We start from the raw sequence: 56,479 nt of genomic DNA on the forward strand, positions 1-56,479 counted from the left end.
TCCGGCGAGCTGCTGCCAGACCCGCTCCCGCAGCGGGACCTCGGCGAGTTTGCCCTGCTCACGCAGCCACGCCTCCACCTCGGCCAGCGCGAAGGCCGGGCTGGTCTCGGTGCCGCCGACCGGCTTGGGGAAGTCGGCGTGCCGGCGGCGCCAGTTGCTGACGGCGGCGCGGCCGACCCCGGCGAGCCGCGCGATCCCGGCGGCGGTCACCTCTGTCGCGTTGTCCTGCACCGGCGGCTCCCCTCGTCGCCCTCCACCGTGTGTGAGGTGAGCATACCGACGTACGCAAGATCTACGGGTTCACGACCGTGTACATTCCCGAATCCGTGAATCGTGTTGACTCGGTTCACACGCTCTGCTGTTATTGACCCAGCGAACGAGCGGACGCCGAAGGGCGGCGGCCGCTGTCCGAGGGGGGACACAGCCATGGGCATGAAGGGCAAGATCGCGCTGGGCGCCGTCGTGGGGGTCGTGATCATCGGTGTCGCGTCGGCCAACGGCGGCGGGAACGGCGACGGCGGCTCCGGCAAGGACTCCTCGGCGTCCGCCCGGCACAGCACGGGTTCCGGCTCCGGCACGGGTTCCGGCAAGAAGGCGGCCGCCGCGAAGAAGGCCGCTTTCGCCGGCGACGGCGACTTCCGGGTGGGCACGGACGTCAAGCCCGGCACCTACCGCACCACCGGCAACAGCGACGGCATGTGCTACTGGGAGCGGGCCAAGGACGCCAAGGGCGAGATGGACTCGATCCTGGCCAACGACAATGTCAGCGGCACCAGTTACGTCACCGTGAAGGCCACCGACAAGCTCTTCAAGTCCACCGGCTGCAAGGACTGGGAGGCCGTCGGCCTCACGGCCAAGGCCAAGGGCACGCCCGCGGCCCGGATGGCCGGCGACGGCGGGATGTTCAGAGTCGGCTCGGACGTCGCGCCCGGCACCTACCGGTCGACCGGCAACGCGGACGGCTCCTGCTACTGGGAGCGGACCAAGGACGCCGGGCACTCGCTCGGTTCGATCATCGCGAACAACAACGTGACCGGTACGGCCGTCGTCACGATCAGCTCCTCGGACGCCTACTTCAAGACGACCGGCTGCCACGACTGGCAGAAGACCGGCTGACCTCCCACCTCACCTCACTTCGATCTCCACCAAGGAATTGCCATGCGTCGCACCGCACTTGCCGCCGTCTGCCTCGCCGCCGCGGCCACCACAGCTCTCGTCGGCTGCCAGTCCGGCCAGGACAAGGCCGACGGCAAGGCGTCCGCCACGGCCGCGTCGAGCAAGCCGAAGGAGCCGTTCGCCGGTCTGAGCGCCGACGAGATCGGCGACCGGGCCATGAAGGCCACCACCGGCGCCTCCTCGCTCCGGATGAAGGGCACCATCCAGGACGACGAGAGCGACGGCACCATCCGGATCGACATGGCCCTGAACAAGAAGAACGAGTGCGCCGGCACGCTCGGCATGGGCGCTCAGGGCAAGACCGACCTGATCAAGACCGGCGACACCGTCTACATGAAGTACGACGAGGCGTTCCTGCGCGAGCAGAGCAAGGGCGAGTCCAAGGCGGACGTCGACGCGGCCGTCTCCCTGCTCGCCGGGAAGTGGACCAAGATGTCCGCCAAGGGCTCCGACGCCAAGGACATCGCGAGCTTCTGCGACCTGAACACGGTGCTCGGCGGCGCCGAGGACGTCGGTTCGGACGGCTCCTCCGGCGGCACGGCCGACCCCACCGCGACCCGGGCCGGCACGGCGCAGGTCGACGGCGCGACCGCGGCCGTACTGAAGGTGAAGGACGGCAAGGACCGCTACACGATGTACGTCGCCACCGAGGGCAGGCCGTACCTGCTGCGCCTGGACAGCACCGCGAAGGACCCGGGCTCCATCACCTTCGGCGACTTCGAGAAGCCGGTTCCGGCGCAGAAGCCCGCCGGGAAGATCCTGGACCTGGACGCGCTGGGCGGCTGAACCGCCCACGCCCTCAAAGGGCGTGCCGCATCCACACATTGGGCTCGACGTACACGGCATAACCCCGCTCCGGCTCGCAGCGCACCGGCACCAGCGCACCGGGCACCTCGACGTCCCCCCGGACGTCGAAGGGCAGCCCGGTCCAGCCGCGCCACTCGGCCAGGGAGCCGGAGACGGTCATCGAGGCGGGGGCCACGCACTCGATGCGGGCTCCCGCGCGGGCGTGCACGCGCAGCCAGGGGTCGTGCGGCAGCCCGTCCGCCCGCACCCGGTGCGCGTACTCCTCGATCAGGGTGTGCGGTTCGAGGTGCTTGGCGCTCGGGCGCACCGGGGCGACGACCTCGCCGAAACCGAGGCTGCGGGCGTTGTCGCGCAGCGCGGAGAGCATCCGCGCGGACAGGCCACGCCCCTGGACGTGCGGAGCGACGACGATCGCGATGGCGCTGACGGTGTCGGGGCGGGCCGAGCCGCGCAGGTCCTCGAAGGCCCACCCGAGCACCTGGTCCCAGCCACGGGCCGGCAGGGCGCCGCGGCCCTCGGCGGCGAGGACGAAGGGCACGCTGTAGGCGTGGGCGAGGACCTGGTCCCGCTCGTCCACGGCGAACAGGACGTACTCCGGCAGTTCGGCGGCGATCCGTCCGTAGTGGGCGTCGCCGACGGGGTCGTGCTTCACGAACTCGGGCCAGCTGTTGTCCATCCGCACGACCGGCCCGAACATCTCGGGACGTTCGGCGAGGCTCGACACCTTCAGCTCCATGCGGTCACCGTAGGCGGGCACGGCACGACGGGACACCGCGTTTTCGCGCCGCGCCGCCCCGCGACGATGCGCCGCGGCCGGCTCCGGTTCGCGTCAGTTCGCGCGGAAGCGGCTCGGCGCCTTCGTCGGATTGCCGCCGGAGGGCAGCTTCTGCCCCGGGCACGTCCTGAGGACCTTCTCCATCGCGGCCTTCTCCGCGCCGGTCACCCACAGCCCGTACTTCTTCTTCACGGCGACCTGAGCCGCGACGTACGTGCACCGGAAGGACTTGTTGGGCGGCACCCAGGTCGCGGTGTCGCCGTCGCCCTTGGAGCGGTTGGTGCTGGCGTCGACGGCGAGGAGGTTCAGCGGGTCGTTGGCCAGGGCTATGCGCTTGCTGGCGTCCCAGTACTTCGCGCCCTTCTGCCAGGCGTCGGAGAGGGCGACCATGTGGTCGATGTCGACCTGGCTGCGGCCGCGCTTGTAGGTGACGTGCTTGCCCGAGTACGGGTCCGACGCCAGGACGCCGTAGGACACCTTGCAGCCGCCGCCGGTGAACCTCACGTCCTCCAGGTCGCGCTTGAGGATGTCGTCCCGGGTGTCGCAGCTGTTGGAGTCGGTGTCCGCCCAGGCGGTGCCGAACCTCTCGCGGCTGTAGCCCGTCTTCGGCGCCCGGCCCTTCACGGTCAGCGACTCCGCGGCCGTCAGGGCGGCGCCGCCGCCCCCGGTCTGCTCCGGCCCGCCGGAACCCGTCTTCGTCTCCGCCTTGCAACCGGCCACGGCGAACACCAGCACGACTGCTGCCGCGGTCCCGCCCCTCAGACGCCTCACGGTGCGCCCCTCCCCTTGCCACCCAAGTCCCCCCTGCAGGGGGCGTCTTCCCGTCCACGGCTTCGCGCACACCGTAGCGGCAGGGCGCACGGAGTCGTTCACGAGGTCCAGACCAATTCGGACTCAAGTGGTCGATCCACGCAATACGGACGTAATGTCGAGAGTGAGTAACTCCGGAAGGAGCTCTGGATGGGCATCTTCGACAGGTTCAAGAGCAACCGCCAGATGCAGGACAAGGCCAAGCAAGGCTCCGACATGGCGGAGAAGAAGGTCAACGAGAGGACCGGCAACAAGTACGAGAGCCAGGTCGACGACGCGCAGCAGAAGATCGAGGGCCAGATGGGCATGGACCGGGACAGGCCGGAGCAGCCGTAGTGCCCGGGGGCTCGGAAGCTCTCCCCCGAACCTGAGAACGGAAGCCGTCCGCGGAGCCCTGGCTCACGCGGACGGCCTCTCGGGGTCCGGCCGCCGCCCCGGGGTCTACGACCCCAGGATCGACGTCAGGAACTCGCCGACCCAGCCCAGCAGTTCGCGTCCGACCAGGGGCTTGCCGCCTACCTTCGCGGTCTTCGGGCGCGGCACGAGCACCTGGTGGACCGCCGGCTTGACGACGACGCCCGGGTAGAGCCGCTTGACGCGCAGTTCCTGGGACTCCCTCAACTCCACCGGTGCGAAGCGGATGTTGTTGCCCTGCAGGACGACCTCGCCGACCCCGCAGGCGCGGGCGAGCATGCGCAGCCCGGCGACCAGCAGCAGGTTCTCCACCGGCTCGGGCAACTTGCCGTAGCGGTCGACGAGTTCCTCGCGCACCGACTTGATGTCCTCCTCCGTGTTGGCGGAGGCGATGGCGCGGTAGGCCTGCAGGCGCAGGCGCTCGCCGGGGGCGTAGTCGTGCGGGACGTGCGCGTCGACGGGGAGCTCGATCTTGACCTCGAGCGGCGGCTCCTCCTCGACGCCGCCCTCCAGCGCGGCCCGGTAGTCGGCCACGGCCTCGCCGACCATCCGCACGTACAGGTCGAAGCCGACGCCCGCGATGTGCCCGGACTGCTCGCCGCCCAGTAGGTTGCCGGCGCCGCGGATCTCCAGGTCCTTCATCGCCACGTACATGCCCGCGCCCATCTCGGTGTGCTGGGCGATGGTGGCCAGGCGCTCGTGGGCCGTCTCCGTCAGCGGCTTCTCCGGCGGGTAGAGGAAGTAGGCGTAGCCGCGCTCGCGGCCACGGCCGACGCGGCCGCGCAGCTGGTGCAGCTGGGAGAGGCCGAAGTTGTCGCCGCGCTCCACGATCAGGGTGTTGGCGTTGGAGATGTCGATGCCGGACTCGACGATCGTGGTCGACACGAGGACGTCGTACTTCTTCTCCCAGAAGTCGACGACGACCTGCTCCAGCGTCGACTCCGACATCTGGCCGTGCGCGGTCGCGATGCGGGCCTCGGGGACGATCTCGCGCAGCCGGGAGGCCGCGCGGTCGATGGACTCGACCCGGTTGTGGATGTAGAAGACCTGGCCCTCGCGCAGGAGTTCACGGCGGATGGCCGCGCCGATCTGCCGCTCCTCGTAGGGGCCGACGAAGGTGAGGACCGGGTGGCGCTCCTCCGGCGGGGTGGTGATGGTCGACATCTCGCGGATGCCGGTGACCGCCATCTCCAGGGTGCGCGGGATCGGGGTCGCGGACATCGTCAGCACGTCGACGTTGGCGCGCAGCTTCTTCAGCTGCTCCTTGTGCTCGACGCCGAAGCGCTGCTCCTCGTCGACGATGACCAGGCCCAGGTCCTTGAACTTGGTCTCCGAGGAGAACAGGCGGTGGGTGCCGATGACGACGTCCACCGAGCCGTCGCGCAGCCCCTCCAGGACGGCCTTCGCCTCGGTGTCGGTCTGGAAGCGGCTCAACGCCCGTACGTTCACCGGGAACTGGGAGTAGCGCTCGCTGAACGTGCCGAAGTGCTGCTGCACCAGCAGGGTCGTCGGCACGAGGACCGCGACCTGCTTGCCGTCCTGGACGGCCTTGAAGGCGGCGCGGACCGCGATCTCCGTCTTGCCGTAGCCGACGTCGCCGCAGATCAGGCGGTCCATCGGGACCGTCTTCTCCATGTCGTCCTTGACCTCGGCGATGGTGGTGAGCTGGTCGGGCGTCTCCGCGTACGGGAAGGCGTCCTCCAGCTCGCGCTGCCACGGGGTGTCCGTGCCGAACGCGTGTCCGGGGGCCGCCATGCGCGCGCTGTAGAGCTTGATCAGGTCGGCCGCGATCTCCTTGACGGCCTTCTTGGCGCGCGCCTTGGTCTTGGTCCAGTCGGCGCCGCCCAGGCGGTGCAGGGTCGGTGCCTCCCCGCCGACGTACTTGGTGATCTGCTCCAGCTGGTCGGTGGGGATGTAGAGGCGGTCGCCGGGCTGGCCGCGCTTGGCGGGGGCGTACTCGACGACCAGGTACTCGCGGGTGGCGCCCTGGACCGTGCGCTGCACCATCTCGATGTAGCGGCCCACGCCGTGCTGCTCGTGGACGATGTAGTCGCCCGCCTCCAGGGTGAGCGGGTCGATGGTCTTGCGGCGGCGGGCCGGCATCCGGGCGCCGTCCTTGCCGGCCGCCTTCTGGCCGGACAGGTCGGTCTCGGTCAGCACCGCCAGCTTCAGGGCCGGGTCCACGAAGCCGTAGTCGATCGAGCCGCACGCCACGTGCACGACGGACGGGGAGATCTCTCCGAGCTCGGCGTCCAGGCGGGCCGCGATGCCCTCGCCGCCCAGCACCTCGACGGTGCGGGAGGCGGGGCCGTGGCCCTCGGTGACGAAGACCGTGCGCCAGCCGTCGGCGAGCCAGCCCTTGGTGTCGGCGAGCGCCTTGGCGGTGTCGCCGCGGTAGGTCTCGGGGGCGTGCATGCCGAGCTTGAGCGTGTCCGCGTCCAGCTCCTCGTCCGCCGCGAACGGCGACACCGACCACCACATCATGTCCAGCTCGCGCGCCCGGTCCCGGACGTCCGCGATGGACCACAGGGAGGCCGCGCCCACGTCGATGGGCGCCTCGCCGCCGCCCGCGGTGGCGGCCCAGGACGCCTGCAGGAACTCCTGGCTGGTGGCCACGAGGTCGGCGGCGCGCGTGCGGACCCGCTCCGGGTCGCAGACGAAGGTCATGGCGCCCTCGGGCAGCACGTCGAGCAGCAGCTCCATGTCGTCCACCAGGACGGGCGCCAGCGACTCCATGCCGTCCACCGCGATGCCCTCGGCGATCCTGCCCAGCAGCTCGCCCAGCTCCGGGTGCTGCTCCGCGAGGACACGCGCGCGCTCGCGCACGTCGTCCGTCAGCAGCAGCTCGCGGCAGGGCGGCGCCCACAGGCCGTGCGCTGCGACCTCGAGGGAGCGCTGGTCGGCGACCTTGAAGTAGCGGATCTCCTCGACGTCGTCACCCCAGAACTCCACCCGCAGGGGGTGCTCCTCGGTGGGCGGGAAGACGTCGAGGATGCCGCCGCGCACGGCGAACTCGCCGCGCTTCTCGACGAGCTCAACGCGTGCGTACGCGGCGGCGGCGAGGGCTTCCACCACCTCGTTCAGGTCGGCGGTGCTGCCCGTCCTCAGGGCGACGGGCTCCAGGTCGCCGAGGCCCTTGACCTGCGGCTGGAGCACGGAGCGCACGGGCGCGACGACGACGGAGACCGGGCCGGTCTCGGGGTCGTCGGGCCTCGGGTGGGCGAGGCGGCGCAGCACGGCGAGCCGGCGGCCCACGGTGTCGCTGCGCGGGCTCAGGCGCTCGTGCGGGAGCGTCTCCCAGGAGGGGTACTCCACGACGCCGTCGGACGGCAGCAGGGACCTGAGGGCGGCGGCCAGGTCCTCGGCCTCGCGGCCGGTCGCCGTCACCGCCAGCACGGTGCGGCCGGTCTCGCGGGCCAGCGCGGCCACCGCGAAGGGGCGGGCCGCCGGCGGGCCGACCAGGTCGACGTGCATACGGCCCGCGCCCGCTGCGGCCTTGACGGCTTCCGCGAGGGCGGTGTCCTTGACGACGGCGTCGAGCAGACCGTGCAGGCTCATTCGGGGCGGCTTTCGTCCGGGGGTGGGCAACGCGAATCGCCCGACGCGCGCTGCGGGCCGGGGGTCTCTCCAGCGTACGTCGCGCTTCGCGAGGGTGCGGCCGCCCTGTGGACAACGGCGATCACCGGTGCCCGGGGCTGCCGCGCCCCCCGGCACCGCACACAGCAGAACCCGGCGCCGAGGAGTCCCCCAAGACTCCTCGGCGCCGGGCGCTCCCCCGCAACCCCCGTATGCGGTGGCCGTACCCCCCTGCCCTTCTCCCCTATTCGGTGGCGATGGCGTTCAGGACGTTCATCCGGCCCGCGCGGAACGCCGGGATCAGGGCCGCGATCAGGCCCACGAGGGCCGAGCCGAGGAAGACGGCGATCAGGGTCGGCCAGGGGATCTCCAGAACCTTCAGGCCCTCCAGGGCGAGCAACTTCTGGGCCGTGGCTCCCCAGCCCATGCCCAGGCCGAGGCCGAGCAGGGCGCCGAAGAGGGCGATGACCACTGACTCCATGCGGATCATGCGGCGCAGCTGGCGGCGGGAGAGGCCGATCGCACGCATCAGACCGATCTCACGGGTCCGCTCGACCACCGAGAGGGCCAGGGTGTTCACGACACCCAGGATCGCGACGATGATCGCCAGGGCCAGCAGACCGTAGATCATGTTCAGCAGCTGCCCGATCTGGTCCTTCAGCGCCTGCTTGTAGTCGGTCTGGTCGCGCACCTTGTACTGCGGGTAGTCGTGCAGCGCGGACTTCAGCGACTTGTACGCGGCGGCCTGCTGCCCGTCCTTGGCGGTGGCGAAGACCAGCTGGTCCAGCGGCATCTTGTCGGCCGGCACGTACTTGGCCAGCGTGGCGATGGACGTGTACTTCGAGCCCGCGTCGATCAGGCCGTCGCTGCTGGTGATGGCCCGGACGGTCAGCTCGGCCGTCCGCCCGTCCTTGAAGGCGATCCTGATCTTCGAGCCGAGGTGGACGTCGTGCGCCTTGGCGAACTTCTCGTGGACCGACATCGAGTCCGGCAGGTAGGCGTCCTTGAGGTTGCCCGCGACCGTCTTGGTGCGCAGGTCCGTCGCGTACGTCGGGTCCGCCGCCGTGATGTCGGTGTTCTTGAGCGTCTTGCCGTCGGGGGTGGTGTAGTCGGCCTCGGTCATGCGGTACTCGGTGACCCGCTGCATGCCAGGCGTCGACTTCACGGCCCTGACCGCCTGCGGCGTGATCAGCTGCCCGCTGTCGGACTGGACGATGAAGTCCGTGCCGACGGTCTTGTCGAGCTGGTCGGTGGCGGAGGCGACCATGGAGGAGCCGACCACCGAGAGGCAGGCGACCAGCGCGAGCCCGATCATCAGGGCGGCGCCCGTGGCACCGGTGCGGCGCGGGTTGCGCAGCGCGTTGCGCTCGGCCATGCGGCCGACCGGGCCGAAGATCCGCAGGATCACGGCGCCCAGGACGCGCACCACGCCGCCCGCGAGCAGCGGGCCGATGACGACGAACCCGATCAGCGTCAGGACCACGCCGAGGCCGAGCCACAGCGAGCCGTCCTTCGCCTTGTCCACGCCCGCGGCCAGGTAGAGGCTGTAGCCGCCGGCGCCGGTGAGGACCAGGCCCACCAGGGCGCGGATCCGCCCGGACCGCGCGTCGGCGGGGGCTCCCGCGTCGCGCAGCGCGGCCATCGGGGAGACCTTGCCGGCCCGGCGGGCGGGCAGGTAGGCGGCGAGGACGGTGACGACGACGCCGAGCAGCAGGCCCACCACCGGGGTGGTCCACACGACCGTCAGGTCGCTGGTCGACAGATGCATGCCCATCTTGCCCATGAGCTTCATCAGGCCGACGGCGAGGCCGACACCCGCGCCGACCCCCAGCACCGAGCCGAAGAAGCCGAGCAGCAGCGCCTCGACCAGCACGGAGCGGTTGACCTGCTTGCGGGAGGAACCGATGGCCCGCATCAGACCGATCTCGCGGGTGCGCTGGGCGACCAGCATCGAGAAGGTGTTGATGATCAGGAAGATGCCGACGAGGAAGGCGATCCCGGCGAAGCCGAGCATCGCGTACTTCATGACGTTCATGAAGCCCTCGACGTCCTTCTGGTTGGCGTCGGCGGTCTCCTTGGCGGTCTGCACCTTGTAGCCGGTGCCGAGCGCCGCGCGCACGTTGTTCTTCAGCTGCGGGTCGCTGACGCCGGAGGCGGCCGTGACGTTGACGTTGGTGTAGACACCGGTCCTGCCGACCAGCGTCTGCTGGGCGGTCCTGGTGTCCAGGTAGAAGATCGCGGCACCGGGGTTGGTGACCTGGAAGTCGGCGATGCCGGAGATCCGCGCGTGGTGCGTGCCGACCGCGCTGATCACACCGAGCTCGTCACCGAGCCGCAGGTGGTGCTTGTCGGCGGTGTCGGCGTCGACCATCACCTGGTCCGGGCCCTTGGGCGCCGTACCGGAGGAGATCTTCATGGTGCGGGCGTCGTTGCCGTTCCAGCTGCCGACGATGGTCGGGGCGCCGCTGGAGGGCGACAGGTTGTCCTTCTTGCCGTCGACGACCGTGACGGAGGTCGAGAAGACGGTCCCCTCCGCCGACTTCACGCCCTGCGCCGAGCGCACCTTGCCGAGCACGGAGGCCGGCATGACCGGCGGCCGGCCGTTGTTGGAGGTCGTCTCGCCGCTGTCGGAGGCGCCCTTGGCGCTCACCGTCACGTCGGAGGAGGTCGCCTGGAACAGCTTGTCGAAGGTGGTGTTCATGGTGTCGGTGAACACCAGCGTCCCGCAGACGAAGGCCACCGACAGCAGCACGGCGATCGCCGAGAGGGCCATGCGTCCCTTGTGCGCGAAGAAGTTGCGCATGGATGTCTTCAGGACGGTCATGACGTACGCCCCCGGGCGTCGAAGTCCTTCATACGGTCGAGGACGGCGTCCGCGGTCGGCCTCAGCATCTCGTCGACGATGCGGCCGTCGGCGAGGTACAGCACCCGGTCCGCGTACGAGGCGGCGACGGGGTCGTGCGTGACCATCACGATGGTCTGCCCGAGCTCGTCGACGGAGCGGCGCAGGAAGCCCAGCACCTCGGCGCCCGCACGGGAGTCCAGGTTTCCGGTGGGCTCGTCGCCGAAGATGATCTCGGGCCGGGCGGCCAGCGCCCTTGCCACGGCGACGCGCTGCTGCTGGCCGCCGGAGAGCTGGGTGGGCCGGTGCCGCAGCCGGTCGGAGAGCCCGACCGTGTCGACGACGCGCGTGAGCCACTCCTTGTCGGGCTTGCGCCCGGCGATGTCCATCGGCAGCGTGATGTTCTCGATCGCGTTGAGCGTCGGCAGCAGGTTGAACGCCTGGAAGATGAACCCGATCCGGTCCCGGCGCAGCTTGGTGAGCTTCTTGTCCTTGAGCCCGGTGATCTCGGTCTCGTCCAGGTAGATCTGACCGGAGGTCACGGTGTCGAGGCCGGCGAGGCAGTGCATCAGCGTGGACTTGCCGGAGCCCGAGGGGCCCATGATCGCGGTGAACTGGCCGCGGGCGATGTCCACGTCGACATGGTCGAGGGCGACGACGCGGGTCTCCCCGGACCCGTACGCCTTGACGACCTGCCGCGCCCGCGCGGCAACGGCCGTACGCCCTCCAGTACCCCCGTGCCTGGGAATGGTTACGGCCGAAGTCATGGTAAGTCTCCTATGTCGGGCGGCAGATGGGCCTGCCGGCCTGCGGATGAGCTGTGCGGATGAACGGTGAGGCGCTACGTCGATGAGTCTGTCGCCGAAGAGGGGTGCCGCGCGCTGGTGCCCAGCACCCTCTTCTACGGGGGAAAACCCCACCCCCGCCGGTTCGGTCAACCGCCCCCCAGCGGCATAAAGCCAGGTTAAGGACGCCCTGTGGCCGTCTCGTCCTCCGGCGGGACGAACCCTCCCCGAGCCGTAGTACGGAGGAACCCCTAAGGGAGCTCCACCGACGGGTGGAGCCGCTCTAGGGGTTCGGTCCACCCACCGGCCCACTCACCTTCCACCCTGCCGCGACGTGAGGGTCAAGTGGCAGAGTGGTCGCGGCAGATAGATGCAAGGGGAAGGAATCCCGTGGACCAGGGGGACACAGAGATACGGGCCGCCAGGACGGACGAGCCCACGAAGGACACGCACCGGCGCGGAGCGGTGGTCGCCGCTCTGATGCTGGCGATGGCGCTCGCCGCCCTGGACGCCACCATCGTCTCCACGGCCGTCCCCCAGATCGTCGGCGACCTCGGCGGTTTCTCCGTCTTCTCCTGGCTCTTCTCCGGCTATCTGCTCGCCGTGACGGTGACCCTGCCCGTCTACGGCAAGCTCTCCGACACCTTCGGCCGCAAGCCGGTCCTGGTCGCGGGCGCCGCCGTCTTCCTGCTCGGCTCGCTGCTGTGCGCCGCGGCCTGGAACATGGGGGCGCTGATCGCCTTCCGCATCGTGCAGGGCCTGGGCGGCGGGGCGCTGCAGGGCACGGTGCAGACCCTGGCCGCCGACCTGTACCCGCTGAAGGAACGGCCCCGGATCCAGTCCAAGCTCTCCACGGTCTGGGCGGTGTCGGCGGTGGCCGGCCCCGGAATCGGCGGCATCCTGGCGGCGTACGCCGACTGGCGCTGGATCTTCCTGGTCAACCTCCCCATCGGCGCGGTGGCGCTGTGGCTGGTGGTCCGCCATCTCCACGAACCCCGGCGGCAGCGGACCGGGCGGCCGCGCATCGACTGGGCGGGCGCGCTGGCGGTGTTCGCGTGCGGGGGCGTGCTGCTGACGGCGCTGGTGCAGGGCGGGGTGGCCTGGCCCTGGCTGTCGGCTCCGTCGATCGCCTTCTTCGGTACGGGACTCGCCCTCGTCGCGCTCGTGGTGGTGGTCGAGCGGCGGGCGGCCGAGCCGATCATCCCCGGCTGGGTGTGGCGCCGCCGCACGATCGCCGCGGTGAACCTGGCGCTGGGCGCGCTCGGCTTCCTCATGGTGGCCCCCAGCGTGTTCCTGCCGACGTACGCGCAGTCGGTGCTGGGGCTGGCGCCGGTGGCGGCCGGATTCGTGCTGTCCGTATGGACGCTGAGCTGGCCGGTGTCGGCCGCGCTGAGCCAGCACGTGTACCGCAGGATCGGCTTTCGCAACACGGCGATGCTCGGCATCGGGACGGCGGCGCTGATCCTCTTCGCGTTCCCGTTCCTGCCCTACCCGGGCTCGGCCTGGCAGCCCACGCTGCTGATGCTCCTGCTCGGCGCCGCCCTCGGCCTGTTCCAGCTGCCGCTGATCGTGGGCGTGCAGTCGACGGTGGGCTGGGCGGAGCGCGGCACCACGACGGCGTCCGTCCTCTTCTGCCGCCAGACCGGGCAGACGATCGGCGCCTCGGTCTTCGGCGCGGTCGCCAACGGCGTGCTCGCCGCCCGCCTCGGCGGCGTGGGCGACCTGGACGTGGTGACGCGTGGCCTGGACTCGGGAGCGGTCGCGGAGGCGACCCGGCGGGCGATCGCGGACGCGGTGCACGCGGTGTACATCGGGGCGGGATGTGCGGCCGCCGCGGCCTTCCTGGTGCTGCTGTTCCTGGCACCGCGGCGCTTCCCGGTGCTCGACGACTGACGTCCGAGGCGTACACGCAGGCCGGTTCTGTAGCGGGTTCGGCCCGCCAAAGATCTGAGTTAATCGCGGTAACACCCGAGGTCAGCGATGTAAGCGCGTACCGACCAATCAGTTTGGTGAAAACTCCCCACAGGCTTGAACCGGCCGGTAACGTGCGGGGACCACACGCCCCCCACCTCCCTGCGGTCCTCCGCCAAGGACCCGAGCCACGCAAGGAGCACCGGGATGTCCTACGAACCGTCCCCGCGCTATCCGCACCGTCCGCCGCACGACCCCTCCCCGGGGTACGACACCACCTATCCCTGGCAGCCACCCGTCAGAGCGCCCGAGCCACCACCGCGGCACCGCACGCCCGAGCCCGCCCTCGGGCACCACAGCGATCTGCGGATCCTGCGCGGCGCCTACCGCTGGCAGCGCCGCACCGCCACCCTCACCGCCCTCGGCTACTTCACGCTGTTCCTGATCCTGTCGGCGTTCGCGCCGTCGTTCATGACGAGCGAGATCGCCGACGGCCTGCCGACCGGGCTGGTCCTCGCACTGGCCCAGATCCCGGTCACCTGGCTGGCGATCGGGCTCTACGAGCACACCGCCCGCCGCCACGTCGACCCGATCGCGGCCCGTATCCGCAAGCAGTCCGAGGTGGACGCCAAGCGGGAGGCGGCACGGTGACCGGATTCAGCGGCAACGCCCAGGCCATGTCCCTGGTCGCCTTCTCCGCGATCGCCACGATCACGCTGCTGCTGTGCGTGATGACCGGCCCGGACGGTGACGACCTCGACGAGTTCTACACCGGCTACGGCTCCCTCTCCCCCATGCGCAACGGGCTCGCCATCGCCGGCGACTACATCTCCGCGGCGAGCGTGCTGGGCACCGGCGGCGTCATCGCCCTGTGCGGCTACGACGGCATCGCACTGGCTCTGAGCACCGCCCTGTCGCTGATGCTGCTGATGTTCCTGCTGGCCGAACCCCTGCGCAACGCGGGCCGGTTCACCATGGGCGACGCACTGGCGCGGCGCATGCCGGGCCGCGCCGTGCGCATCACCGCGTGCCTGGTCACCATCGCCGCACTGCTGCCGCTGATGCTGGTCCAGCTGGCGGGCACCGGGCAGCTGCTGGCCTTCATCCTGGGCTTCTCCGGCGACTCGCTGAAGACCGGCTGCATCATCGGCCTGGGCGCCCTGATGATCAGCTACGCGGCGATCGGCGGCATGAAGGGCACCGCCCTCATCCAGATCCTGAAGATCGTGATGCTCCTCGGCTCGGGCGCCGTCGTCGCGGTCCTGATGCTGAAGCGGTTCGACTGGGACCCGGGCGCCCTGTTCAGCACGGCCGCCGCGCAGAGCGGGGTCGGTTCCCGCTTCCTGCACTCCGGCGTGGAGTTCGCGGGCAGCTCCTCCCCCCGCCTGGACATGATCGTCTCGCAGCTCACGGTGGTCATCGGCGGCGCCTGCCTGCCGCACGTCACCATGCGCATGTACACCGCGCGCAGCGCCCGCCAGGTGCGCCGCTCGATGTCCTGGGCGGTGTCGTCGGTGGTGCTGTTCGTCCTGATCATGACCGTGGTCGGCTTCGGCGCGACCGCGCTGATCGGGCGGGCGGTGATCGCGCAGGCGGACCCGCAGGGCAACACGGCCTATCTGCTGGGCTCCCGCGCGGCCTTCGGTGCGCAGGTCTCCACCGCGGAGACGTTCCTGTTCACGACGGTGACGACGGCGATCTTCCTGACGCTGCTCGCCTCCGTCGCCGGCATGATCCTCGCCTGCGCCAACTCCCTCGCCCACGACGTCTTCGCCGGGCGCGTGGAGGAGATGTCGGAGCGCCGGGAGATGACGCTGGCCCGGGTCTCGGCCCTCGCCGTGGGCGTTCCCGCGATCCTGCTCGCCACGCTGGTCCAGCACCACAGCCTGCAGCCCCTGGTGACGCTCTCCTTCTGCCTCGGCGCCTCCGCCATCGCCCCGGCCCTGGTCTACAGCCTCTTCTGGCGCCGCTACACCCGTACGGGCCTGCTGTGGACGCTGATCGGCGGATCGATCGCGGTCCTGCTCGTGATGCCGGGCACCAACCTGGTCTCGGGCTCCCCCACCGCGGCCTTCCCGCACGCCGACTTCAACTGGTTCCCCTTCACCACGACCGGCCTGCTGACGATCCCGCTGGGCTTCGCCTTCGGCTGGCTCGGCACGGTGGTCTCCGGCCGCCGGGCGTCGGAGGAGCAGCGCCGGCAGTACGAGGCGGTCGAGGGGTGGATCCTGGCGGGCGCGGTGCGCCGGACCGGCTGAGCGCCGGGAAGCCGCGGCCGGGGTCCGCTCGCCCCGGCCGCGGCTCCCCGCGCCGCGTCACTCCCCCGGCGCCGAACCCGTCAGCGCCGTGAGACTGTTGCGTACGACGTCCATCTCCGTCTGCACGTCCCCGGACCGCTCCTGGTGCTCGTGCAGCACCTGCTCCGTCTCCCGGGCGATCTGCTCCTCGCGCAGCCGCGCCCCGGCGAGAATCTCGGCGGCACGCTCGCGCGCCTCGTCCTGGCAGCGGCGGTCGTTCTCCTGCGCCTCGGCGAACAGCCGCTCCGCCTCGGCCAGTTCCGCCTCCGCGCGGGCCGTGCGCTCGGCGCCGCGGGCGTCGCGCCCGGCCATCCGGTCGGACTCCAGCTGCTCCACCTCGGCCCACCGATCGGCGCACTCCTTGGCCTGCTCGGTGAGCATGGCGGCGGTGCGCCGGCGCACCTCCCGCAGCGCGGACAGCGCCTCGCCGCGGCCCTCCTTCACCGCGCGCCGGGCGCCGACGCGGATCTCGTCGGCCTCGGCCTGCGCGGCGAGCAGCCGGTGGCGGGCCCGGTCCTCGGCGTCGGCGCGCACGGCGTCGGCGTGCGCCTGCGCGGCGTCCCGCACGCCGTTCGCGTGCTCCTCGGCCGCCTCCCGGTACCGCCGGGCCTCCTGCCGCGCCCGCTCCCGGACGGCCTCCGCCTCCTCCAGCACGTACTGGAACAGGCGCCGCGCGCCCTCCCCGAGCGTCTCGTAGGACTGCGGGGCCAGGTGCGCCACCGACTCCTGCAGCAGCTCGGCCTCCACCTCCATGTCCCGGGCGAGCACGGTGAGCCGGGCCGCCCGCTCCCAGGCGGCGTCCCGGTCCCGGGAGAGCGCGTCGGCGAAGGCCTCGACCTGTTCGGGACAGTAACCACGCCCTCGTACGACTCCGAAGCCATGGGGCGAGACCCGTGTGCCGCTCATCCTGGAACCCCTCTCCGCCGAACTGTCCGCCGAACGGGCGCGAAATGATGATTTCGCGCACATCTTGATATATCGGACGGAAGTGTTCATAACGCGACACTCCGAGCGCCACTCGCGGTCGCACGCGGTCGCACGCGGTCGCACGCGAAAGGGCCGGGCCGGTCGGAAGACCGGCCCGGCCCCTCGGGGTCGGATCAGACGCAGTCAGCGCGGGCGGATCACAGCAGCCCGTCCCACATCTGCTCCAGCAGCACGGACCACCAGCTCTCCGGCGAGCCGAGCGCCGCCGGATCGAGGGAGGCCAGCTGGGCCTGGAAGTCGACGGTCCAGCGGCCCGCCTGCTCCGGGTTCAGCCCGAACCGCAGCCGCCACATCCGGCCCAGCAGCGCCAGGCACCGCTGGAACTCGGGCAGCCCCGTGTTCACGAACTGCGGCGGCACGGGCGCCCCGCCGGGCCCCGCCTCCACCGGCACGGCCACGATGTTCGCGGTGCCGTACTGCACACAGATCGCCCGGCCGAAGTCACTGCCCATGACGAGGTACGAGCCCGCGTCCGCGGACGGCTGCACCCCGCGCTCCTGCGCCAGTTCGGCGAGCGTCGGCACCGGCCGGCCAGGCTGGGCCTGCGCCCAGAAGAACGGGCTCATGTCCGCCGGCAGACCGGCCACCACCAGCGAGTGCGCCACCACCGGCGGCACGCCCTGCCGGGAGACGGCCGCCTGCTCGAACCGGAAGATCCCCGGCCCGAACGCGCCCGCCAGCTCCTGGGCGATGCCCTCCGGCGGCAACGGCGGCGCCGCCTGCACCGGCGGCAGCGGCGCACGCACCGGCGCCGGGCGCGCGGGACCGTCCGCCACCTGGTGCAACTCGCCCTGGTGCGCGATCAGTTGCTGCATGCCCTGCTGCCGGCTCGCGTGGTCCGTGCCGTACGGCGCGATGGACGCGAGCCGCGCCTGCGGCCACTGCTCACGGATCATCCGCGCGCAGTAGGCGCCCGGCAGCTCGCACGACTCCAGCTCCGTGTGCAGCTCCAGCACCTGGTCCGGCGGCACGTTCATGCCGCGCAGCTCGTGGAAGATCTGCCACTCCGGATGCGGCGTGCCCGGCGCCGAACGCCGGATCAGCTGCTGCTCGGAACCGTCCTGCGCGCGGTAGCGGAGCACGGCCTGGTAGCCGGGCCCGACCGTCGGCTGCCCCTGCGGCGGCGGATAGCCGTACGAGGGCTGCTGTCCGGGGGGTGCCATCGCGCCGGGCGGCATCGGCGGCTGGGCTCCGGGCGGCATGCCGGGGGCACCGGGCACCCCGGGGGCCTGCGGCGGCGGAGGCGTGCCGGGAGGACCCACCGGAGGAGCACCGGGCCCGCCGACGGGCGGCGCGGCCAGCACGGTCTCCGCATGGTGGACGGTCCCACCGCGCCCGCCCGCCGACGCACCCTGCGCACCGGGCGCGGGGGGCATCCCGGGGGCACCGGGGGGCTGGGGAGCGCCGGGAGCGCCAGGCGCTCCGGGGGCGTGCGGGGCACCCGGAGGCTGCGGCGGGCCGCCGGCCGGACCACGGCCCGGGTCGGCGAGCATCGTCGCGGCGTGGTGGACACCGCCGGGGGGCGGCGTACCGCCAGGCGGGTTCGGGGCGCCGGGCGGAGCCTGCGGGGCTCCCGGGCCGGACGCGCCCTCCGGCCCGTCCGGACCGAGCGACGACACCATCTGCGTCGGCACGTACGCGCCGCCCGCACCGGGTGCCGGCGGAGGCGGAGGCGTGCTCGCCGGCCGCGCGCCCGGAGCGCCGGGGGCGCTCGGCGGAGGCGGCGTGGTCGAGGCGCGGCGCGGCGGAGGCGCGGCCTTGCTCGTCGCGGCGTCGGCGATGTCCCCGGCGTTCGGCGGCATCGGACGGCCCGGAGCGGCCGGCGGCTGCGGCGCACCCGGCGCCCCTCCGGGCCCCTGCGGATAGCCGTACGTCGACGGCGGAGGAGGCGGCGGCGGGGTGGCACCCGGCGCGGGCGCACCCGGCGGATATCCGTACGTCGAGGGCGGCGGGGGTGGCGTGGCACCGGGCACGGGAGCACCCGGCGGCGGCGTACCCGGAGCGGGCGCACCCGGCCGAACCGGCGCCGCGGGGCCGTCCAGCGACGGCGACACCGTCGTCCGCGGCAGCTGGCTGCCGCCCGACATCAGCGCCGTCTTGGCGTCCGGCGGCGTGTCCGGCTCTTCGTCGCCCTCCCGCAGCTGCGGCGCGAACACGGTCGCGGGCAGCGGTACGGAACCCTCCTCGCCGGAGTCCGCGTTGGTGTCGGTCCCGGCCCAGGGAGTCCCCCCGGCGGGCCCGGCACCGCCCGCTCCCGCCTCCGGCCAGCCGGCGCCACCGCTCTGCGCCGCGGGCGCCGCCGGCCGGGCGGGCGGCCCGGCCTGCGTCTGCGCCAGCTCTCCGTCACCGGAGGAGGCCGCGGACGGTGCGGAAGCTGCCGAGGGTGCTGAAGCCGCAGAGGGGGCGGAAACCGCAGAAGGTGCGGCGGCGGGCGACGCCGCGGCCGCGCCCTGGTCACCACGCCGGTCCGGGATGCCCAGCTTGTCCGCCGCCTCCTGCAGCCACTCCGGCGGACTCAGCAGGAAGGACGTCTGGTTGAGATCCACCCGCGCCGAGGCGGCCGGCGCCGGCTCCGGGTCCTCGTCCGGGCGGCCGTACTCCTCCTCGTAGCGGCGCACGACCTCGCCCACCGGCAGCGCGGGCCACAAGGTCGCCTCGCCGCTGTCCCGGGCGATCACCAGCCGCTGGCCGCCGCCGTCCGAACGCGGCCCGTCGGCCCGGTCCTCGGCCCAGACCACGAACCCGAGCTCGAACTCCCGCACCCGCACCTCGCGGTGCTGGTACGACGGCAGGTCACCGTTGATCCACTCCTCGGCGCGCTCCTGCGCCTGCGCGAAGGTCACCATCGGTCGCTCACTCCCCCACCGAAGAGTCGGAAGACACCGCAACAGCACGCGCGAACCCGCCGTCGACCATCAGGTTCGCCACCGTCTCCAGCTCCGGCGGATTGCCCGCGAGCCGCGACAGGAACCGGTCGAAGTCCTCACCGCACGGCAGCAGCAGCCGCTCCACGCGGTCCGCCGGCACCCACGAGGGATCGGCGTCGCGGGCGTCGTCGTAGGCGCAGAACCACACCGAGCCGACCCGCTCGCCCTTCACCTTCACGGCGAGCAGACCGCCCTGGACGAAACCCACGCCCAGATAGTCCTTGGTCAGATGGTCGCGCAGGCACTTGTTGACGTAGACGAGGTCGTTGACGGCCGCCTCGTCCCGCACCGTGAAGAACGGCTGGTCGATCAGGAGCCCCAGCTCCGCGTCGAGCGCCGCGCCCACCGGGGCGCAGCCGCCCGCCGCCTTCAGGAACGAGCGGTAGGCACCGGGCAACCGGTAGCCGAGGTCCTCCTCGACCTGCTGCACCTGGGCCTCGGTCACCGCCACCCCGGACTTCGGCAGACCGAAGTGCGCCGGCCGCGTCTCCTGCAACGGCCGCGTGCCCCGCTTGTTCTGGTCCACGTGCGAGGTCGCTATCCCACCGTGGTGGCGCAGCAGCGCCTTCACCTCGACCGGCACCAGCTCGAGCCGGCGCGAACCCGCCACGTGATGCCACGTCCAGCCGTGCGGCGTCGCCACCGCGGGCACCGTGTCCCACAACTCGTGCCCGGTCGCCGCCAGCGCCGCGTTCGCCGACACGTAGTCCGTCAGCCGCAGTTCGTCGACCCCGAACCCCTCCGGCGGTTCCGCGATCTCCGCAGCCGCACGCGCGTAGGCCGAGAAGGAGGGATAGCCGCGCTCGTCGACGCGTACCCCTCTCGGGTGACGTGCGGCCCGTACCGGATCCGGGAAATGCACGACCTGCCCGGCATAGGCCGCGTTCGGCGGCGCGGCCTCCTGCCCGAGCCGACCTGTCGTCATGGCGGTTGCCCCCTGCGGCACTCTGGTACGGCGCCCAGCGGCCGGCTCCACGCCGTCCACCGCGCCCGTATCGACTGTCTCGTCCGTCTCGACTTGGCGTCTCGACCGTCACCGCGCCTGTCACCACGCGCCACCGCGTGGATCACCACGCACCGACCGCATGGACCGCGGTGCCGACAGCCTATGCGGTACGACCGCACCGGTCACCGGGCACCGGTCAGCCGCCTTCCGCTTCCGTGACCTGCCGTCACCCCACCGTGACAGCCTGCCCAAACCCTGGCGTGTCGCGCCGCCCCAGCTTCCGCACCAGCCACGGGATTTGGCACTCTGTGACGTCCGGGGGAAGCTCGGGAGGGGATGACGATCATGAACGTGACGCAGACGGGACCGGACACCGCACCGCACACCGGTACCTCCGGCGACCCCCGCGGTACCTCCGGCGACCCCCGCATCGGCTGGAGCGCCACCGAGACCCCGCACGCCCCGGCCCTGCGCCACAGACGCGACGGCATACTCCCCACCGTCGCCGCCGCCCTCTCCGTGCGCGGCGCCACCCTCACCGGCACCGCCGCCCGCGGCGACCAGCCACCGCCCCTGCACCCCCTCGTCCAGGACTTCCTGGACACCCTCACCAGCGCCCAGCGCGACCGCTTCACCGGCCGCTGCGCCGAGACGATCCTCATCTCCCGCCACATAGCCTCCGCCGACGCCGCCCGCAGCAAGCGCGCCGCCCGCAAGCCCATGACCAACGGCGAGGCCCGCAAGGCGCTCAAGCAGGCCAAACTCACCACCCGCCGGATCCGCGAGGACGGCGACCCCCTGCACGGCGGCTTCGCCGCCCCCTGCCGCGCCTGCACCGCGCTCAGCGCCCACTTCGGCGTCCGCGTCGTCGATCCGACGGCGCCGGAGGACTGATCCCCCCTGACACGAGCCATCAGGACGGCCCCCGGGCCGGGCACGACCTCAGCACCTCGACGATCGAAGGGCAGATGCACCCCGACCGCACCTCCACCACGCGCTTTCCCGTACCCGTCGACGCCGCCCTGCGCGCCGCCGGCTGGCAGCCCGGGCGCTGGGACATAAAGCAGGCCGAGATCTGGGCGGACACCCTGCGCGAGCACGCCTCACCCGGGGGCCACCGGCACGCCGTCTTCCCCGCCGCCGTCGAGGCCTGGGCCGAGTTCGGCGGCCTGCACATCGCACCCACCGGGCCCGGCCGCCAGGTCGCCCCCACCGCCCTGCACGTCGACCCCCTGCACGGGCTCCACATGGCCCGCACCCTCGCCGACCTCGGCCGCGCCCTCGACACCGAGGTCAGCCCCCTCGGCACCGAGACCGACCACCAGTCCCTCGTCGCCGTCGACGCCGAAGGCCGCGTCTACGCCCTCGATCACACGGGCGACTGGTACCTGGGCCCCGACATCGACCAGGCCCTCGCGGCCCTCGTCTCCGGCGTAGAACCGGTCCGCCTCACCGCAGGCTGAACCACCGACGCCCCAAAGGGGCGCAAGGAACTGCGCGACAAGCCACGACGCAGCAGCACCCGACGAACAAGCCGCCAACACAGCGCACGGCACCCCGCTGAACCGGCGGAGCCTCACGCCGTGGCGGGAATCACCGCCGACACCCGAAAACCCCCCGCGTCCGTCGGCCCCGACACGAACACCCCGCCCAGCGCGGTGACCCGCTCCCTCATCCCCACCAGGCCGTTGCCCCCCGACGGCAGCCGCGCCGAGGACGCCGACGACACCTCGGGCGGCGGCTCGTTCTCCACCTGCATCGCGATCTCCGACACCCGGTGCGCCAGCCGCACGTACGTCTTCGCCCCCGCCGCATGCTTGTGGACGTTGGTCAGCGCCTCCTGCACCACCCGGTACGCCGTCTGCTCGATCTCCGCCGCATACAGCCGGGTGTCTCCCTCGACCGACAGGTCCACGACCATCCCCGCGGCCGCCGACTGCCCGATCAGCTCCTCCAGTTCGGACAGGCACGGCCCGTCCCCCTCGTCGGCGGCCCGCTCCGCCGCCACCGCCGCCGCGACCCCCACCGCCACCAGCGGCACCGCCTGCTCGGCCCGGCGCGCCTGGTCACCGCTGCGCAGCACCCCCAGCATCTCCCGCAGCTCGGTCAGCGCCTGCCGCCCCATGTCCCCGACCAGAGCGGCGTTCTTCACGGCCTTCTCCGGATCCTTGCGGGCGACGGCCTGCAGCGCGGCCGCGTGCACCACCATCAGACTCACCCGGTGCGCCACCACGTCGTGCATCTCGCGCGCGATCCGTGTCCGCTCCTCGCCCCGCGCCCACTCGGCCCGCTCCTCCGCGCGCTCGGCCAGCAGCTGCAACTCCCGCTCCAGGCTGTCCGCCCGCTCCCGCAGGCTCTCCATCAGCCGGCGCCGCGCACCCACGTACAGGCCGAGCAGCAGGGGCGGCGCGGTCATGCCGATGGCGGTGGTGATGGCCGCGAACGGCACGAACCAGTCACCGAGGTCCCAGGTCCCCCGCGCCATGTCCTGCCGCACCCGCACGAACATCACGATCAGCATGCCGACGAGCGACATCCCCGCCAGCGAGGCGATGATCCGGCGCGGCATCTCGGAGGCGGCGAGCGTGTACAGGCCGACGATGCCCATCAGATAGCCCATCTGGGCCGGGGTGATGGCGATCGAGACGAGCACGACGGCGATCGGCCACTGCCGCCGGACGACCAGCGCCGAGCCGGCGAGCACCCCGAAGACGATGCCCGCGGCCACGGGGACGCCCGCGTCCCGCGCGAACCGGACCCCTTCGAAGGCGCACTCCACCGCGGACGCCACCGCAAGACCGACGTCCAGTGCCGCGCTACGCCACCTGGCCCACCACCACGGCCCCTTCCGGCCCGCGGCGTGCTCTTCCCCCGTCGTGGTCATGCCTCCAGCCTACGGGCGCCGGCGCCCGGTTTTCCGGCGAGTTTTCGCGACTGGCCTACACCACACTGCGTAACGAACCGTGCACGAAAAGCCCCCCTTTCCCTCGAACTGCTGATTCGCACACCGTCCACCCCCGGAAGATCACATTCCGCCCGGGCGGTATGCCCATGGCACATTCACCGAGCAAGTACGCCGACTTCGCGGCACTACGGGAGCAAGCGGTCACCCTCCGCCGGTCAGGCCTCAGCCGCCGCCGGATCCGCGACCGCCTCCACATCGACAACAACGACATCCTCAACCGCCTCCTGGAGGGCGAGCCCCCTCCGGAATGGACCAGGCGCCCCAACGCCAAGGACGACCTGCGGGACCGGGCCCGGGAGCTACGCCTGCAGGGCTGGACGTACGACCGCATCCAACTCGAACTGGGCTGCTCGAAGAGCTCGATCTCACCATGGGTACGGGACCTGCCGAAGCCGGAACACAAGCGCACCCCGGACGAGGCGGCGGCGATCTCCAGGCGGGGGTGGGAGGCGACGCTGCAAATCCGCGAGGACCAACGCCGCCGGACGAAGGAAGAGGCCAGGCGCACGGTGGGCGACCTGCCCGATCGGGAGGTCTTCCTCGCGGGCGTCGCCCTCCACTGGGCGGAAGGCGCGAAGGACAAGTCTTACAGCCGCCGCGAGAGGCTGCAGTTCATCAACAGCGACCCCGACGTCATCAGCCTCTTCCTGCGCCGGCTCGAGGTACTCGGCGTCGAGCGCGAGCGGCGGCGCTTCCGCGTCAGCATCCACGAGTCGGCCGACGCGAAGGGGGCCGAGGAGTTCTGGGCTCGCCTGGTGGGCGTGGAGCGGTGCGCATTCCAGAAGGCCGGGCTCAAGAAGCACAATCCGCGGACGAGCCGTAAGAACACCTCTGCGGATTACCGCGGTTGCCTGGTCGTCTACGTCCTCGGCAGTGCCGACTTGTATCGTCGCGTGGAAGGCGCCTGGTACGGCATAGTAGGAGGCGCCGCTCGACGGACGGGCTAAATGTCCGATTAAGTCGAGAATGTTCCCCCGTGGTGTAATTGGCAGCACTGTGGCTTTTGGTGCCATCTGTCCGGGTTCGAGTCCTGGCGGGGGAGCTCACCTAGGTTTCGGGTCCTGACCGGTGCCAGCACTGTCAGGGCCCACTCTCATGTCCCCCACGAAACGCCCCGGTATCCTGCGGATGTCCCCACCCGTCCAAAGCCGAAGGGCAACCCCGTGAGCGCCATTCGCCCGGCAGCCGTCGTCGTTCTCGCAGCGGGTGAGGGCACCCGTATGAAATCGGCCACACCCAAGGTCCTCCACGAGCTCTGCGGACGCAGCCTGGTGGGTCATGTGCTCGCCGCCGCACGCGAGTTGAAGCCCGAGAACCTCGTCGTCGTGGTCGGGCACGCGCGCGAGAAGGTCGGCGCACACCTCGCCGAGATCGACCCGGCCGTGCGCACCGCCGTGCAGGCGGAGCAGAACGGCACCGGTCACGCCGTACGGATCGCGCTCGACGAACTCGGCGGCGGCGTCGACGGAACCGTCGTGGTCGTGTGCGGCGACACCCCCCTGCTGACCGGCGACACCCTGCGGCAGCTCGCGGCCACCCACTCCGCCGAGGGCAACGCCGTCACCGTGCTGAGTGCCGAGGTCCCCGACGCCACCGGCTACGGCCGGATCCTGCGCGACGAGAACACCGGTGCCGTCACCGAGATCGTCGAGCACAAGGACGCCACCGAGACGCAGCGCGCCATCCGCGAGATCAACTCCGGTGTCTTCGCCTTCGACGGGCAGTTGCTCGCCGACGCCCTCAAGAAGGTGCGGACGGACAACAGCCAGGGCGAGGAGTACCTCACGGACGTGCTCGGCATCCTGCGCGAGGCGGGTCACCGCGTCGGCGCGTCCGTCGCCGGCGACCACCGTGAGATCGCCGGGATCAACAACCGGGTGCAGCTGAGCGAGGCGCGGCGGATCCTGAACGACCGGCTGCTCACCCGCGCGATGCTCGACGGCGTCACGGTCGTGGACCCGGCGACCACGTGGATCGACGTCACGGTGACGTTCGAGCAGGACGCGGTCGTCCACCCCGGCACCCAGCTGCAGGGCGCGACGCACCTGGGCGAGGGCGCGGAGGTCGGCCCCAACAGCCGGCTGAAGGACACCCGGGTCGAGGCGGGTGCCCGGGTGGACAACACGGTGGCGGACGGCGCCCATGTGGGCCCGGCGGCGACGGTGGGTCCGTACGCCTATCTCCGGCCCGGTACGCGGCTCGGCGCGAAGTCGAAGGTGGGCACGTACGTCGAGACGAAGAACGCCGCGATCGGCGAGGGGACGAAGGTCCCGCACCTGTCCTACGTCGGCGACGCGACGATCGGCGAGTACACCAACATCGGTGCCGCCAGCGTGTTCGTGAACTACGACGGCCAGGAGAAGCACCACACCACGGTGGGGTCGCATTGCCGTACGGGTTCGGACAACATGTTTGTGGCTCCTGTCACGGTCGGGGACGGGTCGTACACCGCCGCCGGGTCCGTGATCACGAAGGACGTGCCGCCCGGTTCGCTGGCCGTGGCCCGTGGTCAGCAACGGAATATCGAGGGTTGGGTGGCTCGTAAGCGCCCGGGGAGCGCCGCGGCGAAGGCCGCCGAGGCGGCGTCCCGGCAGGACGAGAGCGAAGACTGACCGGATTCGGGTGCGTCAAACACGGCGTACCGTGATATCTGCACACACCCGTACCGCCACCAGCTGAGACACCTCGAACCGCCCCCAGCTGAAAACCTCTGAGGAGACAGTGCTGTGACCGGGATCAAGACGACCGGCGAGAAGAAGATGATGTTCTTCTCCGGCCGCGCCCACCCCGAGCTTGCCGAGGAGGTCGCCCAGCAGCTGGGTGTCGGGGTCGTCCCGACGAAGGCCTTCGACTTCGCCAACGGTGAGATCTATGTGCGTTATCAGGAGTCGGCGCGTGGTGCGGACTGCTTCCTGATCCAGAGCCACACCGCTCCGATCAACAAGTGGATCATGGAGCAGCTCATCATGATCGACGCGCTGAAGCGCGCGTCGGCCCGCTCCATCACGGTCATCGTGCCGTTCTACGGTTACGCGCGGCAGGACAAGAAGCACCGCGGCCGTGAACCGATCTCGGCGCGTCTGGTCGCGGACCTGATGAAGTGCGCGGGCGCGGACCGGATCCTGACGGTGGATCTGCACACGGACCAGATCCAGGGCTTCTTCGACGGTCCGGTGGACCACCTCTTCGCGCTGCCGCTGCTGGCGGACTACGTGGGGGCGAAGGTCGACCGGAACAAGCTGACGGTGGTCTCGCCGGACGCGGGCCGGGTGCGGGTCGCGGACCGCTGGTGCGACCGTCTGGGCGCGCCGCTGGCGATCGTGCACAAGCGCCGGGACAAGGACGTCGCCAACCAGGTCACCGTGCACGAGGTGGTCGGTGAGGTGAAGGGCCGGGTGTGTGTCCTGGTCGACGACATGATCGACACGGGCGGCACGATCTGCGCGGCGGCCGACGCCCTGTTCGCGCACGGCGCGGAGGACGTCATCGTGACGGCGACGCACGGTGTGCTGTCGGGTCCGGCGGCGGACCGGCTGAAGAACTCGAAGGTGAGCGAGTTCGTGTTCACGAACACGCTGCCGACGCCGAGCGAGCTGGAGCTGGACAAGATCACGGTGCTGTCGATCGCGCCGACGATCGCGAGCGCGGTGCGCGAGGTGTTCGAGGACGGTTCGGTGACGAGCCTGTTCGACGAGCAGTGAGCCGTTCCCGCGGTTGAACGCTTCTGCATGATCGATTTTTCTGCGGCCTCCCGCGCCGAGTAGACTGCTCCAGTTGCTCGGCGAGGGAGGCCGTACTCGTTTCCGCGAGGTACGGCGGTCCGTTATCGACGCGCTCTTCGTAGCAGGCCGTTCGTGGCCGGGTGACCACGTCCGTTCCTGATTTTCTACGAGGAGTGATCATGTCCGAGGTGAAGCTCACCGCCGAGACGCGCACCGAGTTCGGCAAGGGTGCCGCCCGTCGTATCCGCCGTGACAACAAGGTCCCCGGTGTCCTGTACGGCCACGGTTCCGACCCGCTGCACCTGACCCTTCCGGGCCACGACCTGCTGCTGGCGCTGCGTACGCCGAACGTCCTGATCTCCCTGGACATCGACGGCAAGGCCAACGAGCTGGCGATCCCGAAGTCCGTGCAGCGTGACCCGATCAAGGGCTTCCTGGAGCACGTCGACCTGCTGCTGGTCAAGCGCGGCGAGAAGGTCACGGTGGAGATCCCGGTCCACACCGAGGGCGAGCTGGCCCCCGGCGGCTACCTGCTCGAGCACGTCCTGAACGCGCTGCCGGTCGAGGCCGAGGCCACCCACATCCCCGAGTCCGTCACGGTCTCCGTCGAGGGCCTGGAGGCCGGTGCCTCCATCCACGCCAAGGACATCACCCTGCCCTCCGGCGCGACCCTGGCCGTCGACGAGGACGCCGTCGTCCTGCAGGTCCTGGCCGCGCAGGCCGAGGAGGCCGCGGAGGGCGAGGAAGGCGAAGAGGCCGACGAGGCCGTCGCCGAGGCCTGATCCTCACCGTTTCATCGTCGGTCAGCCGCTGTTCCCGGTCGTTCACGGCCGGGAACAGCGGCTGGCTGCTTGGGGGTCCGGGGGTCCGCCCCCGGAAAGGCACAGCAAGGAGACATGGACGTGAGCACCCCCGTGGGCGGCCCCTGGCTGGTCGTCGGTCTGGGCAATCCCGGGCCCGAGTACGCCGCGAACCGGCACAACGTCGGGTTCATGGTGGCCGATCTGCTGGCCGAGCGGATCGGGGGGAGGTTCAAGCGGGCGGGCAAGGCGCAGGCGCAGGTCGTCGAGGGCCGGATCGGGCCGCCCGGGCCGGCGAACCGGCGGGTGATCCTCGCCAAGCCGATGTCGTACATGAACCTGTCGGGCGGGCCGGTGAACGCGCTGCGGGAGTTCTACAAGGTCCCGGTGGCGAACATCGTGGCGGTCCACGACGAGCTGGACATCGACTACGGCACGCTGCGGCTGAAGCTGGGCGGCGGGGACAACGGGCACAACGGCCTGAAGTCGATGACGAAGGCGATGGGCGCCGACTACCACCGGGTGCGGTTCGGGATCGGGCGTCCGCCGGGGCGGATGCAGGTGGCGGACTTCGTGCTGAAGGACTTCTCCTCCGCCGAGCGCAAGGAGCTGGACTACTTCGTGGACCGGGCGGCGGACGCCGTGGAGTGTCTGGTCATCGAGGGCCTGGAGCGGGCGCAAAGCACGTACAACTCCTGACTTGTCACCCACCTGAGTTGACCGTTCGCAGGGGTATGGCCAATGATCCCGGCCATGCCCGCCACCGCCAGCTCCTCCCGTCAGGCCTCGGTCGCCGCCCTGCGGTTCGGGCGGATCGCGGCGATGGGGACGGTCGCGGTGCTGATCCTGATCGCGGGCGTGTGGGCGTCGTGGCGGACCGCTCCGTACGTGATGCTCACCAAGGGCCGGGAGCACGGCACGATCGAGGTGACGCGGTGCGGGGACGACACCTGCACCGGCCCCTTCACACCCGCCTCGGCGGGCTCGCCCGGACCGGACCGGGTCGTGATCGAGAAGTCCGTCGCGGTGCGCAAGGGGCAGACGTACGCGGTGGTGGTGAAGCCGGGCGGCGACGAGGTGCTGCGCTCGGGCCCGGCCGGAGTGCTGTACGCGTGGGTGCCGATGGGCGGGGCGCTGCTGCTCGCGTCGGTGGTCGTGGCGGGCGGGCTGCGCCGGACGCGGCCGGCGTGGGTGCTGGCGCTCGCGGGCGCGGCGCTGCTGACGGCGGCTTTTGCGGCCCTGTGACGGCATTCGTCCGACCGGTCTCCTGTGCGTGAACAGAGCGTTGTCTGTTCGTGATTGACCCTGGGTCAGTGGTGGCTGGATGCTGAGCCGCCCCCTCCACATCTTCCCGTCCGCAACTCGAAGATGGAACTGCCCCATGCGTACCCTCATCCGCGCCGGCGCACTGTCCGCCGTCGCCGCGGCCGCGCTGCTCTGCGCCCCGGTCGCCGCTCACGCCACCGCCCCCGGTGACAACGGGACGGTGAAGATCCACGACGCGAAGACCGGCGACGAGCTGCGGCGCAACGAGCCGCACGTCTGCACGTTCTATCTGGACGCCTTCGGCTTCGACGGTGTCCAGCAGGTCGACTGGCACATCGAGGCCTGGGCCCCGACCGCCCACACCAAGGGCGAGACGGTGAAGACCGGCGCCATCAACCTCGGCACCGAGGGCAACGGCCGCACTGAGGACATGTCGCTGCCCGACGGTCACTACAAGCTGTTCTGGAACTTCGACGGCGAGAAGGGCGCCGCCAAGCACAAGGTGTTCTGGACGGACTGCGGTGACACGCAGGGCGGCGGCGGCACGACGGCCACACCGTCGGCGTCCGGGTCGTCGGCGCCGGGCTCCGAGTCGTCCTCGCCGGCCGCGGACACCTCCTCCGCCGCCGCCTCCCCGAGCGAGTCGTCCGGTGCGGCGCCCGCCGCGTCCTCGTCCCCGTCCGCCCAGGGCGGCAGCGGTTCGGGCGATCTCGCCGAGACGGGCAACGGCGTGCCGGTGGCCCTGCTCTCCGGTCTGGCGGCCACGCTGGTGGCGGGCGGCGGCTACCTGGTGGCGCGCCGGCGCCGGGCCTGACGCCGGCAGGCCGTACACACGGAAAAGGGGTGCCCCCGAGCTCGAACGGAGCTCGGGGGCACCCCTTCGTGCCGGGAGGCGTCAGCCGGTGTTGCGCAGGCCCGCCGCCACGCCGTTGACCGTCAGGAGCAGGGCGCGGGAGAGCAGCGGGTCGGGCTCCTCGCCCGCGGCCGCGGCGTCGCGCTGGCGCCTGAGCAGCGTCACCTGGAGGTAGGAGATCGGGTCCAGGTAGGCGTCGCGGATGCCGAAGGTCTGCTTCAGCACCGGCTGGGCGTCGAGCAGCTCGTCCTCCCCGGTCACCCGCAGCACCTCGCGCACGGTCAGCTCGTGCTCGGCCTTGATGGTGTCGAAGACGTGCTTGAGCTCGTCCGGCACGAGGGTGTCGACGTAGTGGGCGGCGATCCGCAGGTCGGTCTTGGCGAGCGTCATCTCGACGTTGGAGATGAAGTTGCGGAAGAAGTGCCACTGCTCGTGCATCTCGTCGAGCACGGTGTCCAGGCCCGCCTCGCGCAGCGCCTTCAGGCCGGAGCCGACGCCGAACCAGCCGGGCACGATCTGCCGGGACTGGGTCCAGCCGAACACCCACGGGATGGCGCGCAGTCCGTCGAGCGAGACGCCCGAGCCGGGGCGGCGGGAGGGCCGCGAGCCCAGGTGCAGGTCGGCGAGCTGGTCGACCGGCGTGGAGGCGAGGAAGTAGTTCGGCAGGTCGGGGTCCTCGACGAGCCTGCGGTAGGCGGAGTGGGCGGCGTCGGAGACGACGTCCATGGCGGCGTCCCAGCGGGCGAGGGCCTCGACGGACTGGCGCGGGGCGGTGTGCAGCGCGGAGGCCTGCAGGGTCGCCGCGACGGTCAGCTCCAGGTTCTCGCGGGCCAGGGACGGCACGAGGTACTTGTCGGAGATGACCTCGCCCTGCTCGGTGACCTTGATCTCGCCCTCCAGGGTGCCCCAGGGCTGGGCGAGGATCGCGTCGTGGGAGGGGCCGCCGCCGCGGCCGACGGTGCCGCCGCGGCCGTGGAAGAGGCGCAGCCGGACGCCGTAGCGGTGCGCGACGTCACGCAGCCGGCGCTGGGCGCGGTGGATCTCCCACTGGCTGGTGGTGATGCCGCCGAACTTGGAGGAGTCGGAGTAGCCGAGCATGACCTCCTGGACGTCGCCCCGGAGCGCGACGAGGCGCCGGTAGGACGGGTCGGAGAGCATGTCCTCCAGGATCGTGTCGGCGGCCTTGAGCTCGTCGGTGGTCTCCAGCAGCGGCACGATGCCGATCTTGGCCCAGCCGGCGTGCAGGTCCAGCAGGCCCGCCTCGCGGGCGAGGACGGCGGCGGCGAACACGTCGTCGGCGCCCTGGCACATGGAGATGATGTACGACTCCACGACCTCGGGCCCGAAGACCTCCAGGGCCCGCTTCACGGTCTGGAAGACGCCGAGGGTCTTCTCGCCGGCCGCGTCCACGGGCGCCGGGGTGGGCGCGAGCGGCCGGCGGGAGCGCAGCTCCTTGGCGAGGAGCTTGGCCCGGTACTCGCGGGGCATGTCGGCGTAGCGCCAGGACTCCTCGCCGAGCCGGTCGAAGAGCTGGCCGAGGGCGTGGTGGTGGGCGTCCGCGTGCTCGCGTACGTCCATGGTGGCGAGCTGGAGGCCGAAGGCGGCCAGGGTGCGGATGGTGCGGTTCATGCGGCCGTCGGCGAAGAGCCCGCCCCGGTGCTCGCGCAGGGAGCTCTGGATCAGGGTGAGGTCCTGCAGCAGCTCGCCGGTGCCGAGGTAGTCGCGGCCGGCCTGGTGCGGGGTGCCCTTGGCCAGGCGCTGCTTGGTGTTCTCCAGCTTCTGCCGGATGCAGGTGGCCTTGAGCCGGTAGGGCTCCTCGGCGTTCAGGCGCTTGTAGCGGGGGCTGATCTCGGGCAGCCGGTCGAGGTCGGCCGTGAGGGAGTCCAGGAGTTCCTGGGTGGCGCCCGTGTAGCGGATGGAGTTCGACAGGAAGTGCCGGAGCTCGTCGATCAGGTCCAGGGCGTCGTTGATGCCGTGCTCGTGCTGGAGGATCAGCACGTCCCAGGTGACCTGGGGGGTGACGTTCGGGTTGCCGTCGCGGTCGCCGCCGATCCAGGTGCCGAAGGTCAGCGGGCGGGTGTCGTCGGGGAGCTGGACGCCGACGCGCTCCAGCTCGGCGGTGAGGTCCTCCAGGACGTCGCCGACGGCGCCGGCGTGCAGCTCGTCGAGGTAGTAGATGGCGTTGCGGGCCTCGTCGGCGGGCTCGGGGCGCACGACGCGCAGCTCGTCGGTCTGCCAGACGAGGTCGATGTTCTCGGCCAGCCGGGTGTCGTGGCGGCGGCGGTCGGCCTCGATGACCGGCGTCTCCAGGAGCGCGGCGATGCGCCGGAGCTTGTTGAGGACCGAGCGGCGCGCGGCCTCGGTGGGGTGCGCCGTGAAGACGGGCCGGACGTTGAGGTGCCGGACGGTCTGGCGCAGGTGCTCCGGGTCGGCGTCCTTGAGCCGGTCGGCGGTGCGGGCCAGCAGCCCGCCCTCGGCGGCGCGGCGCTCGCGCAGCTCGCGGCCGCGGTGCACCTGCTCGGTGACGTTGGCCAGGTGGAAGTAGGTGGAGAAGGCGCGGACCAGCTTGGCCGCGGTCTGCAGTTCGGTGCCGCGCAGCAGCTCGGCGGCGGCCTCTCCGTCCTCGCGGGTGAGGCGGCGGACCTTCTCGACCAGGTCGAGGAGCTCGGGACCCTCCTGGCGTACGAGGGTCTCGCCGAGGAGATCTCCGAGCCGGCGGATGTCGGCGCGCAGCTCGCTGGTCGTCGTGGTCTGGTCGTCGGCACTGCTCACAGGTGCGGCTCCTTGCAGTGTTGAAGCTCGTCCAGGGGGGAACCCGGCGCCGGGGGGCCGCGCGGCCATCGCCGCATACGGCCCTGACATCCGGGAAGGAATCAGAGCGGACCGCGCTGTCCGACCGACTCCAAGGATAGGTGTCCATGCGGACGCGCAGTATTGCGGGCTCTTGCCGCCCGGCGACTCGCTGCCATACTTACGACGCCGTAGGTTACGGAACCGTAGGAACCGATGTAACGGAACCTGGGCACGGTTCCCACAGCCGACCCGGCACCTGCCTCAACCCTCGACCCCACAGGGGACGCCCATGACCACGAGCTCCGATGTGATCGACGACGCCCCGAAGGCGACCGACACCCCGCCATCATCCGCCACGCTCGGCGGCGAGAAGAAGCGGTCGATCGAGCAGATCGCGCTGCTGCTGTTCATCGTCGTCCCGTTCCTGGCACTCGTCGCCGCGGTACCGCTGGCCTGGGGCTGGGGTGTGAGCTGGCTGGATCTGGGCCTGCTGGTCCTCTTCTATTACATCGGCTGCCACGGCATCACGATCGGCTTCCACCGCTACTTCACCCACGGCTCGTTCAAGGCGAGGCGGCCGCTGCGCATCGCGCTGGCCATCGCGGGCTCGCTGGCCGTGGAGGGCCCGATCGTGCGGTGGGTGGCCGACCACCGCAAGCACCACAAGTTCTCCGACGCCGAGGGCGACCCGCACTCCCCGTGGCGTTTCGGCGAGACGCTCCCGGCCCTGATGAAGGGCCTGTGGTGGGCGCACATCGGCTGGATGTTCGACGAGGAGCAGACGCCGCAGGAGAAGTACGCCCCGGACCTGATCAAGGACCCGGCGATCCGTGCGATCTCCCGCCAGTTCGTCTACTGGACGATCCTGTCGCTCGCCCTGCCCGCCGTGATCGGCGGTCTGGCGACCTGGTCCTGGTGGGGCGCGTTCACGGGGTTCTTCTGGGGTTCGCTCGTCCGGGTGGCTCTGCTGCACCATGTGACCTGGTCGATCAACTCGATCTGCCACGCGGTCGGCAAGCGCCCCTTCAAGTCGCGGGACCGCTCGGGCAACGTGTGGTGGCTGGCCGTGCTCTCCTGCGGCGAGTCCTGGCACAACCTGCACCACGCCGACCCGACCTCGGCGCGGCACGGCGTGGAGCGCGGGCAGCTGGACTCCTCGGCGCGCATCATCCGCTGGTGCGAGCAGCTCGGCTGGGCGTACGACGTTCGCTGGCCGTCACGCTCACGTATCGATTCACGCCGTAACACCGGCGAAGACGACTCCGGGCGCCGGAAGGAGACGGCCGAGGCGGCATGATTGACGCCGTGGCGACCGATCCGAGCAGCACCCCGAGCAATGAGAAGCCGCGGCGGGCGCGCCGCACCCGGATGACGGGGGCCGAGCGCCGCCAGCAGCTTCTGGAGATCGGCCGCACCCTGTTCGCCGCCAAGGGCTTCGAGGGCACGTCGGTGGAGGAGATCGCCGCGAAGGCCGGGGTCTCCAAGCCGGTGGTCTACGAGCACTTCGGCGGCAAGGAAGGGCTGTACGCGGTGGTGGTGGACCGCGAGATGCGGCGGCTGCTGGACATGGTGACCGGCTCGCTGACGGCCGGCCATCCCCGTGAGCTGTGCGAGCAGGCGGCCTTCGCGCTCCTGGACTACATCGAGGAGTACACGGACGGCTTCCGCATCCTGGTCCGTGACTCGCCCATCCCGCAGTCGACCGGTTCCTTCGCCTCGCTGATCTCGGACATCGCGACCCAGGTGGAGGACATCCTGGGCCGGGAGTTCAAGAGCCGCGGCTTCGACCCCAAGCTCGCCCCGCTGTACGCGCAGGCGCTGGTCGGCATGGTCGCGCTGACCGGCCAGTGGTGGCTGGACGTGCGCCGTCCGAAGAAGGCGGAGGTCGCCGCGCATCTGGTGAACCTGGCGTGGCACGGCCTGGACGGGCTGGAGGCGAAACCGCATCTGATAGGGCGCCGGAAGCACTGACTCCGACGCCCCGGGCGATGCCACGCTCAGTGTTTGAAGGTGTCCTTGCCCTTCTCCTTGGCCTGGCGTGCGTCGCCCTTCACCTGATCCGCCTTGCCCTTGGCGGTCATCCGCTCGTTGCCGGTCATCCGGCCCATCGCTTCCTTGGCCTTGCCCTTCATCTGTTCCTTCTTGGCCCTGGCCTTTTCTTCCTTCGCCATGTCACTCACTCCCCGGGTTCGGCGTCGGTCGGTCGTCTCACCGGGTAGCCCGCCAACTGCCGCTCAAACGGCGGTCAGCGGCTCCAGGAACTCCAGCCGGTTGCCCACGGGGTCGCTGGAGTAGAACCGCCGGTACCCGGGCAGGTTCTCGTCCCACTCCACCTGCGCCCCGTGCGCCGTCAGCCGGGCGCCGTAGCGTTCGATGCCGGTGACGCGCAGCCCCGGGTGGGCCTTCCTCGCGGGCCGGAAGTCCTCCTCGATCCCGAGGTGCAGCTGGACGGTCCCCGTCTGGAACCAGCACCCTCCCCGCGCCGCGAGCACATGCGGCTTGGGGATCTCGGTCATGCCGAGCACGGCGACGTAGTACGCCCGCAGCCTGTCCTCGGAACCGGGCGGAGCGGCCAGCTGGACGTGGTCGACGGCGGTGATCACTCGGCTACGCCTCCTTGCGGGCGACGGCGAAGATACGGCGGAAGGGGAAGGGTGTGCCGTGCTCGTAGGCCGGATAGGCCTCCCGCAGCGCCTCCCGGTACGCGCCGAGGAACTCCTCCCGGGCCGCCGGGTCGTCGGCGAGGGCGGTGAGCACGGGCCGCAGCCCGGTCCCCTTCACCCAGTCCAGCACCGGGTCCTCGCCGGTCAGCAGATGCACGTACGTCGTCTCCCACACGTCCGCCGTGCAGCCGAGCGCGGTCAGGCGCCGCAGGTAGTCCTCGGGCGCGAGGACGGCGTCACCGTGGCGCAGCAGGCCGCCGAGGCGTTCCTTCCAGCGGGCGGACCCGGCGAGTTCGCGCATCAGCCGGTGGCTGGGGGCGTCGAAGTTGCCGGGCACCTGGAAGGCGAAGACGCCGCCCGGCGCCAGGCCCGCGACCCACTCCCCGAACCGCTCGGCGTGCCCGGGGACCCACTGCAGGGTGGCGTTGCTGACGATGAGGTCGTACGGCCGGGCGGGCGTCCAGGTGCGTACGTCGGCGCGGGCGAAGTCGAGGCGGCCGCCGCCGGGGGTCGGCCCGGCGTGCTCGGCGTCGGCCTCGTCCAGCATCTCGGGCGAGTTGTCGTACCCGGTGATGTGCGCGGTGGGCCAGCGCTCGGCGAGCAGCGCGGTGACGTTGCCGGGGCCGCAGCCCAGGTCGGCGATGCGGGGTGGGCCGCCGGGCAGGTCAGGGACGCGGGCGAGGAGGTCGGCGAAGGGGCGGGCGCGGTGGCCGGCGTGACGCAGGTACTGGGCGGGGTCCCAGGTGGGAGCGGCGGGCATGGGCGGCCTCCTCGGCGTTCTGGACTGACACCCAGCCTGGTCCCGCACTTACCTCGATGTCAAGAGACTTGATATCAAGAGACTTCATGTCGACACAACCACTACACTGATCGCCATGGAGGACGAGGTCGATCGGCTGGTCGCAGCGTGGCGCCGGGAGCGCCCTGACCTCGATGTGGAACCGCTCGAGGTCCTCAGCCGGGTGAGCAGACTGGCCCGGCATCTGGACCGGGCACGCCGGCTGGCCTTCGCCGAGCACAGCCTGGAGCCCTGGGAGTTCGACGTGCTGACGGCGCTCAGACGCGCGGGCACGCCCTACCAGCTCTCACCGGGGCAGTTGCTGACGCAGACCCTGGTCACCTCGGGCACGATGACCAACCGCATCGACCGCCTGGCGAAGAAGGGCCTGGTCGAGCGGCTGCCCGACCCCAGCGACCGGCGCGGGGTGCTGGTGCGGCTGACGGACGAGGGCCAGGACAGGGCGGATCAGGCCCTGGCCGGCCTGCTCGACCAGGAGCGGGCGATCCTCGCCGAGCTCTCACGGGCGCAGCGCGGCGAACTGGCCGGTCTGCTGCGCCAGCTGACCGCCCCGTTCGACAACATCCCCGGCTGAGCGCCGGTCCGGGTCCGTACCATCGGCGGCGCCGGTCAGGCGCTGCTGCTCTCCTCCGGCATGATCCGGCCGGCGGGCCCCAGGTCGACGGGGCCGACCCCGGCCCGGCGGGCCAGCGCGACGGCCGCCAGGGTCGAGTGGACCCCCAGCTTCCCGAGGACGTTCTGCATGTGCGTGCGCACGGTGTGGGGCGAGAGGAACAGCCGCTCGGCGACGGCCTTCCTGCCGAGTCCCGCGACCATGCAGCGCAGCACCTCGCGCTCTCTCGGGGTGAGCGACTCCACCAGCCGCTCGCTCTCGGTGCGGTGCTTGCGGGCGGCGGTCAGCTCCCGCAGGACACCGGTGAGCAGGGCGGGCGGCAGATGCGTCTCGTCGCGCAGCACCCCCCGGATGACGTTGAGCAGCCGGGACAGCGAGCAGTCCTTGGCCACCCAGCCGGAGGCCCCGGCCTGCAGGGCCAGGGCGGCGCGGCGCGGATCGTCCTTCTCGGCCAGCACGACGATGCGGACACCCTGCTGCGCGGTGCGCACACCGGCCACCAGCGAGATCCCGTCGACGAGTCCGTCCTCGTTGTTCTCCTGCACGGGGACGGCCGGACGTATGCCCGGCACGTTGCCGCCCAGGTCGGAGTCGACGAGCAGGACGTCGAACCGGCGTCCCTCGGCCGCCGCGCGCTCCAGGCTGCGCAGGGCGGCGGGACCACTTCCGGCCGCGGACACGTCGACGTCGGGTTCGGCCGCCAGGGCTGCGGCGAGCGACTCGGCGAAGATGCGATGGTCGTCCACGACCAGGACTCGGATGCGAACCACGAAACCCCCTTCCCCAAGCTCTCGAAGAGCAGGGGATACCCCATCTGCGGGAGACCACGCGGGCGCAGGTACGGCGCCCGAAGTGATCCCAGGCCGTCAGCGACCACCTGGGACCGGATCGGCACACCGCACGGCCACCGCCGTGCGGAATCTGCTACCCCCACTTCGGGCGTCGTACCCGACTGTCTCGCCCCCTGATCGGCACCGGCCCCCACCGGTGCTGTTCATCAGGGTACGGCCGGGGGCCAGGAGCGGAAGGTAATTTGCAGAACTGGCTGACCGCCGCGTTTATCGTGAGCCACATGTTTCGTCTGGAGACAGAAGTCGACAAGAGCCGGTGCGATCTTCTCCGGAGGCGGCTGCGGGACACGAACACGGCGGCCTCGCCCGTCCTGCGCGCCCTGCGCGGAACCCCAGGTGAACGCGAAGTTCCGCTCCATCTCTGGGTGTTGGACGAGCACGACGCCCTCGCGGCCGGGCTGGTCGGTCACACCTGGACGACGTGGCTGCACGTGGCCTATCTGTGGGTGGACGAGCGCCACCGCGGCGCGGGGCTCGGCGCACGGCTGCTCGCGGAGGCGGAGCAGCGAGCCGTGAAGGAGCGGGGCTGCACCTCGTCCCGGCTGGAGACCTGGGACTTCCAGGCGCCGGGCTTCTACAAGAAGCAGGGCTACGAGGTGGTGTGCGTGATCCCCGACTATCCGCCGGGGATCACCGAGTACACCCTGACCAAGCGGCTCAGCTGAGCCTGCGCGCGCCCGCCGACGGCACCGCCTCGAAGACCCGCGGGGCCTTGAACCCGGCCGCGGCGAAGGCCTCTTCGACGGCCTTGGTGATCGTGTCCACGTCGGGCACCTCCGCCAGCACGATGGCCGAGCCGCCGAAGCCGCCGCCGGTCATCCGGGCGCCGAGGGCGCCGGAGGCCAGGGCGGTGTCGACGACCAGGTCCAGCTCCGGGCAGGAGATGCGGAAGTCGTCGCGCAGGGAGGCGTGGCCGGCCACCAGGACCGGTCCGATCGCCCGGGTCTCGCCCGCCTGGAGCAGGGCGACGGTCTTCTCCACCCGCTGGTCCTCGGTGACGATGTGCCGGACCAGGCGGACCGCCTCCTCGTCGTCGCCGAGGCGCGCGAGCGCCGCGTCGAGGCCGTCGTAGGGGACGTCCCGCAGCGCGTCGACGCCCAGCAGTGCCGCGCCCCGCTCGCAGCCCGCCCGGCGCTTGCCGTACTCGCCGTCGCTGTGGGCGTGCTTGACGCGGGTGTCCACCACCAGCAGCCGCAGGCCCTCGGCGGCCAGGTCGAACGGGATCTGCCGCTGCGAGAGGTCCCGGGTGTCGAGGAAGAGGGCGTGGCCCTCCTCGCAGCAGGCCGAGGCCGTCTGGTCCATGATCCCGGTGGGCGCGCCGACGTAGACGTTCTCGGCGCGCTGGCACAGGCGGGCCAGCCGCCAGCGCGGCAGCTCCAGGCCGAACAGGTCGTTGAGCGCCAGCGCGATCACGACCTCCAGGGCCGCCGAGGACGACAGGCCCGCACCGGACGGGACCGTCGAGGCGAGGTGGACGTCGGCGCCGGTCACCGGGTGGCCGGCCTCGCGCAGGGCCCAGACGACACCCGCCGGGTACGCCGTCCAGTTCCGGTCGCTCTGCGGCGCCAGGTCGTCCAGGCGCAGCTGAACGACCCCGCCCTCGACGTCCGCCGAGTGCAGGCGCAGGACGCCGTCCTCGCGCCGCGAGACGGCCGCGACCGCCGTGTGCGGCAGCGCGAAGGGCATCACGAAGCCGTCGTTGTAGTCGGTGTGCTCACCGATGAGGTTGACCCGGCCCGGTGCCGACCAGACGCCCTCGGGGGCGGTCCCGTACAGCTCCTCGAAACCGTCCCGCACCTGCTGTGCCCCCACTAGTGCTCCCTTGCGATGCTCTGCGCGAACTCCCACGCGTCCGCGACGATTTCGGCGAGATCCGCACGGGAGGGGTTCCAGCCCAGCCTCTCGCGGGCGGTGGCGGCCGACGCCACCAGGACCGCCGGGTCGCCGCCCCGGCGCGGGGCCACGACCTCCGGGATCGGGTGGCCGGTGACCCGGCGGACGGTCTCGACGACTTCGCGGACCGAGAAGCCGTTGCCGTTGCCCAGGTTGCAGATGAGGTGCTCGCCCGGGGCGGCGGCCTTCAGCGCGAGCAGATGGGCCTCGGCGAGGTCCGCGACGTGGATGTAGTCGCGCACGCAGGTGCCGTCCGGCGTCGGGTAGTCGTCGCCGAAGACGGAGATCGCGTCGCGCCGGCCCTGGGCCACCTGGAGCACCAGCGGGATCAGGTGCGACTCGGGGTCGTGGCGCTCGCCCTGCCGGCCGTAGGCGCCCGCCACGTTGAAGTAGCGCAGCGAGACCGCGCCCAGGCCGTGGGCGGCCGCCTCGCCGGTGATCATGTGGTCCACGGCGAGCTTCGAGGCGCCGTAGGGGTTGGTCGGCGAGGTGGGTGCCGACTCGGTGATCGGGACCTCCTCCGGCTCGCCGTAGGTGGCCGCCGTGGAGGAGAAGACGAGGGTGCGCACGCCCGCCTCGCGCATCGCGCCGAGCAGCGCCATGGTGCCGGCGACGTTGTTGTCCCAGTACTTCTCGGGCTTCACGACCGACTCGCCGACCTGCGAGAACGCGGCGAAGTGCAGGACGGCGTCGAAGGAGGCGTCCAGCCACTTGGCGGCGTCGCGGATGTCGCCCTCGATGAAGGCGGCACCGGCCGGGACGCCCTCCCGGAAGCCCGTGGAGAGGTTGTCGAGCACGACGACCTCGTGGCCCGCCTCCAGCAGGTGCTGTGCGACCACACCGCCGACGTAGCCCGCTCCGCCCGTCACCAGGTACTTACCGCTCATCAACTCGCTACCTCTCGCAGTCGCTCGGCCGCGCGCTCCGGCGGCACGTCGTTGATGAACACACTCATGCCGGACTCGGAACCCGCGAGGAACTTCAGCTTGCCGGAGGTTCGGCGGATGGTGAAAAGCTCGAGGTGGAGTGCGAAGTCGTCGCGGTTGACGCCGTCGAACTCCTCCAGCGCGCCGAACGGGGCCTGGTGCCAGGCCGAGATGTACGGCGTCGGCGGCTCGTTCTCACCGAAGATCCGGTCGAAGCGCCTCAAGAGTTCCAGATAGACCTTGGGGAACTCTGTGCGCGTCGCCTCGTCGAGCGCCAGCAGGTCGGGCACCCGGCGCCGGGGGTAGAGGTGCACCTCGTACGGCCAGTGCGCGGCGTACGGCACGAAGGCCACCCAGTGTTCACCCTCCAGGACGACCCGCTCGCCGGCGATTTCACGCTCCAGGACGGCGTCGAAGAGGTTCTCGCCGCCGGTCGCCTCCTTGTGGGCCGCGAGCGAACGCAGCATCAGGGCGGTGCGAGGCGTGGTGAAGGGGTAGGCGTAGATCTGGCCGTGCGGATGACCCAGCGTCACGCCGATCTCCGCGCCCCGGTTCTCGAAACAGAAGACCTGCTCCACGGAGGCGAGATGCGACAGCTCGGACGTCCGGTCCGTCCACGCCTCCAGGACCAGGCCCGCCTGCTCCTCGGTCAGGTCGGCGAAGGACGCGTTGTGGTCGGAGGTGAAGCAGACCACCTCGCAGCGGCCCGAGTCGCCGGCCAGGGAGGGGAATCGGTTCTCGAAGACGACGAAGTCGTACGAGGAGTCCGGGATCTCGCTCAACCTGCCGTCCCGGGACGGGCACAGGGGGCATTCGTCGGCCGGCGGATGGTAGGTGCGGCCCTGCCGGTGCGAGGCCACGGCGATCGAGTCGCCGAGCAGCGGGTCGCGGCGAATCTCGGAGGTGGTGACGGTCCGCTCCAGCGGCCGCCGGTCCACCGCCTCGCGCACCTGGTCGTCGCGCAGGTCGTAGTAGATCAACTCGCGACCGTCGGCCAGGCGGGTCGAGGTCTTCTTCACTGCGGACTCCCTATCCGAGCCAGCCAATCATCAAACATAACCGAACACATTGGAACACGGGCACCCACACCCGTCAACATCACAATCCAACAAAGAGCATCAACAGAAGTGTTCAATTACTGAACACAGAGGCGTAGGTTCCGCTCTGGATCAGTTCACGCAACGAAGCGAGTCTTTATGCAAACCCCCACATACCCAGCCGTGCAGCTGGCCGCCGAGCTACGACTCCCCACGAACGGGCTCGACTACGCGATCCTCGGCATCTACTTCGCCGTGGTTCTGGGCATCGGCTTCGCGGCCCGCCGATCCGTGAAGACCAGCCTCGACTTCTTCCTCTCGGGCCGCTCACTGCCCGCCTGGATCACCGGCCTCGCCTTCATCTCGGCCAACCTGGCCGCGACCGAGATCCTGGGCATGGCCGCGAACAGCGCGCAGTACGGCGCCTACACCGTGCACTGGTACTGGATCGGCGCGATCCCCGCCATGGTCTTCCTCGGCCTGGTCATGATGCCCTTCTACTACGGAAGCAAGGTGCGCTCGGTCCCCGAGATGCTGCTGCTGCGCTTCGACAAGTGGGCACACCTGCTGAGTTCAATCCTGTTCGCCTTCGCCGCGATTCTGATCGCCGGTGTGAACCTGTACGCCCTCGCCATCGTGGTCGAGGCCCTGCTGGGCTGGCCGCAGTGGGTGGCGATCGTGGTCGCCGGCGCCTTCGTGCTCGCGTACATCACGCTCGGCGGCCTCTCCTCCGCGATCTACAACGAGGTCCTGCAGTTCTTCGTGATCCTCGCCGCGCTCATCCCGATCGTGGTGCTGGGCCTGAAGAAGGTCGGCGGCTGGGGCGGCCTGACCGACAAGCTCACCGCGACGCACGGGGCGAACTTCACCACCGCCTGGGGCGGCACCGGCATCGGCAGCTCCAACCCGCTCGGCGCCAACTGGCTGACGATCGTCCTCGGCCTGGGCTTCGTGCTGTCGTTCGGCTACTGGACCACCAACTTCGCCGAGGTCCAGCGCGCCCTGTCCGCGAAGAACCTCTCGGCCGGACAGCGCACCCCGCTGATCGCCGCGTACCCGAAGATCTTCATCGTCTTCCTGGTGATGATCCCGGGCCTGGTCGCCGCCGCGCTGGTGCCGAACTTCGGCACCACCAAGTCCGGCTACCAGTACAACGACGCCATCCCGTACCTGATGCAGGAACTGCTGCCCAACGGCGTCCTCGGCATCGCGGTGACCGGTCTGCTGGCCGCGTTCATGGCGGGCATGGCGGCCAACGTGTCGTCCTTCAACACGGTGTTCACCAACGACATCTGGGGCCGGTACATCGTCAAGGGCCGCGAGGACGCCTACTACGTCCGCTTCGGCCGCCTGATCACGGTGATCGGCGTCTGCGCCTCGGTCGGCACGGCCTTCCTGGCGTCGTCGTTCTCGAACATCATGAGCTACCTCCAGACGCTGTTCTCCTTCTTCAACGTGCCGATGTTCGTGGTCTTCATCGTCGGCATGTTCTGGAAGCGCGCGTCCGTGAAGTCCGGCTTCTGGGGCCTGCTCGCCGGCACCGTGGCCGCGATGGTGAACTACTTCGTGATCTACAAGCAGGGCATCATCGACATCCCCTCCGACCAGGGCGCCAACTTCGTCTCCGCGATCGTCGGCTTCGTCGCCGGCGCGGTCGTGATGTTCGTGGTCTCCCTGTTCACCAAGCCGAAGCCGGCCGAGGAGCTCCAGGGCCTGGTCTACGGCACCCGCTCCCCCGGCATGGACGAACCGCCCGCCGAGGGCGACGACGCCTGGTACCGCAAGCCGGCCCTGCTGGGCTGGGGCGCGATCGTCATCGCCGCCGCCTGCTACATCCCGTTCTCGATCTGACGGCATCCGACTGAGGAGTTCGAACCACCATGACCGATCAGTCCGGAAACCCCGGATCCTCCGGATACTCCGAGAAGGACGTCCAGCGCGAGGTCAGCGAGCTGCAGCAGCAGTCCGCGACCGCGGCCCGCATCTTCGACCTCCGCCGCATCATCGGCGGCCTGTTCGTGCTGTACGGGATCATCGTCACGATCACCGGCATCACCGACGACCAGGCCGCGATCGACAAGGCCCAGGGCGTCAACATCAACCTGTGGACCGGCATCGCCATGCTGATCCTCGGGATCTTCTTCCTCGTCTGGCTGAAGCTGCGGCCGACGCCGCCTCCGGCCCCCGCCACCGAGCCGGAACCGGACGACGATCCCTTCGCGCCGGGCAGGTGAACGCACCGGGGCCGGAGGCTACGACGCCTGCGGCCCCGGTTCCGTCTCGGCGGGAGGCGAGTGCGGCACCGGGCCGGCTCTGTCCAGCAGCCCCGTCCGGGCCGCCAGGGCCGCCGCCTCCAGCCGGGAGCCGACGCCCAGCTTCATCAGCACCCGCTGGACATGGGTGCGGGCGGTGGAGGGCGCGATGCCCATGCCGGCCGCGATCAGCCGGGTGTCCTCGCCGTCGGCGACCCGGACCAGGACCTCCACCTCGCGCGGGGTGAGCATCTGGAGCAGGCGCTGGCCCTCGTCGTCGGGCTGGGCCGCGGGGTTGAGGAGTTCACTGAAAGCCCCCTGGAGCAGCTGCGGGGCCACCGCCGCCTCACCCGCCCGCGCCTTCATGATGGCGCGCTCGACCCCCTCTATGCGCTCGTCGTGACGTACGTAGCCCGAGGCGCCCGAGGCGAAGGCGGCCGCGATGCCGCGCGGGCTCGGCACCGGGCCCAGCACCAGGACCGCCACCTGCGGCCGCTCCCGTTTGATCTTCACCACCGGGTCGAAGATGCCCGGCTCGGCCGGTGTCGCCGTACCCAGCAGGCACACCTCCGGTGCGCGCGTGATCACCAGCTCCGCCGCCCCCGCGGCGGGTGCGGCCGCGGCCAGCACCCGGTGCCCCCGCAGCTTCAGCGCCGAGGCCAGCGCCTCGGCGAGCAGTCGGTGGTCGTCGACCACCATGAGCCGCACTCCCATCGAGCAACCCCCCAGTCCCCCCAATGGATCCCCACGGAATGCGCCGCTGTGGATGCCCACCGGTCCGCGCGGAGAGAAGCCCCCTCCCGGCTCCCCCGCTCTTCATGCCCCCGGAAGCTACACGCTTGTTCGACGAAGCGCTCCCCCTACTGGAGAGAAGTGCCCCGGATCGGCGGAAATTCTGGCATTCGAGGACGATGCGCGGTACGCGCACGGCCCCGCCCCTGAGCAGGGACGGGGCCGTTGCGGCCGGGTGCGCGAGGCGTCAGCCGGAGGTGCCGAAGGCGATCGCCAGGTACTCCTTGTCGCCCGTGGTGGACGGCTTGTCCGCGTAGACCCCGGCCATGTACAGGTGGCCCTGGCTGTAGAGCAGTTCGGAGTACTCCGGTGACATACGGCTCTCCGCGTCCCGCACCTGCTCCGTCGACGGGTTCTCCAGCAGCTTCGTCTCCTTGAACGAGCCGCCGTCGATGCTCACGATCTGGCCACCCTTGTCGTACGGCGGGCGCTTGTACGCGATCACGTTGCCGCCGTCCATGCGCAGCGGCGTGATCGTGTAGCCGTCGCCGGCGTCCGCGCGCTGGCCGGTCTGCTTGCCGGTGGCCAGGTCGAAGGCGACGATCTCGTTGGTCTTGCTGTAGTCCCCGGTGCCGTCGTGCTCCTCGGTCGGGATGTACAGCCGGCCGTTGCCGACCGCGAGGCCGTTGCACGACTCGATCTTCGTGATGCCGTCGCACTTGGCCGCGAACTGGTCGCCCGGCGCGGAGATCCGGGTGATCAGCTTGCCGGTCTTGTTGTCGATGGAGAAGAAGTCCGAAATGCCGCTGCCGTCGCCCGCGCTGTCGCCCACGTCCGCGGCGACCACCAGCGGGTCGGTCGACACCACGGAGGCGTACTCGATGCCCGCCGTCATCTTGTACTCCGTGATCACCTTCCCCGACTTCGGGTCGATGGTCTGGATGTGCAGCTCACGCTGGTCGTAGGTGCCGCACTTGCGCACCGCGACCAGCTTCGCGCCGCCGCCGTACCCGGCGTCGTAGCAGGTGTCCGTCGGCTTGGGCGACCACAGCGACTTGCCGGAGGTGATGTCCCAGGCGGCGCCGCCGCTGGTGCTGCCGGCCGCGACGGTGTTCGCGCTGACCGTGACGTTGTCCAGACTGATGGGCCGGTCACCGGAGTTGACGGTCTTGGTCCACAGCTTCTTGCCCGCGGCCAGGTCGATCGCGGAGACCTGGCTGCAGCCGGCCGAGCTGTTCTTCGGCGGCATCTTGGGCTGGTAGACGACCGCCGTCTTGCCGTCCGCGGTGGTGTGCGTGCTGGCCTCGCACACCGGGCCGGGCAGCTTGATGGTCCACAGCTTGGTGCCCTTGTCGGGGTCGTAGCCGTTGATCTCGGCGACGCCGGCCTTCACGTACGCCTTGTCGGTCAGCCACGAGCCGGAGACGACGGTGCTGTCGTCCACCTTGGGCTCCGGGACCTGGAACAGGACCCGGGAGGCGGGGTCGGAGGGCACCTTCTCGTCGCCCTTGCCGGACGCGCCCCCGGTGTCGCCCTTGGCGTCCTTGCCGCCGGTGCCGCCGCTGGAGCTGGCGGTGTCGTCCTTCTTGCCGTCGTCCTTGCCGGACTTCGCGTACCAGATGCCGCCGCCGACGATCAGCGCGATCGCGACGACCGCCGCGACGATGATGGCCAGCTGCGCGTTGATCCCCTTGCGGCCGCCGGGCTGCCCGGCCTGCGGCTGGAGCGGCGCGGTCGGCTGCGGGTAGCCGTAACCGGGCTGCTGGCCATAGGGGTTGGGGGCCTGGCCGTACGGGTTGGGCTGCTGGCCGGGGTAGCCGTAGCCCGGCGGGGTCTGCGGGGGCTGGGGCGGCTGCTGGCCGTGCGGCGCCTGCGGATAGCCGTAGCCGGGCTGCTGCCCGGGCGGCGGCGGGGGCGTCTGCGGGGCCTGGGGCGGCTGCGGGGCGCCGAAGCCCGGCTGCTGCGGAGCCCCGAACCCGGGCTGCTGCGGCGGCGTGGGCGGCTGCTGCGGCGGCTGCTGCGGCTTGTCCAGGGACGGCGGCGGATCCTGCGGCGGGCCGAAACCACCCTGCTGGGGCGGCTGGTTGGGCGGCGGAGGCGGGGGCTGGGTCATGACGTGAGTACCTCGGGGGGAGACGGCGGGGACGCTACGGGCGGAGGAGGAGCTACTTGCCGTAGGCGAGCATCAACTTCTCCTTCGTGTCGTCATTGCCGTTCAGCCGGGTGGTCGAGAGGTAGAAGCGCCCGTCGACCCAGTCGAAGTCCTTGGAGAAGAAGCCGTTCTCGACCTGCGCGGCGCCGGAAGGGTTCTGCAGCAGCTTCACCGGCTTGTGGCCCGACCCGGTGGTCGCGATCGACACGACCTGGCCGCCCGCGTCGTACGACGGCTCCACATAGGCGATGAGCTTTCCGCCCTCGGTCCTGACCGGCAGCATCGACTCGTCCGCCGGGGACTTCACCCGCCACTTCTCCTTGCCGGTGGCAAGGTTGATCGCGACGATCTCGTTCGCGCCGGTGGTCGCCTCGGTCGGCAGGTAGAGCGTGGTCGCGTCGGACGCGACGCCCTTGCAGCCCTGCAGGTCGCGCTGAAGGATCGCCCAGCCGCACTCGGGGGCGAACTTCTCGTCGAAGCCGACCTGCGACTTGAAGGTGCCGTTGGAGTTGAAGGTGGAGATGTTCCACGCCTTCTTGTCCTGGTTGGTGCTGTAGACCACCAGCGGGTCGACGGAGTACGTCCGCGCGACCGACCAGCCCTTGTCGAACTTCTGGGTCCACCTGGCCTTGCCGGTCCGCGGGTCGAGCTCCTGCATCTCGTCGTGCTCCTTCGACCCGGTGGCGTCGCAGGAGGACACGGCGATCAGCTTGCTGCCGCCCGCGAAGGCGGTCGGGAAGCAGGCGTCGCCGTACTTCTTCTTGTCGAAGAGCTTCTTGCCCGAGTCGATGTCGTAGGCCACGCCGGACTGCGAGCGGCCCACCATCAGGGTCTTGCCCGTGACGGACAGGGAGATGGTGATGGTGCTGTCGAACAGCGCGCCGTCGGCGAGCTGGGTCTTCCAGCCCTTCGCGCCGGTGTTCAGGTCGACCTGCTGGAGCTGGTTGCACTTGGCGCGGTCGCTGGTGCCGCTCTCGTAGGCGACCACGATCTTGTCGTCGGACGACTGCTGGCGGGTGACGGCGCAGATCTTCTGCGGAAAGGTGATCGGGTCCCATGTGGGGTTGCCGTCGCCGACGTTGTAGGCGACGAGCTCCTTGTACGCCGCCTTCACCGCCGTCTTGTCGGTGATCCACATACCGGGGGCGTCGGCGCCCGAACCGGGCGCGTCCGGCGCCGTCTTGTACCAGAGCACCTTCGCCTCGCCGGGCTGGCGGCCGGAGTTGAGGTCCTCGGAGTCCGAACCGCCGTCGCCGCTGCCGTCACCGGGGTTGACCGGGGCGCCGGCGGTGGGCTTCGGGTCGTCGCTCTTGTGCGCGACCGGCTTCTTGCCGTCGTCCCCGCCGCCGCTGGTCAGGGCGAAGACGGTGCCGCCGATGACGGCCAGCGCGACGACGGCCGCACCGATGGCGAGGCCGGGCCTGCCCTTGAACGGGTTCTTGGAGCCGGAGCCGGGCGGCGGGGTGCCGGGCGCGCCCGGGAACTGCGGCTGCGGATAGCCGTAACCGGGCTGCTGGCCGTACGGGCCGGGCTGCTGGGGCTGTCCGTAGGGACCGGGCTGACCGTAGGGCCCCGCGGGCTGGCCGTAGGGGCCGGGCTGCGCGTACGGGCCCGAGGGCTGTCCGTACGGGCCCGAGGGCTGTCCGTACGGGCCCGGCTGCTGGGGTGCCTGGGGGTAGCCGTAACCGGGCTGGGGGGCGCCGGGCGGCGGGGACTGCGGGGGCGGCGGCGTCTGCGGCGGACCCTGCGGCGGCGGTGGGGTCTGCGGAGCTCCGAAACCACCCTGCGGCTCCGGCGGTTGCGGCGGCTGGTTGGGCGGCTGAGTCATCAGCGCGTCTCCCCCTCGTTCACTGATTTTTAGCCACGCCCTGAGGTACGCGATGACCCAGAGTCGTACTCAGAAAGTTCTCAGACGGCTCTTTCTATCACTCGGGGCCGACACCGCACCGGGCCGTCCCATCCCCTGTTCCCAAGGGAGGACCGGCCCGTGACGCCGCTGTTATGCGCCTTCACGCACCCTTCACGCGTCCTCGGCCAGTTCCAGCCAGCGCAGCTCCAGTTCCTCCCGCTCGCCGGTCAACGCCCGCAGCTCCGCGTCCAGTTCGGCCACCTTCGCGAAGTCTGTGGCGTTCTCGGCGATCTGCGCGTGCAGCTTCGCCTCGCGCTCGGAGACCTTGTCGAGCTGCCGCTCGATCTTCTGGAGCTCCTTCTTGGCGGCGCGCTGGTCGGCGGCGCTCCGCTCGGGCGCGGCCTTCTCCGCGGCCGGCGTGGTGGCCGCGGCCACCGCCTCCTCCATCCGCTGCCGGCGCTCCAGGTACTCGTCGATGCCGCGCGGCAGCATCCGCAGGGTGGCGTCCCCGAGCAGCGCGAACACCCGGTCGGTGGTGCGCTCGACGAAGAACCGGTCGTGGGAGATGACGATCATCGAGCCGGGCCAGCCGTCGAGGACGTCCTCGAGCTGGGTCAGGGTCTCGATGTCGAGGTCGTTGGTCGGCTCGTCGAGGAAGAGGACGTTGGGCTCGTCCATCAGCAGCCGCAGCAGCTGGAGCCTGCGCCGCTCACCGCCGGAGAGGTCGCCGACGGGCGTCCACTGCTTCTCCTTGTTGAAGCCGAACGTCTCGCACAGCTGCCCGGCGGTCATCTCCCGGCCCTTGCCGAGGTCGACGCGCTCGCGCACCTGCTGGACGGCCTCCAGGACGCGCAGCTCCGGCCGGAGCTCGGCGACCTCCTGGGAGAGGTAGGCGAGCTTGACCGTCTTGCCGACGGCGATCCGGCCACCCGCGGGCTGCGCCTCGCCCTCGGTGCGCGCGGCCTCCGCCATGGCCCGCAGCAGGGAGGTCTTGCCGGCGCCGTTGACCCCGACGAGGCCGATCCGGTCGCCGGGCCCGAGATGCCAGGTGACGTGCTTGAGCAGCACCTTGGGGCCCGCCTGGACGGTGACGTCCTCCAGGTCGAAGACGGTCTTGCCGAGCCGCGAGGAGGCGAACCGCATCAGCTCGCTGCTGTCCCGGGGCGGCGGTACGTCCTTGATGAGCTCGTTGGCCGCCTCGACGCGGAAGCGCGGCTTGGACGTACGGGCGGGGGCTCCGCGGCGCAGCCAGGCGAGCTCCTTGCGCACCAGGTTCTGCCGCTTGGTCTCCTCGGTGGCGGCGATGCGCTCGCGCTCGGCGCGGGCGAAGACGTAGTCGGAGTAGCCCCCCTCGTACTCGTAGACCGCGCCGCGCTGCACGTCCCACATGCGCGTGCACACCTGGTCGAGGAACCAGCGGTCGTGGGTGACGCAGACGAGCGCCGAGCGCCGCTCGCGCAGATGCCGGGCGAGCCAGGCGATGCCCTCGACGTCGAGGTGGTTGGTGGGCTCGTCGAGGACCAGCAGGTCCTGCTCCTCGATGAGCAGCTTGGCGAGGGCGATACGGCGCCGCTCGCCGCCCGACAGCGGCCCGATGACGGTGTCCAGGCCCTGCGGGAAGCCCGGCAGGTCGAGGCCGCCGAACAGGCCGGTGAGCACGTCGCGGATCTTGGCGTTGCCCGCCCACTCGTGGTCGGCCAGGTCCCGGATGACCTCGTGGCGGACGGTGGCCTCCGGGTCGAGGGAGTCGTGCTGCGTGAGCACGCCCGCGCGGAGCCCGCCGGAGTGGGTGATCCGTCCCGAGTCGGCCTCCTCCAGCTTGGCCAGCATCCGGATGAGGGTCGTCTTGCCGTCGCCGTTGCGCCCCACGACCCCGATCCGGTCGCCTTCGGAGACGCCGAGGGAGACGCCGTCGAGGAGGGCACGGGTGCCGTACACCTTGCTGACGTTCTCGACATTGACCAGATTGACGGCCATCTCTCTCCTGCCCCGGGGGTCGATCGACCTTCCAGGGTAGTCGGCGCGGGGCGCCCTCCCGCACGCGCGGCCGGTCGCCGCCGTCAGCCGCCCAGCACGGTCGCGCCCGGCGCCGGACCCGCCGCCGTACGCACCGTGCGGCAGGTGCCGGACGTGGCCAGCGCCTGCGCCACCTTCGCCGCCGCCTCCTTGTCCCGGGCCAGGAACGCCGTGGTCGGGCCGGAGCCCGAGACCAGCGCGGCCAGGGCGCCGGCGGCGCGGCCGGCCGCGAGGGTGTCTGCGAGCTCGGGGAAGAGGGAGAGGGCGGCGGGCTGGAGGTCGTTGGAGACGGCCGCGGCGAGCGCGTCCGCGTCGCCCTTGGCGAGCGCCTCGGCGATCTCCTGGGAGGCGACGGGCTCGGGGATGTCGAGGCCCTCGCCCAGCCGGTCGAACTCGCGGAAGACGGCCGGGGTGGACAGCCCGCGGCCGGCCATCGCGAAGACCCAGTGGAAGGTGCCGCCGACCTCGAGCGCGCGCAGCTTCTCGCCGCGGCCGGTGCCCAGCGCCGCCCCGCCGACCAGGCTGAACGGCACGTCACTGCCCAACTCGGCGCAGATGGAGAGGAGTTCGGCCCGGGACGCGCCGGTCCGCCAGAGCGTGTCGCAGGCCAGCAGCGCGCCCGCGCCGTCCGCACTGCCGCCGGCCATGCCGCCCGCGACCGGGATGTCCTTGGCGATGTGCAGATGGACGTTCGGCTCGATGCCGCGCCGCTCGGCGAGCGCGAGGGCCGCGCGGGCCGCCAGGTTGGTGGTGTCCAGGGGCACCTGGCCGGCGTCCGGCCCCTCGCAGGTGACGCGCAGCTCGTCGGCGGGGGTCACGGTGACCTCGTCGTAGAGGCCGACGGCGAGGAAGATGTTGGCCAGGTCGTGGAAGCCGTCGGAGCGGGCGGCGCCCACCGCGAGCTGGACGTTGACCTTCGCGGGGACGCGGACGGTGACGCTCACTGCTGACCGTGCTCCTTCTTCGGGGGCTCGGGGGTCGTCCCCCGGGATGACGCGGCCTCGGCGATGCGGGCGAACTCCTCGACGGTCAGGGCCTCTCCGCGTGCCTGCGGCGACACCCCCGCGGCGACCAGCGCCTCCTCCGCGGCCGCGGCCGAGCCGGCCCAGCCGGCCAGCGCGGCCCGCAGCGTCTTGCGCCGCTGCGCGAACGCGGCGTCGACGACGGCGAACACCTCGCGCCGCGACGCGGTCGTCTTGAGCGACTCGGCCCTGCGCACCAGCGAGACGAGGCCGCTGTCGACGTTCGGCGCGGGCCAGAAGACGTTGCGCCCGATGGCGCCGGCCCGCTTGACCTCCGCGTACCAGCCCGCCTTGACCGACGGGACGCCGTACACCTTCGAACCGGGCGCCGCGGCCAGGCGGTCGGCGACCTCGGACTGGACCATGACCAGGGTGCGCTCGATGCTGGGGAAGGTCTCCAGCATGTGCAGCAGGACCGGCACGGCGACGTTGTACGGGAGGTTCGCGACCAGCGCGGTCGGGGCGGGCCCGGGCAGCTCGGTCACCCGCATCGCGTCGGAGTGCACCAGCGCGAAGCGCTCCGCCCGCTCCGGCATCCGGGCCGCGATGGTGGCGGGCAGCGCCCCGGCCAGGACGTCGTCGATCTCGACGGCGGTGACGCGGTCGGCGGCCTCCAGGAGCGCGAGCGTGAGGGAGCCGAGCCCCGGTCCGACCTCCACCACCACGTCGTCGGGCCGGACGTCCGCGGTGCGCACGATCCGCCGGACCGTGTTGGCGTCGATCACGAAGTTCTGACCGCGCTGCTTGGTCGGCCGGACACCGAGGGCCGCCGCGAGTTCACGGACGTCGGCGGGGCCCAGAAGGGCGTCGGGGGCGGGGCTGGTGCTCACGGCGACAAGGGTACGGGGCTCCACCGGGGCCTGCGCCCATGGGCAGGGGCCGGGTGCGACACCGGCCCCGGGGCGCCGCTCACCCGTGCAGCCGCGCCCCGCAGTGCGGCCAGGGGTTCGCCCCGCGGCGCACGTACAGCTTCTTGGCGCGCAGCGTCTGCTCCTGCGCGGAGGCGTCCTGCGGGCGCCCGCTGCCGCCGAGGCCGTGCCAGGTCTGGGAGTCGAGCTGGTACAGGCCGCCGTAGGTGCCCGAGGGGTCCACGGCGTCCGGACGCCCGCCGGACTCGCACGCCGCGAGACCGTGCCAGTTCAGGCCGTCGGCGCCGTGCACGGACGTCGGCAGCGGCTTGGTGCCCACCTTCACGACCTCCGGCCGCGGCTCGCGCACCACCTGCGTGTCGGTCCGGTGGGGCTTCTGGCGCACGCCGTTGACGGTGCGCAGGGAGTAGGTGACCCGCCGCAGCCCCGGCTGCCCCGCCCGCTCGACCACCTCCGTGCCCTTGAACAGCGAGGCGTCCTCGGTGCGCTGCACCCTGTACGGGATCGCCTCCTCGCGGACCTCCTTGGTGCCCCTGATCCGCAGCACGGTGACGGTCTGCCCGTCCCGCGGGAAGCTGTCCCCCGGCACGGAGGTGGTGTCCTGGCCGTGCAGGGTGATCCCGGCCTCCTCGACTGCCTCCCGCACGGTCGCCGCGTTGGTGCGGATCGTGCGGGGGCGGCCGTCGGCCATGACCGTCACGGAGCGCTCGGTGCGCACGTCGAGGGAGAGCCCGTGGCGCCCGATGGGCAGGGAGCGCGAACTGGACAGGTACGCGCCCTCGGCCCGCACCCCGAACTGCTCCAGCGCCTCCTGCACCGTGCCCGCCGTCGTCCACACCTCGTGCCGGCGGCCGTCGAGGGTGAGCCGCACGGGCCGGCCGTAGTGCACGGAGACCTCGTCGCCGCTGGCGAGTTCGGTGCCGGGAGCGGGCGCGACCACGTCGTGCGCCCCCACCTCGACGCTCTCCTGCGCGAGCAGCTCGGTCACGTCGTCGGCGAAGGTGTGCAGGGTGCGCGGCTTGCCGTCGACGGTCAGCTCGACCGCCTTGTCCTTGGCGACGAACGCGGTGGTGCCGCCCGCCAGGAAGGCGACGACCAGGGCCTGGGGCAGCAGCCGGCGCACCGCGGCGTCGGAACGCTCGCCGGAGCGCGGCCTGCGGCGGCGCGCACCCCGCCGGCCCGACGCGGCCCGCGCGCCGGCCCCGGTGAGGCCGCTGCCGGTGATGCCACTGCCGGTGATGCCGGTCCCCGGTACGTCCTCGCCCGCCGGGCTTCCCGGCTGCCGCGGCAGCGCCGCCGCGGGCGCCTGCGCGGCGGGCCCGGGCGCCGCGTAGGCGGGCCGGTAGGTGTCGTCGTACGCGCCGGGCATCCCGTACGCCAGCGTCTGCGCGCTGTGCACGTCGAATCCGGTGTACTCCGGCGGCGGGTGCACCGGGCCGGAGCCGTGCGCTCCGGACGACGTCCCGTACACCTCCGACGACGGCGTCCCGTACTCCTCGAACGTCCCGTACTCCTCGTACGTCTCGTACTGCGACTTGCTCACGCCGACACGCTCCAGGGGCCGAGGGGTCCAGAGGGGTCCGGATCGGGCCACCAGAACCTAGCGGAGCGGGTGTCACTCTCCAAAGCGGCGCAACTACACAGGGTGGCGACAGGGCCCGAGATGACGGGCCGCCGGTGTTATCGGAGGGTTATGAAACATCCACCCTCAGTAGCCGAAGGCGCGGGCCGTGTTCGCGGCGAGGGCTGTCGCCAGCGCGTCCTCTCCGATGCCGCGCACGGCCGCCATGGCGCGCACCGTGACCGGAATGAGATACGGCGCGTTGGGCCGTCCGCGGTACGGCGCCGGTGTCAGGAAGGGCGCGTCGGTCTCCACCAGGACCAGTTCCAGCGGCGCCACGGCCAGCGCGTCCCGCAGGTTCTGGGCGTTCTTGAAGGTGACGTTGCCGGCGAAGGACATGAAGTATCCGGCACGGGCGCAGATCTCCGCCATCTCGGCGTCGCCCGAGTAGCAGTGGAAGACGGTGCGCTCGGGCGCGCCCTCCTCCTTCAGCACGCGCAGCACGTCGGCGTGGGCGTCCCGGTCGTGGATGACCAGGGCCTTGCCGTGCCGCTTGGCGATCTCGATGTGGGCGCGGAAGGAGGCCTCCTGCGCCTCCTTGCCCTCGGGCCCGGTGCGGAAGAAGTCGAGGCCCGTCTCGCCGACGCCCTTGACCTGCGGGAGCGCGGCCAGACGCTCGATCTCGGCGAGCGCCTGGTCGAGCGCCGCCGTGCCACCGGGCTCGCGCGCCCCCTGCCGGGACCAGCCGTCGGGGTCGCCGTGGACGATGCGGGGCGCCTCGTTCGGGTGCAGGGCGACGGTCGCGTGGACGGCGTCGTGCCGCGCCGCCGTCTCGGCGGCCCACTGGGAGCCCCGCACGTCGCAGCCGACCTGCACGACCGTCGTCACGCCCACCGAGGCGGCCTTCGCCAGCCCCTCCTCCACGGTGCCGGACTGCATGTCGAGGTGGGTGTGGGAGTCGGCGACGGCCACCCGGAGGGGTTCCGGGAGCGGTGGCGCCGCGTTCTTCTCACGCGGGCCGGAGCTGTTCGAAGGCATGCCCCGATCCTACGAAAGGGGCATGCCCGCCCGGCCGCCGGAGCCGTCAGTCCGTCTTGCGCTGGAAGGGGTGCAGGAGATCGGACAGATGCCAGTGGTGGTGCTGCTCGGGCTCGGGGGCCCCGGCGGTCGCCGGGGCGGCGGACTCCGGCTTCGGCGCCTCGGCCGGCCGGGCCGGCGGCATGCGGTGGTACTGCCGCAGCTCCGCGTCACGGGCCGACGAGACCTGGCCCGCCCGCATGATCCGCACGCTGTGGCCGTCGCAGTTGAAGCAGGTGGGCTTGGACAGCGGAGACGGGACGACCTGGCCGCCCGCCACGTACATCACGAACTCGTGGCCGTCGGCGTCCTTGTGGTGTTCTATCTCGTACGACTGCTCCCAGCCGTGCCCGCAGCGCATGCACGCGAAGGAATAGGACTCGTGCACGACCGCGGTCGCCGTGCCGCGGAGGCCGGACTGCCCTGCCATCTCACTCATGCCAGCTCCTCTTGTCCGCTGGACACAGGGACGGGTGCGTCCCTTCGACCAGTGGACGCTTCTACCGGCGCGAATGCATCAGGCCTGTCGACTGTTGGAGCCGATTTGGACTTTCCTTGCCATACCGGCCTCGGTCACGGGGCCTGCGCTTTGCCTTCCACGATAGTCCTTTGCGTCCGCGTGGGGCGCGCGCTCAGCGCAGATGCGCCCTGCTCAGGGGCGGTGACCCGACGCCTCACGAACCACCCTGGGCAGCCGCGTTCTTCGCAGCCACAACCGCGTCGAACACCGTCCGCTTGGGCAGCCCGGCCTCGGCCGCGACGGCCGCGATGGCCTCCTTGCGCCGCTCGCCGGCCTCCTCGCGCACGCGCACCCGGCGCACCAGCTCGGCCGCGTCGAGCTCCTCCGGGCCCCTTTCGGGCGCCCCCTCCACGACCACGGTGATCTCGCCGCGCACCCCTTCGGCGGCCCACGCCGCCAGTTCGGCCAGAGCGCCCCGTCTGACCTCCTCGTAGGTCTTGGTCAGCTCACGGCAGACGGCGGCCCGCCGCTCGGCGCCGAACACCTCGGCCATCGCGGCGAGGGTGTCGTCGAGCCGGTGCGGGGCCTCGAAGTAGACGAGCGTGCGCCGCTCGTCCGCGACCTCCCGCAGCCGGGTCAGCCGCTCGCCCCCCCTGCGCGGCAGGAAGCCCTCGAAGCAGAACCGGTCGACGGGCAGCCCGGACAGCGCGAGCGCGGTGAGCACGGCGGACGGGCCGGGGACGGCGGTGACCCGGACGTCCTTCTCCACGGCGGCGGCGACCAGCCGGTAGCCGGGGTCGGAGACCGAGGGCATCCCGGCGTCCGTGACGAGCAGCACGCGCGCGCCGTTCACCAGCTCCTCGACCAGTTCGGGCGTACGGGCCGACTCGTTGCCCTCGAAGTACGACACGATCCGCCCCTTGGGCGTGACCCCCAGGGCCTGCGTCAGCCGCTTCAGCCGCCGGGTGTCCTCGGCCGCGACCACGTCGGCCCCGGCCAGCTCCTCGGCCAGCCGGGGCGGGGCGTCCGCGACGTCGCCGATGGGGGTGCCTGCC

Annotated in this window: 49 protein-coding genes and 1 tRNA gene (2 of these 50 cut by a window edge); 22 read left to right on the forward strand and 28 right to left on the reverse strand. The window is 71.5% G+C overall.

Annotation, left to right across the window (positions count from 1 at the left end):
• On the reverse strand, positions 1-231 hold the beginning of the coding sequence (locus ACFU97_RS32065; RefSeq protein ID WP_384263744.1) for an N-6 DNA methylase. Its footprint begins 1,845 nt before the window's first position; the window shows 231 of its 2,076 coding nt (coding positions 1-231); it begins with the start codon at positions 229-231; the stop codon falls past the left edge of the window.
• Between the two features lie 195 nt (positions 232-426).
• On the opposite strand from ACFU97_RS32065, the gene ACFU97_RS32070 reads away from it, so the two are divergent.
• Together ACFU97_RS32070 and ACFU97_RS32075 are read left to right on the forward strand one after the other, a co-directional pair.
• On the forward strand, positions 427-1,116 hold the full coding sequence (locus ACFU97_RS32070; RefSeq protein ID WP_384263747.1) for a hypothetical protein: 690 nt from the start codon (positions 427-429) through the stop codon (positions 1,114-1,116).
• A 42-nt stretch (positions 1,117-1,158) separates the two neighbouring features.
• Entirely contained in the window at positions 1,159-1,962 is an 804-nt protein-coding gene (locus ACFU97_RS32075; protein ID WP_384263750.1) for a hypothetical protein, read from the forward strand.
• Between the two features lie 13 nt (positions 1,963-1,975).
• On the opposite strand, the gene ACFU97_RS32080 is transcribed toward ACFU97_RS32075, so the two are convergent.
• Positions 1,976-2,719, reverse strand: coding sequence for a GNAT family N-acetyltransferase (locus tag ACFU97_RS32080; RefSeq protein WP_384263753.1), 744 nt, complete (start codon positions 2,717-2,719; stop codon positions 1,976-1,978).
• Between the two features lie 93 nt (positions 2,720-2,812).
• Positions 2,813-3,529, reverse strand: coding sequence for an HNH endonuclease family protein (locus ACFU97_RS32085; RefSeq protein ID WP_384263756.1), 717 nt, complete (start codon positions 3,527-3,529; stop codon positions 2,813-2,815).
• A gap of 189 nt (positions 3,530-3,718) precedes the next feature.
• Here ACFU97_RS32085 and ACFU97_RS32090 point away from each other — a divergent pair, with 189 nt between their 5' ends.
• On the forward strand, positions 3,719-3,904 hold the full coding sequence (locus ACFU97_RS32090; protein ID WP_384263759.1) for an antitoxin: 186 nt from the start codon (positions 3,719-3,721) through the stop codon (positions 3,902-3,904).
• 105 nt (positions 3,905-4,009) lie between these two features.
• Here ACFU97_RS32090 and mfd read toward each other — a convergent pair whose 3' ends face one another.
• The 3 genes from mfd to ACFU97_RS32105 form a co-directional block, all read right to left on the reverse strand.
• Positions 4,010-7,540, reverse strand: coding sequence for a transcription-repair coupling factor (gene mfd, locus ACFU97_RS32095; protein ID WP_384263762.1), 3,531 nt, complete (start codon positions 7,538-7,540; stop codon positions 4,010-4,012).
• A 262-nt stretch (positions 7,541-7,802) separates the two neighbouring features.
• Complete coding sequence (locus tag ACFU97_RS32100) at positions 7,803-10,382, reverse strand: ABC transporter permease (protein WP_384263765.1); 2,580 nt, start codon at positions 10,380-10,382, stop codon at positions 7,803-7,805.
• Positions 10,379-11,167 carry an ABC transporter ATP-binding protein gene (locus ACFU97_RS32105; RefSeq protein WP_384263768.1) on the reverse strand — a complete coding sequence of 263 codons (789 nt, stop codon included), beginning with the start codon at positions 11,165-11,167 and terminating at the stop codon, positions 10,379-10,381. Before ACFU97_RS32105 ends, ACFU97_RS32100 begins: the two co-directional genes overlap by 4 nt.
• A gap of 408 nt (positions 11,168-11,575) precedes the next feature.
• On the opposite strand from ACFU97_RS32105, the gene ACFU97_RS32110 reads away from it, so the two are divergent.
• From ACFU97_RS32110 to ACFU97_RS32120, 3 genes are all read left to right on the forward strand, one after another.
• Entirely contained in the window at positions 11,576-13,078 is a 1,503-nt protein-coding gene (locus ACFU97_RS32110) for an MFS transporter (RefSeq protein WP_384263771.1), read from the forward strand.
• 225 nt (positions 13,079-13,303) lie between these two features.
• A complete protein-coding gene (locus ACFU97_RS32115; RefSeq protein WP_384263774.1) occupies positions 13,304-13,747 on the forward strand; it encodes a DUF485 domain-containing protein in 444 nt (147 codons plus the stop codon).
• 26 nt (positions 13,748-13,773) lie between these two features.
• The gene (locus tag ACFU97_RS32120) at positions 13,774-15,354 is read left to right on the forward strand and encodes a cation acetate symporter (RefSeq protein WP_384263921.1); all 1,581 of its coding nucleotides are present in this window, start codon (positions 13,774-13,776) and stop codon (positions 15,352-15,354) included.
• Between the two features lie 57 nt (positions 15,355-15,411).
• Here ACFU97_RS32120 and ACFU97_RS32125 read toward each other — a convergent pair whose 3' ends face one another.
• The 3 genes from ACFU97_RS32125 to ACFU97_RS32135 form a co-directional block, all read right to left on the reverse strand.
• Positions 15,412-16,299 carry a cellulose-binding protein gene (locus tag ACFU97_RS32125; RefSeq protein ID WP_384263777.1) on the reverse strand — a complete coding sequence of 296 codons (888 nt, stop codon included), beginning with the start codon at positions 16,297-16,299 and terminating at the stop codon, positions 15,412-15,414.
• Positions 16,300-16,517: 218 nt separating this feature from the next.
• Positions 16,518-19,226, reverse strand: coding sequence for an SUKH-4 family immunity protein (locus ACFU97_RS32130; RefSeq protein WP_384263780.1), 2,709 nt, complete (start codon positions 19,224-19,226; stop codon positions 16,518-16,520).
• A gap of 7 nt (positions 19,227-19,233) precedes the next feature.
• Positions 19,234-20,232 carry an SMI1/KNR4 family protein gene (locus ACFU97_RS32135; protein ID WP_384263783.1) on the reverse strand — a complete coding sequence of 333 codons (999 nt, stop codon included), beginning with the start codon at positions 20,230-20,232 and terminating at the stop codon, positions 19,234-19,236.
• Positions 20,233-20,589: 357 nt separating this feature from the next.
• Here ACFU97_RS32135 and ACFU97_RS32140 point away from each other — a divergent pair, with 357 nt between their 5' ends.
• Positions 20,590-21,147 carry a YwqJ-related putative deaminase gene (locus ACFU97_RS32140; protein WP_384263786.1) on the forward strand — a complete coding sequence of 186 codons (558 nt, stop codon included), beginning with the start codon at positions 20,590-20,592 and terminating at the stop codon, positions 21,145-21,147.
• 74 nt (positions 21,148-21,221) lie between these two features.
• Positions 21,222-21,716: an SUKH-3 domain-containing protein gene (locus tag ACFU97_RS32145; RefSeq protein WP_384263789.1), complete on the forward strand. Its 495-nt coding sequence runs from the start codon at positions 21,222-21,224 to the stop codon at positions 21,714-21,716.
• Positions 21,717-21,829: 113 nt separating this feature from the next.
• Here ACFU97_RS32145 and ACFU97_RS32150 read toward each other — a convergent pair whose 3' ends face one another.
• A complete protein-coding gene (locus ACFU97_RS32150; RefSeq protein WP_384263792.1) occupies positions 21,830-23,137 on the reverse strand; it encodes a sensor histidine kinase in 1,308 nt (435 codons plus the stop codon).
• 167 nt (positions 23,138-23,304) lie between these two features.
• Here ACFU97_RS32150 and ACFU97_RS32155 point away from each other — a divergent pair, with 167 nt between their 5' ends.
• From ACFU97_RS32155 to ACFU97_RS32190, 8 genes are all read left to right on the forward strand, one after another.
• Positions 23,305-24,165: a hypothetical protein gene (locus tag ACFU97_RS32155; RefSeq protein ID WP_384263795.1), complete on the forward strand. Its 861-nt coding sequence runs from the start codon at positions 23,305-23,307 to the stop codon at positions 24,163-24,165.
• Between the two features lie 23 nt (positions 24,166-24,188).
• Positions 24,189-24,260, forward strand: a tRNA-Gln gene (locus ACFU97_RS32160).
• Positions 24,261-24,381: 121 nt separating this feature from the next.
• Positions 24,382-25,830 (forward strand): bifunctional UDP-N-acetylglucosamine diphosphorylase/glucosamine-1-phosphate N-acetyltransferase GlmU, encoded by a 1,449-nt coding sequence (gene glmU / locus ACFU97_RS32165; protein WP_384263798.1) that lies wholly within the window; start codon positions 24,382-24,384, stop codon positions 25,828-25,830.
• Between the two features lie 114 nt (positions 25,831-25,944).
• On the forward strand, positions 25,945-26,919 hold the full coding sequence (locus ACFU97_RS32170; protein WP_384263800.1) for a ribose-phosphate diphosphokinase: 975 nt from the start codon (positions 25,945-25,947) through the stop codon (positions 26,917-26,919).
• 200 nt (positions 26,920-27,119) lie between these two features.
• On the forward strand, positions 27,120-27,722 hold the full coding sequence (locus tag ACFU97_RS32175; protein WP_384263803.1) for a 50S ribosomal protein L25/general stress protein Ctc: 603 nt from the start codon (positions 27,120-27,122) through the stop codon (positions 27,720-27,722).
• Positions 27,723-27,836: 114 nt separating this feature from the next.
• Entirely contained in the window at positions 27,837-28,439 is a 603-nt protein-coding gene (gene pth / locus ACFU97_RS32180) for an aminoacyl-tRNA hydrolase (RefSeq protein ID WP_384263805.1), read from the forward strand.
• A 42-nt stretch (positions 28,440-28,481) separates the two neighbouring features.
• Positions 28,482-28,985: a hypothetical protein gene (locus ACFU97_RS32185; protein WP_384263808.1), complete on the forward strand. Its 504-nt coding sequence runs from the start codon at positions 28,482-28,484 to the stop codon at positions 28,983-28,985.
• Positions 28,986-29,121: 136 nt separating this feature from the next.
• A complete protein-coding gene (locus tag ACFU97_RS32190) occupies positions 29,122-29,820 on the forward strand; it encodes an LPXTG cell wall anchor domain-containing protein (protein ID WP_384263810.1) in 699 nt (232 codons plus the stop codon).
• Positions 29,821-29,901: 81 nt separating this feature from the next.
• Here the strand turns inward: ACFU97_RS32190 and ppc are convergent, their stop codons facing one another.
• Entirely contained in the window at positions 29,902-32,631 is a 2,730-nt protein-coding gene (gene ppc, locus ACFU97_RS32195; RefSeq protein WP_384263812.1) for a phosphoenolpyruvate carboxylase, read from the reverse strand.
• 310 nt (positions 32,632-32,941) lie between these two features.
• On the opposite strand from ppc, the gene ACFU97_RS32200 reads away from it, so the two are divergent.
• Positions 32,942-33,949 carry an acyl-CoA desaturase gene (locus ACFU97_RS32200; RefSeq protein ID WP_384263815.1) on the forward strand — a complete coding sequence of 336 codons (1,008 nt, stop codon included), beginning with the start codon at positions 32,942-32,944 and terminating at the stop codon, positions 33,947-33,949.
• On the forward strand, positions 33,946-34,623 hold the full coding sequence (locus ACFU97_RS32205; RefSeq protein ID WP_384263817.1) for a TetR family transcriptional regulator: 678 nt from the start codon (positions 33,946-33,948) through the stop codon (positions 34,621-34,623). Before ACFU97_RS32200 ends, ACFU97_RS32205 begins: the two co-directional genes overlap by 4 nt.
• A 26-nt stretch (positions 34,624-34,649) precedes the next feature.
• On the opposite strand, the gene ACFU97_RS32210 is transcribed toward ACFU97_RS32205, so the two are convergent.
• From ACFU97_RS32210 to ACFU97_RS32220, 3 genes are all read right to left on the reverse strand, one after another.
• A complete protein-coding gene (locus tag ACFU97_RS32210; protein WP_384263819.1) occupies positions 34,650-34,823 on the reverse strand; it encodes a CsbD family protein in 174 nt (57 codons plus the stop codon).
• 63 nt (positions 34,824-34,886) lie between these two features.
• Positions 34,887-35,255, reverse strand: coding sequence for a VOC family protein (locus tag ACFU97_RS32215; protein WP_384263821.1), 369 nt, complete (start codon positions 35,253-35,255; stop codon positions 34,887-34,889).
• A 4-nt stretch (positions 35,256-35,259) separates the two neighbouring features.
• Complete coding sequence (locus ACFU97_RS32220; RefSeq protein WP_384263824.1) at positions 35,260-36,075, reverse strand: trans-aconitate 2-methyltransferase; 816 nt, start codon at positions 36,073-36,075, stop codon at positions 35,260-35,262.
• Between the two features lie 115 nt (positions 36,076-36,190).
• Here ACFU97_RS32220 and tamR point away from each other — a divergent pair, with 115 nt between their 5' ends.
• Entirely contained in the window at positions 36,191-36,688 is a 498-nt protein-coding gene (gene tamR / locus ACFU97_RS32225; protein WP_328871921.1) for a MarR family transcriptional regulator TamR, read from the forward strand.
• Between the two features lie 35 nt (positions 36,689-36,723).
• Here the strand turns inward: tamR and ACFU97_RS32230 are convergent, their stop codons facing one another.
• Positions 36,724-37,497 carry a LuxR C-terminal-related transcriptional regulator gene (locus tag ACFU97_RS32230; protein WP_384263826.1) on the reverse strand — a complete coding sequence of 258 codons (774 nt, stop codon included), beginning with the start codon at positions 37,495-37,497 and terminating at the stop codon, positions 36,724-36,726.
• 302 nt (positions 37,498-37,799) lie between these two features.
• Here ACFU97_RS32230 and ACFU97_RS32235 point away from each other — a divergent pair, with 302 nt between their 5' ends.
• Positions 37,800-38,243, forward strand: a complete 444-nt coding sequence (locus ACFU97_RS32235; RefSeq protein ID WP_384263828.1) for a GNAT family N-acetyltransferase — start codon at positions 37,800-37,802, stop codon at positions 38,241-38,243.
• Here ACFU97_RS32235 and galK read toward each other — a convergent pair.
• From galK to galT, 3 genes are read right to left on the reverse strand one after another with little or no spacing between them, the layout of a single operon-like run.
• Complete coding sequence (gene galK, locus ACFU97_RS32240; protein WP_384263830.1) at positions 38,236-39,390, reverse strand: galactokinase; 1,155 nt, start codon at positions 39,388-39,390, stop codon at positions 38,236-38,238. The two genes, ACFU97_RS32235 and galK, sit on opposite strands and share 8 nt — an antisense overlap.
• Positions 39,390-40,358, reverse strand: coding sequence for a UDP-glucose 4-epimerase GalE (gene galE / locus ACFU97_RS32245; protein WP_384263832.1), 969 nt, complete (start codon positions 40,356-40,358; stop codon positions 39,390-39,392). The genes galK and galE overlap by 1 nt, the downstream gene beginning before the upstream one ends.
• On the reverse strand, positions 40,358-41,416 hold the full coding sequence (galT, locus tag ACFU97_RS32250) for a galactose-1-phosphate uridylyltransferase (RefSeq protein WP_384263835.1): 1,059 nt from the start codon (positions 41,414-41,416) through the stop codon (positions 40,358-40,360). Before galT ends, galE begins: the two co-directional genes overlap by 1 nt.
• Before the next feature lie 177 nt (positions 41,417-41,593).
• Between galT and ACFU97_RS32255 the strand changes: the two genes are divergently transcribed.
• Both ACFU97_RS32255 and ACFU97_RS32260 read left to right on the forward strand, forming a co-directional pair.
• A complete protein-coding gene (locus tag ACFU97_RS32255) occupies positions 41,594-43,285 on the forward strand; it encodes a sodium:solute symporter family protein (RefSeq protein WP_384263837.1) in 1,692 nt (563 codons plus the stop codon).
• Positions 43,286-43,314: 29 nt separating this feature from the next.
• Positions 43,315-43,668: a hypothetical protein gene (locus tag ACFU97_RS32260; RefSeq protein ID WP_384263840.1), complete on the forward strand. Its 354-nt coding sequence runs from the start codon at positions 43,315-43,317 to the stop codon at positions 43,666-43,668.
• An 18-nt stretch (positions 43,669-43,686) separates the two neighbouring features.
• Here ACFU97_RS32260 and ACFU97_RS32265 read toward each other — a convergent pair whose 3' ends face one another.
• The 10 genes from ACFU97_RS32265 to rsmI form a co-directional block, all read right to left on the reverse strand.
• Positions 43,687-44,400: a LuxR C-terminal-related transcriptional regulator gene (locus tag ACFU97_RS32265; protein ID WP_384263842.1), complete on the reverse strand. Its 714-nt coding sequence runs from the start codon at positions 44,398-44,400 to the stop codon at positions 43,687-43,689.
• A 265-nt stretch (positions 44,401-44,665) separates the two neighbouring features.
• On the reverse strand, positions 44,666-46,531 hold the full coding sequence (locus ACFU97_RS32270; RefSeq protein WP_384263844.1) for a PQQ-binding-like beta-propeller repeat protein: 1,866 nt from the start codon (positions 46,529-46,531) through the stop codon (positions 44,666-44,668).
• Positions 46,532-46,583: 52 nt separating this feature from the next.
• Positions 46,584-48,398, reverse strand: a complete 1,815-nt coding sequence (locus ACFU97_RS32275) for a PQQ-binding-like beta-propeller repeat protein (protein ID WP_384263846.1) — start codon at positions 48,396-48,398, stop codon at positions 46,584-46,586.
• 192 nt (positions 48,399-48,590) lie between these two features.
• Complete coding sequence (locus ACFU97_RS32280; RefSeq protein WP_384263849.1) at positions 48,591-50,396, reverse strand: ABC-F family ATP-binding cassette domain-containing protein; 1,806 nt, start codon at positions 50,394-50,396, stop codon at positions 48,591-48,593.
• Positions 50,397-50,479: 83 nt separating this feature from the next.
• Positions 50,480-51,379: a 4-(cytidine 5'-diphospho)-2-C-methyl-D-erythritol kinase gene (locus ACFU97_RS32285; protein WP_384263851.1), complete on the reverse strand. Its 900-nt coding sequence runs from the start codon at positions 51,377-51,379 to the stop codon at positions 50,480-50,482.
• Positions 51,376-52,287 carry a 16S rRNA (adenine(1518)-N(6)/adenine(1519)-N(6))-dimethyltransferase RsmA gene (gene rsmA / locus ACFU97_RS32290; protein ID WP_384263854.1) on the reverse strand — a complete coding sequence of 304 codons (912 nt, stop codon included), beginning with the start codon at positions 52,285-52,287 and terminating at the stop codon, positions 51,376-51,378. Before rsmA ends, ACFU97_RS32285 begins: the two co-directional genes overlap by 4 nt.
• A 79-nt stretch (positions 52,288-52,366) precedes the next feature.
• On the reverse strand, positions 52,367-53,869 hold the full coding sequence (locus ACFU97_RS32295; RefSeq protein ID WP_384263856.1) for a ubiquitin-like domain-containing protein: 1,503 nt from the start codon (positions 53,867-53,869) through the stop codon (positions 52,367-52,369).
• Between the two features lie 165 nt (positions 53,870-54,034).
• On the reverse strand, positions 54,035-54,925 hold the full coding sequence (locus ACFU97_RS32300; protein WP_384263858.1) for a TatD family hydrolase: 891 nt from the start codon (positions 54,923-54,925) through the stop codon (positions 54,035-54,037).
• A gap of 46 nt (positions 54,926-54,971) precedes the next feature.
• Positions 54,972-55,403, reverse strand: a complete 432-nt coding sequence (locus ACFU97_RS32305; RefSeq protein ID WP_384263861.1) for a hypothetical protein — start codon at positions 55,401-55,403, stop codon at positions 54,972-54,974.
• A gap of 235 nt (positions 55,404-55,638) precedes the next feature.
• Positions 55,639-56,479 carry the 3' portion of a 16S rRNA (cytidine(1402)-2'-O)-methyltransferase gene (rsmI, locus tag ACFU97_RS32310; protein ID WP_384263864.1) on the reverse strand. It continues 20 nt past the right edge of the window, so the window shows 841 of its 861 coding nt (coding positions 21-861); the start codon falls outside the window, past its right edge; it ends in the stop codon at positions 55,639-55,641.

The organism is Streptomyces sp. NPDC057616 (genome assembly GCF_042800575.1).
Lineage (GTDB): Bacteria > Actinomycetota > Actinomycetes > Streptomycetales > Streptomycetaceae > Streptomyces.

What these genes read in the sequence shown, in the direction of transcription:
- ACFU97_RS32070 (WP_384263747.1), top strand. Translation starts at nt 427, where the DNA reads ATGGGCATGAAGGGCAAGATCGCGCTGGGCGCCGTCGTGGGGGTCGTG.
- ACFU97_RS32075 (WP_384263750.1), top strand. Translation starts at nt 1,159, where the DNA reads ATGCGTCGCACCGCACTTGCCGCCGTCTGCCTCGCCGCCGCGGCCACC.
- ACFU97_RS32080 (WP_384263753.1), bottom strand. Translation starts at nt 2,719, where the DNA reads ATGGAGCTGAAGGTGTCGAGCCTCGCCGAACGTCCCGAGATGTTCGGG.
- ACFU97_RS32090 (WP_384263759.1), top strand. Translation starts at nt 3,719, where the DNA reads ATGGGCATCTTCGACAGGTTCAAGAGCAACCGCCAGATGCAGGACAAG.
- mfd (WP_384263762.1), bottom strand. Translation starts at nt 7,540, where the DNA reads ATGAGCCTGCACGGTCTGCTCGACGCCGTCGTCAAGGACACCGCCCTC.
- ACFU97_RS32100 (WP_384263765.1), bottom strand. Translation starts at nt 10,382, where the DNA reads ATGACCGTCCTGAAGACATCCATGCGCAACTTCTTCGCGCACAAGGGA.
- ACFU97_RS32105 (WP_384263768.1), bottom strand. Translation starts at nt 11,167, where the DNA reads ATGACTTCGGCCGTAACCATTCCCAGGCACGGGGGTACTGGAGGGCGT.
- ACFU97_RS32115 (WP_384263774.1), top strand. Translation starts at nt 13,304, where the DNA reads ATGTCCTACGAACCGTCCCCGCGCTATCCGCACCGTCCGCCGCACGAC.
- ACFU97_RS32120 (WP_384263921.1), top strand. Translation starts at nt 13,774, where the DNA reads ATGTCCCTGGTCGCCTTCTCCGCGATCGCCACGATCACGCTGCTGCTG.
- ACFU97_RS32125 (WP_384263777.1), bottom strand. Translation starts at nt 16,299, where the DNA reads ATGAGCGGCACACGGGTCTCGCCCCATGGCTTCGGAGTCGTACGAGGG.
- ACFU97_RS32130 (WP_384263780.1), bottom strand. Translation starts at nt 19,226, where the DNA reads ATGGTGACCTTCGCGCAGGCGCAGGAGCGCGCCGAGGAGTGGATCAAC.
- ACFU97_RS32135 (WP_384263783.1), bottom strand. Translation starts at nt 20,232, where the DNA reads ATGACGACAGGTCGGCTCGGGCAGGAGGCCGCGCCGCCGAACGCGGCC.
- ACFU97_RS32140 (WP_384263786.1), top strand. Translation starts at nt 20,590, where the DNA reads ATGACGATCATGAACGTGACGCAGACGGGACCGGACACCGCACCGCAC.
- ACFU97_RS32145 (WP_384263789.1), top strand. Translation starts at nt 21,222, where the DNA reads ATGCACCCCGACCGCACCTCCACCACGCGCTTTCCCGTACCCGTCGAC.
- ACFU97_RS32150 (WP_384263792.1), bottom strand. Translation starts at nt 23,137, where the DNA reads ATGACCACGACGGGGGAAGAGCACGCCGCGGGCCGGAAGGGGCCGTGG.
- ACFU97_RS32155 (WP_384263795.1), top strand. Translation starts at nt 23,305, where the DNA reads ATGGCACATTCACCGAGCAAGTACGCCGACTTCGCGGCACTACGGGAG.
- ACFU97_RS32175 (WP_384263803.1), top strand. Translation starts at nt 27,120, where the DNA reads ATGTCCGAGGTGAAGCTCACCGCCGAGACGCGCACCGAGTTCGGCAAG.
- pth (WP_384263805.1), top strand. Translation starts at nt 27,837, where the DNA reads ATGGACGTGAGCACCCCCGTGGGCGGCCCCTGGCTGGTCGTCGGTCTG.
- ACFU97_RS32185 (WP_384263808.1), top strand. Translation starts at nt 28,482, where the DNA reads ATGATCCCGGCCATGCCCGCCACCGCCAGCTCCTCCCGTCAGGCCTCG.
- ACFU97_RS32190 (WP_384263810.1), top strand. Translation starts at nt 29,122, where the DNA reads ATGCGTACCCTCATCCGCGCCGGCGCACTGTCCGCCGTCGCCGCGGCC.
- ACFU97_RS32200 (WP_384263815.1), top strand. Translation starts at nt 32,942, where the DNA reads ATGACCACGAGCTCCGATGTGATCGACGACGCCCCGAAGGCGACCGAC.
- ACFU97_RS32205 (WP_384263817.1), top strand. Translation starts at nt 33,946, where the DNA reads ATGATTGACGCCGTGGCGACCGATCCGAGCAGCACCCCGAGCAATGAG.
- ACFU97_RS32210 (WP_384263819.1), bottom strand. Translation starts at nt 34,823, where the DNA reads ATGGCGAAGGAAGAAAAGGCCAGGGCCAAGAAGGAACAGATGAAGGGC.
- ACFU97_RS32220 (WP_384263824.1), bottom strand. Translation starts at nt 36,075, where the DNA reads ATGCCCGCCGCTCCCACCTGGGACCCCGCCCAGTACCTGCGTCACGCC.
- tamR (WP_328871921.1), top strand. Translation starts at nt 36,191, where the DNA reads ATGGAGGACGAGGTCGATCGGCTGGTCGCAGCGTGGCGCCGGGAGCGC.
- ACFU97_RS32235 (WP_384263828.1), top strand. Translation starts at nt 37,800, where the DNA reads ATGTTTCGTCTGGAGACAGAAGTCGACAAGAGCCGGTGCGATCTTCTC.
- galE (WP_384263832.1), bottom strand. Translation starts at nt 40,358, where the DNA reads ATGAGCGGTAAGTACCTGGTGACGGGCGGAGCGGGCTACGTCGGCGGT.
- ACFU97_RS32255 (WP_384263837.1), top strand. Translation starts at nt 41,594, where the DNA reads ATGCAAACCCCCACATACCCAGCCGTGCAGCTGGCCGCCGAGCTACGA.
- ACFU97_RS32260 (WP_384263840.1), top strand. Translation starts at nt 43,315, where the DNA reads ATGACCGATCAGTCCGGAAACCCCGGATCCTCCGGATACTCCGAGAAG.
- ACFU97_RS32265 (WP_384263842.1), bottom strand. Translation starts at nt 44,400, where the DNA reads ATGGGAGTGCGGCTCATGGTGGTCGACGACCACCGACTGCTCGCCGAG.
- ACFU97_RS32270 (WP_384263844.1), bottom strand. Translation starts at nt 46,531, where the DNA reads ATGACCCAGCCCCCGCCTCCGCCGCCCAACCAGCCGCCCCAGCAGGGT.
- ACFU97_RS32275 (WP_384263846.1), bottom strand. Translation starts at nt 48,398, where the DNA reads ATGACTCAGCCGCCCAACCAGCCGCCGCAACCGCCGGAGCCGCAGGGT.
- ACFU97_RS32280 (WP_384263849.1), bottom strand. Translation starts at nt 50,396, where the DNA reads ATGGCCGTCAATCTGGTCAATGTCGAGAACGTCAGCAAGGTGTACGGC.
- ACFU97_RS32300 (WP_384263858.1), bottom strand. Translation starts at nt 54,925, where the DNA reads ATGCCTTCGAACAGCTCCGGCCCGCGTGAGAAGAACGCGGCGCCACCG.
- ACFU97_RS32305 (WP_384263861.1), bottom strand. Translation starts at nt 55,403, where the DNA reads ATGAGTGAGATGGCAGGGCAGTCCGGCCTCCGCGGCACGGCGACCGCG.